This window comes from Acidovorax sp. SUPP3434 (assembly GCF_030159015.1).
GTDB lineage: Bacteria > Pseudomonadota > Gammaproteobacteria > Burkholderiales > Burkholderiaceae_C > Paracidovorax.
Window position 1 is genome coordinate 1 of the sequence record NZ_BQXL01000003.1, and the last position, 57035, is coordinate 57035.

Here is a 57035-nt window from a genome sequence, read left to right on the forward strand (position 1 = left end):
CCGCGGCATGGGTACAAAGTGCCTACTACCGGTATGGCCCAGCTATCACAGAATTCATTGCTGGGGCATCGGGTGTCAACGGCGCAGTGGTATCTCCGATGAGCCCGTTGGTGGCGCAGATTCCGACAACAGTTTCGCGAATGACGCCAGTTGCGAGAGCGGTAGCAGAGGGTGTGGAGTCAGGTGGGTTTTGCGCGAAAAATAGTGTAGATAAGCTAGTAGATATTTTTAGAGCAGTTGGTCCTGAAGAATTAAATAGCATTCATAAAAATGGAGCTTTTAAAAATCTGCCGGGTTTCGAGGGAAAATACTTCACAACTGATATGCGGGCCGCGGCGAGTTATGCGCAACAAGCGGTGAAAGGTTTCGGAGATCCTGCCTACACAATAGTGCAAAGTAAAGTGCCACAAAGTGTTATTAATCAACCTGGAATATCTGCTATTGTTGATCGTGGAATTCCGGCTTTTGTAATTCCAAATGGAAATTTGCCCAGTTTATTTCCAAGCGTTCTTAACTACTCTCCTTTGCCATGAAACGTATTTTTGCAAAAATAAATCTTTTCAGCAATATTGAAGGGGGGCGGTCTCAGCCAATACCTGCTGTTAACTTTGGTTGTCCGGTTTTTTTTGAAAATATTCCGGAGCTTGCTAATCATGCTTATGACTGCCGTCTGCTTATGTCTGAGTATGGTGGTTCAATATCGCCGGGTGATTGTGCCAAGTCCGTTCCTATAATTTTTCTCTCACAGGATGAAGTGCTTTTATATGCAAGGGTAGGAACGATTTTTAATTTGTGGGAAGGTAAGAAAATTGGCGTAGGTGAAATTGTAAAAATAGAATGAATTGGCCGTGGTGCGTCATTTCGGTCAGTCGTTGCTTTGTTGGTATCACGGAGAAAGCGATTGAGTTGTTCAAGCGCACACAGCCCAGCCCTTAACCCCTTATGGGTTGTCAATGGCGGTGCGATGGGGGCTCACACGCAACTCAAGGCCATTTTCAACTCCTGCAGCCCAAGAGCCATCGCTTCCTCGGACCATCGAATAAGCGCATCCACCTGTATCCCATCCTTGGCATCCGCCGCCATCTCCAGCGCCCGGGTAATCCCACTCAACCGTTGCAACCCAAAACTCCCAACGGTGCCCCCCAACTCATGGACTTCCTGCCGCAGGTGGTCCCAGGCCTCGGCGCGGCGGGCGTCATGGATGCGGTCCATGCGCTGCTCGCAGTCGAGAATGAATCGGGTGACCAGCGCGTCGAAGCGGTCAGTGGTGAAAACACTGCGCAGTTCCTCCAAGGCCTTTTGATCGAAGAAAGCATCCGCACCCGCTTCGGCAGCCCCTTTGACGAGGGCTGGCGGAGCGTGGTGGTCGTCGGCCTCTGCACTCGGTGATGTGAATGCCGTTGCAGGTGCCGGGGCCGCGGACGCCGAAGGCACCTCGTGCCCCCCCGGCACCAACCACCGCGACAGGGTGGCCCACAGCCTCTCCTCCAGCACCGGCTTGGCCAGGTGATCGTTCATGCCGGCCGCCCGGGTGCGCTCGATGTCCTGGCGCGCGGCGTTGGCGGTCATGGCAATGACGGGCAGGTGGGCGAAGCGCGGGTCCTGGCGCAGCGCGCGGGTGGCGGTAAGGCCGTCCATCACGGGCATCTGCATGTCCATCAGCACGGCGTCGTAGTGCGTGCCATCGGGCGCTTCGTTCAAGCGGCGCAGGGCTTCGGCGCCGTCGCTGGCGGTGTCCACGTGCAGGCCGCCGGATTCCAGCAGGCCTGCGGCCACGAGGCGGTTGAGTTCGTTGTCGTCCACCAGCAGCACGCGCAGGCCGGCCAGCGCCGCGGGGGCGCTCGGGGCGCGGGCGCCGCGCTCGCCCGGGGCGGGCAGGGCCGGGCGGGCGCTGCGCTGTACGCGGGCGGTGAACCAGAAGGTGCTGCCCGCGCCGGGCGCGCTGTGCACACCGGCATCGCCCCCCATCAGCAGGGCCAGTTGCCGCGAGATGGCCAAGCCCAGGCCCGTGCCGCCGAAGCGGCGGGTGATGGTGGCGTCGGCCTGGTGGAAGGCCTGGAAGAGGTGGGATTGCTGCTCGGTGGTGAGGCCGATGCCGGTGTCGCGCACGGCGCAGTGCAGCACCAGGTCGTCTTGCGCGCCCGCTCCGTCGGCATGCGGACCGTCGTCGGCTGGCGTGGGGGCGTGCACCGAGACGGTCACGGCGACTTCGCCCGCTTCGGTGAACTTGATGGCGTTGTTCACGAAGTTGACCAGCACCTGCCCGATGCGGTGCGGGTCGCCCAGCAGGTAGGGGGGCACGCCCTCGGCCACTGCCACGTGAAAGCGCAGGCCCTTGGCCTTGGCCTTGTCGTCGAACAGCTCCGACAGGTCGGCCAGCAGGGTGGGCAGCTCGAACGGCACGGTTTCCAGCACGAGGTGGCCGCCGTCGATCTTGGAGAAGTCGAGCGTGTCGTTGACGATGCCCAGTAGCCGGCGGCCGGCGCGGTACATCTGGTCCATGCGCTCGCGCTGCGCCGGCGCCAGGGCCTCGTCCTTGAGCGCGAGCTGGGCCAGGCCCAGGATGGCATTCAACGGGGTGCGGATCTCATGGCTCATCACGGCCAGGAAGGTGGCTTTCTCTTCGGCGGCCTGGGCCAGCGCGCGGGCCTGGTTCTTTTGCTCGGTGACGTCCAGCCACACGCCGTTGAACAGCACGGCGCCATCGGGCAGGCGCCGCGCGGTGGCCAGGGTCTTGAGCCACCGCGTGCGGTCGCCGTGCGCCACCTCGACGTCGAAGTCCAGCGGCTGCAAGGTGCGCAGGCTGTGCTCGAAGCGCTCGCGCAGCGCGTCCTGTCCGGACGGCGGCAGGCCGTAGGTCTGCTCCACGGGGCCTTCCAGGCGCAGCAGTTCGTGCGCGGGCCGGCCCTGCAGCTCGGCGGCCTTGTCGCTCACGAAGAGAAAGCGCTGCCAGCCATCGGGGCACACGTGCATCTGGAACACGGCGCCCGGGATGGCGCCGGTCAGGTCCACGAGCTGCTCGGACAGGCGGCGCGCCTCGGCGCTCGCGGCCACCTCGATGGCCAGGCGGTCGGCGCGCTGCATGCTTTCCTTGAACACCTGCAGCGCCTTGGCCATGGTGCCCACTTCGTCGCGCCGCTCGGTGCCGGTGACGGTGTCGTCGTATTCGCGGTCGGTGAGCCGTTCCATGTGCCGCGTGAGCCGCAGGATAGGGCGGGAGATCTGGAAGACGGCCACCCAGGACGACAGCGCGATCACCAGGGCCAGGCCGATGCCCACGGCCAGCGCGGTGGTCAGGATGGTGTCGCGCGTGACCTGTCCGAGCCGCACGGACGATTCCTGGAACTGCGTGACGGAGTCGTTGCGCTGCTGGTTCATGTTCTGCTGCAGCGCGCGCAGGGCGGGCTCGAACTCGCCGTGGATGATCTGCAGTGCCCGGTCGCCACGCCAGCGCGAGGCGGCATCGACGATGCGCGCGGCCAGCGCGAAGGCCGCCGTGGCGCGCTGGCGGATGGCCTGCAGCTGCGCGGCATTGGCGGGCACCAGGGCTTCGGTGGTGTCGATCTGCTAGTTGAACTGGGCCTGCAACTGGGCCAGGCGGGTCAGGGCGGCGCGCATGGTGGCCTCGTCCTGTTCGGTCAGCGCGGCATACACGAGGCGGCTCGATTCGCTCAGCAGCAGGGCGGCATCGCCGATGTGCAGCGCGCTCTGCGCCTCGCGCGCGATCAGCGCGTTGTACTGCTGGTCGATGCCGCGCATCTTGCTGGTGGCGTAGAGCATCGATGCCGTGGAGATGACACCCATCAGGCCCACGAGAAAGACGATCTTCGCGGTGAGCGGCAGGTGGGAGAAGGACCGCAGGACATACCGGGACAAGGACATGGTCGCTCCGTGGAAGGGTGGGCGCAAAAGCGGCGTGCGGGTGGGGGTCAGGGCTTGCGGGCGATGGCCGCGCGCAGCGCCGCCACGGCGCCGGGCGTGTCCAGCCGCCCCTGCAGGTGGCGGGTGACCACGTCGTACACGGCGGCCTTCACCGCGGAGGGATGGGCATTGCCCATGGCGATGGAGCCCATGAGGGTGCGGCGCATGTTGGCGCCGCGCAGGTCCGTGATGGCGCCCTGGCCGCAGCGGTTGAACGGGGCCTGCTGCACGTCCACGCGCGCGGGCGCCGCGCCGGTGCGCACGTTCACGGCCACCTGCAGGTCCGGGTCCATGAGGATGGAGGCGAAGCGCTCCTGCGCCGCGCGCTGGCGTGCGGGCTGCTTGAAGAAGACGAACTGGTCGCTGTTGAAGAGGTACATGCCCTGGGTGTCGGGAAAGCGCCAGCACTGGTAGTCGCGGTCGGGCCGCAGGCCCCGCACCTTGAATTCGCCATCCACCCAGCTGCCCTGCACCTGCAGCAGGGCCTGCCCGCCGGCGACGAGGTCGGTGGCCTGGTCCCAGCGGCGGCGCATGAATCCCGCGTCCAGGTACCGCGCCAGTTGCCGCATGCGCTCGAAGATCACGGTGGTGACCGGGGCGTCGAGCGCGGTCGGATCCAGGTCGAGAAAGGCGCGCCGGTAGAACGCCGCGCCGCCGGTGCCGGCCGCGACCGATTCGAACAGCAGCGTGTGTTCCCACGCTTCCTTGCCGATGGCCAGCGGCTGGATGCCGGCGGCGCGGGCCTGGTCGAGCAGGGCGATCAGGTCGTCCCAGGTGTCGGGCGGCGTGGCGGCTCCCAGCCGGCGGGCCAGGGACTGGTTGACCCAGAGCCAGTTGGTGGAATGCGCGTTGAACGGGGCCGCCACCCACTGGCCCTGCCATTTGGACAGTTGCTGGATCTCGTTGGGCACGACCTCGTCCCATTCCTCTCGCGCGGCGACGTCGTTCAGGTTCTCCAGCAGGCCGCGCCGCGCCCATTCGTGGATCTCGTAGCCGATCATCTGCGCGGCGGTGGGCACCCGCCCCGCGCGCACGCGGGCCGCCAGCACGTCGGTGTAGCGCGCGGTGCCGCTGCCGGGCGAGAAGTCTTCCTTCCAGGCCAGGCCGCGCTGGCGCGTGAAGTCACGGATCGCGTCCATGCTGGCCCGTTCGCCGCCCGTCACCCACCAGTGGAACACCTCCACGCCTGCCGGCTCGCTGCGGGCAGGCCCGGCGAGCGCGGCCAGCCAGGCCAGCCCGAGCCACAGCAGGGGGCGAAGCCGCCACCGCGCAACGGACCGGAGCGGTTGAGGACGGGGGGGACGAAGGGTGGGTGCGCCGGCAAAGGGGAACGCGGCAACGAAGGCGGACAGCATGCCGGCCAGTGTCCGCGATGGGCCGCGCGGGAAAGCCGCAGGCCCATTCGGTCGCTCGTTGCGGCGGGCGCTGCATGTGGTGCCGAACGCACAGATGCACAGCCGAATGTCAACAATTGTTGAATTCTGAAAACCGAAGAGCCCACCCCCTAGATTCGCGGCACTCCCGGCCACGCCGGCAAGGCACCGCGCGCCGGTCCTTCCTTGCCCTCCGACCCCATTGCGGCCCTCGCCAGGGCCCCAGTGGCGTCGCGGCGTTCCCGGACCTGCTCACTACAACAATCTGGAGATCGGTATGGTTCTTTCCTTTGCACGGCGGGCTGCGGGCCTGTTGTGGCCTGCTGCTTTCGCGTCTGCGCCCGCGCGCAGACCCGCCACCCGTCAAGGCCTGCCCGGCGGGCGGGGATACGGCCTGCTGCTGGCCGGGTGCCTGCTGGCACCCGGGGCCGTGCTGGCCCAGACCACCGACATCCTGGTCAACCAGGACGCGGTGCCCGCATCGGCCTCGGGCCCGGCGGGCGGCACCTTCCATTACGTGGTGACGGTGCGGCACAACACCGGCAGCGCGGCCACCGGCGTGGTCCTCACCGACAAACTGCCCGTGGGCGCGGTGTTCCAGTCGGTCACGACGACCCCGGCGGGCATGCCCTGCACGCCGGCCATCGCCCCTGGCACGGCCATCACGGTCGCCAACCAGACGGTGCAGTGCGACCTGGGCTCCATGGCGGTCAATTCCACGAAGGTGGTGGACTTCGAGGTGGTGCTTCCGACGGTCTCGACCAACTGGATCAACAACGCCCGCGTGACGCGCAACGAGACCGATTCGGACCCCAGCAACGACGCGCTGGACCGCCGCATCACCACGACCGAGGCCGCCGACCTGGCCCTGGCCGTCACCACCAACCCCACGGCGCCTCCCGGCAACCCGCTCTCGCCCGGCCAGCCCTACCGCTATGTGGTGGACGTGAGCAACCAGGGACCCATCGGCATTCCCGCCGCAGGGCGCGTGGAGGTCATGTTCAGCGTGCCCACGGGCGCCTCGTTCACCCGCGTGGGCGGCAGCAACGGATGGACCTGCACGCCCACGGCCTCGAATGCCTCGCCGCTCGTGTCCCCCGGCGCGCCGACGCCCGCCACGGTGGTCACCTGCTCGCATGCCGGTGCGCTGGCCAATGGCGGCACGGTGCCGTCGCTGGAGGTGGACGCCGCCCCCAATGTGACCGGCTCCATCACGACGTCGTTCTCGGTCAAGGGCTACAAGGATGCGTCCACGGAAATGCCCGACGGGCAGACCGCCAACAACACCGGCACGGCCGAAGTCAACGTGGCCGGCACGGCCTCGGATGTTTCCGTCACCAAGGCCGTGAACGGTGCCACGACTTATGGGCTCAACGACCAGGTGACCTACACGGTCACGCCCCGGCTGAACGGCGGCACCTTGCTCACCGGCGTGCCCGTGCAGGTGGTCGACACGCTGGGTGCGGGCCTGTCCTACGTCTCGGCCACGGGCACGGGATGGACCTGCACCCCGGCGGGCCAGGTGATCACCTGCGACCTGCCCGGCGGCTATGCGGGCGCCAACTTCAGCAACCTGCCGGTGATCACGGTGGTGGCTTCGGTGCAGCAGACGGGCACGCTGCCCAACACCGTCACGATCGACGCGCCGGGCCGCACCGATCCCGACACGACCAACAACGCGCCGGCCAGCGTCTTCATCACGGCGACCAACGTGGCCGACCTGCAGATCACGAAGACCGCGTCCAACTACGTGAACGGCCAGGGCGTGGCCGTGGCCATCGGCCAAAGCTACCAGTACCGCCTGACGGCGCGCAACCGCGGCCCGCTCGCCATCGCGGCGGCCGCCGCCACCGTGCCGGCCGCCCCGAGCATCGTCGTCACCGACTCGGTGCCCGCCGGCGTGACCCTGACCGGCCTGAACGCGGCCTCCGGCGCGGGCTGGACCTGCTCGGCACTGCCGCTGGTGGGCCCGGGCACCTTCACCTGCGAGCGCACGGCCGGACTGGCCGTGAATGCGAATGCCCCCGACATCGTGGTCAACGCAGTGCGCACGACCGCGGGCTCGGCCACCAACAACGCCTGCGTGAAGTTCAGCCCCGAGACGGGCGGCACCCGCGAGGACCCGTGGTACACCGACCCCGCGCACGGCATCAACTGCCAGGGCGTGGGCGTCGGCGCATCCGACCAGACCCCCGGCAACGAGGTGCAGGCGGACCTGAGCATCGTCAAATCCGTGGACAAACCCACGGTGCCTGCCGGCGACGTGCTGACTTACACGATGGTGGTGACCAACAACGGCACCAGCGCCGCCACCAACGTGAGCCTGCGCGACGTGCTGCCCAGCCTGGTGACCAGCGCATCGGCCCCGGGCCTGGTGTCGGTGAACACCACCGCCGGCACCTGCACGCCCTCGGGCGCGTCCAACGTCAACACCGCCACGCTGCTGTGCTCGCTCGGCACGCTCAACAGCGGCGCCAGCGCGACGGTGACCGTGGCGATCCGGCCCACGGTGGCCACCACCGCGAACCGCACCAACACCGCCACGGCCTATTCGCCCGAAGTGGTGGACCCGGTCCTGGGCAACAACACCGCATCGGTGACGAGCCAGGTCACGGCCCGGGTGGACCTGGTGGCCTCCAAGACCGTCTCGCCCACGCCGACCGCCATCTCGGGCGAGCCCATCACGTACGTGGTGCGCGCCAGGAACAACGGTCCGTCGTCGGCCGAGAACGTGTGGCTGAGGGACGTGCTGCCCGCCAACGCGGTGCTGATCGGCACGCCCGTCGCCTCCAACAGCGGCGTGTGCGATGCGGTGCCCGCCGGCAACGGCGGCACGCTGAACTGCCGCTGGGGCACCACGGGCAACAGCGCGTTCCTCGCCAACGGCGGCCAGTACGAGGTGACCTACCGAATGCGTGCGGCGGGCGCCTGGGCCCCGGGCGTGAAGCTCTCCAACACCGTCGAGATCGGCACCGCGACGGACGAGCCCGTGCTGACCAACAACCAGGCCGCGGCCGAGATCACGCTGACCCAGCCCGAACTGGACATCCTGGTGTCGATGGCGCACAGCGCCGACGCCATCGCCCTGGGCGCCGAGACGACCTACACCATCACGGTGAAGAACTCGGGCCCGTCGTTCGGCACGAACGTGGTGATGACGGACACGTTCCCGATCACCCACCCCACGAACGGCGCCTCTTCGGCCACGTTCGGCTTCACGGGCGGCCTGACGGTGGACCGGGGCGGCGTCTGCACGGTGCCCGCCATCGGCGCGACCTCGGGCAGCGTGTCGTGCACCTTCCCGGGCCTGGCCAAGGACGAGGTGGCCACCATCACGTTCAAGATGAAGGCGATGAGCCTGCCGGCCGGTGCCGCCTCGGGCACGATCTTCCACAGGGCCGTGGTGTCGGTGAGCGAAACGGAGTTCCTGCAGGGCGGGCAGAACACGCAGGTCAACAACACCACCTACGACCAGACCTCCACCAAGCGCGACCCGATCGCCACCGACCTGTCGATCCTGAAGGCTGGCCCGGATGGCCCGATCGCCCCGGGCTCGGACGTGGACTACACCTTCACCGTGCGCAACAACGGCAACCTGACCAGCAACGGCGCCCAGGTGGTGGACCCGCTGCCCGCGGGGCTGACGTTCGTCTCCTCGCCCGACTGCGTGGCCACGGGCACCTCGGTGACCTGCTCGGTGGGCGAGCTGCTGGCGGGCGCCAGCCGCACCCTGCGCGCCAAGACGCGCCTGGCGCAGCCCTACACCGGCAACGGACCGCTGGTGAACACGGCCACGCTGGACGCGCCGGGCGACACCGACCCCACCAACAACACGTCGAGCAAGACCACGACCGTGCAGCCCCCGCCCGATGCGATCACCAGCGTGCCGACGCTGTCGCAATGGGCGTTGATCCTGCTGTCGTGCCTGCTGGGCGGACTGGCGCTGCGCCAGTCCCACGGCCCGCGCCGGCGTTGACCTGCCATGGGGGGCTCGCCCCCAAGGAAGAAGGGCGGTCCCGAATGCGGGACCGCCCTTTTTTGATGAATGGCGGATCAGGGGGCTGAGAGAGGCGTCGGCGCTGGCGCGCAGGGTCAGGCGGACTGCGTGACATCGACCACGTCCAGGCGGTAGCCCATGCCATACACCGCATTGACGACATAGCCGTTCTCCGGCGACAGGGCCAGCTTGTTGCGCAGCCGCGAGACATGCGTGTCCAGCGAGCGCGAGGGCACGTCCTGCACCTCGCTCCAGACGCTCTGGCGCATGTGCTCGCGCGACAGCAGGCGGCCCGCGTTCTGGAACATGAACAGCGCCAGGTCGTATTCCTTGTTCTTCAGGTCCACGGCCGTGCCGTCCATCCACAGCGTGCGCGTCTTGGGCTCGAAGCGGTAGCGGCCGAAATCGAGCGTGCGTGCCACCGTGGACGGATACGCCCGGCGCAGCAGCGCCGCGGTGCGGGCCATGAGTTCGCCCATGCGGATCGGCTTGGGCATGAAGTCGTCGGCGCCGCAGTTGAGCGCCTCGACCACGTCCTGCTCGGCATTGCGGCGCGTCACGAACAGGATGGGCATCTGCGGCGCCAGGCCGGCGCGCAGGGTGCGCACCACTTCCATGCCGCTCATGTCGGGCAGGTGCCAGTCCACGATCAGCAGATCGAAGGTCTCGGTCCGCAGCGCCCTGAGCAGGCTGGTGCCCTCGGTGAAGGGGTGGAACAGGTGCCCCGCATGTTCGACAGAGGCCTGGATCAGCTCCATCAGGATCGGGTCGTCGTCAAGGGCAGCGATACGCATGGGGCACCAGCAAACGGCAAAGGCAATGGAATACGGATCGCCGGTGGGACGCGGCGAGGTGCCGAAACTACCTTTTAATTTCGCTATCGGTTGGAATGTGACAATTGTTAACATTCATCGAAAAATCCGCGGTATGTATTCGTGGCGTCGACGCATCGGTGGCGATTCGAGTGCGCCGGGGCCCCTTGTGTCGCGCGCAGACATGGCCGCATTTGCAGCCGCGGCTTCGTTTGAATGCTCCGGTCTTCGCCTTGCCTCGCCGTTGCCCAGCGCTTTCAGGGAATATGGCCCGTTCAAAATTTTGAGGACAGCTTCATGGGCAATTGCATCGGCGGCTCCAGCGGGAACGCTTCCGTTCGCCGCCATCAGGATCAAGCCACGGCAAGTACCAATGCCGGTGTGCAGGCCGAAGAATCGGCATCGGCTGCGTTCGGCGTCGATGCGGCGCTGTCCGGGCTGCGCTCCCGCGAACGGAGAATCAATGGACTGCTGGGCCCCGACACCAATGAGTTGCTTGGTTCGCCCGTGCGCAGGGAACTCGAATCCTTGCGCACGCGGGTGCAGTCAGCGGCGGGAGATTTGACGGCGCTGCAGCAAACGCTGAATCGCCAGAACTCTCAACGCATCGACCTGGGCGATGACCCGGTGGGTGCCGTGCGATTGTTGACCGCACAGTCCGAACGATTGGGAAGGCAAGTGGAGCCCGTCATCCAGAGACACGAGGAAGCCATCGACGACCTGCAGAACCGCACGGGCTTGGCAGCGGATCATCCGTCCATGCGCTTTCCGCAGGGCCGCTAAGGCCATCGAGCATCTTGTGCTCGCCGCTGTCAGGCCGACAGCGGCGCTTCCTGCATCGCCTCCATCTGCTCGCGCAGCATGTCCACCTGCCCGCGCCAGTAGTCGCTGCTGCCGAACCAGGGGAAGTTGATCGGAAAGATCGGGTCGTTCCAGCGGCGCGCCAGCCAGGCGCTGTAGTGGATCAGCCGCAGCGTGCGCAGCGGCTCGATCAGGGCCAGCTCGCGCCGGTCGAAGGGGCGGAACTGCTCGTAGCCGTCCAGCAGCGCGGACAGCTGCACGGTGCGCTGGCGGCGGTCGCCGGACAGCAGCATCCACAGGTCCTGCACGGCCGGGCCGGTGCGCGCATCGTCCAGGTCCACGAAGTGCGGGCCGCCGCCGGGCCGGTCGGTGGGCGTCCACAGCACGTTGCCGGGGTGGCAGTCGCCGTGCAGGCGCAGCGGGCGCGCATCCTTCAAGGCAAACGTGCCGCCTGCCGGGGTATTCCATGCACTTTGTGCTATTAATTTAATAGCATCTTCGCAGGCGCTGCGCCAGGCCGACTGCTGGTCCAGCGGGATGATCTCCTGGGCCAGCAGCCAGTCGTGCGGCTCCTGCGCGAAGGTGGCCGCGTCCAGCGCCGGGCGCAGCGCGAAGGGCCGGGCCTCGCCCACGGTGTGGATGCGGGCGAGGAAGCGGCCGATCCACTCCAGCACCTCGAAGTCGTCCAGCTCGGGCGTGCGCCCGCCGCGCCAGGGGCTGACCGAGAACGCGAAGCCCGCGTGCTGGTGCAGCGTGCGGCCCTGCAGCACCAGCGGCGCGACCATGGGCACCTCGGCCTGGGCGAGTTCGGCGGCGAACGCGTGCTCTTCCAGGATCTGCGCATCGCTCCAGCGGCCCGGCCGGTAGAACTTGGCCACGACGCGGCTGCCGTCTTCCAGCGACACCTGGTATACGCGGTTTTCGTACGAGCCCAGGGCCATGAGGCGGCCGTCGCCGTACAGGTCCACGCTGGCGAGCGCGTCCAGCACGAGGTCGGGGGTGAGGGGCGCGTAGGGATGCGAGGAAGAAGAGGTGGGCTCGGTGCCGGGCAGGTTATCCATGGGGGGCATTGTCGCCCCCGGCCAGTTCGGTGAAGGGCAACTGCTGCTTGACCAGGATGACGGTGCACGGCGCATCGCGCGCCACGCGGATCGGAATGGTGTCGATGAAGCGCTGCAGCGGCACGCCGTGCGTGGCCGCGCCCAGGATCATCACGCCCACGCGGTTGCCCTGGGCGTAGCGCACCAGGGCCTGGGCCACGTCGCTCGCCTCGATCACCTGGTGACTGGCGCTGTGGCCGGCCAGGTCCAGTCCGGCGGACCATTGACGCAGCCGCACCAGGTGGCGGCGGTGCAGCGTGGTTTCGCTGCGCTCGCTGTCCGATGCGCTGCTGGCCGAGGGCGAGATCACCGTCACGCAGGCCAGCCGCGCCCCGGGGCGGATGCCCAGCGAGCGCGCCGCCGCCTGGCGCAGCGAGTACAGCGTGGCATCGCTCGCGTCCTCGCCCGGCACGGCCACCATGAGGATGGGCGCCGCCTCGATCTGGCGCGCCGGCAGCGGGCTGGGCTGGTAGTGCATGCCCGCCGCCTTGAGCCAGCGGCGCAGGTGCGCCCGCACGCCCGGCCCGCGCAGGCGCCGGCCGCGCTCGGTGACCGGCACCTGCCCGGGGTGCGTGAGGTCGAAGGCCAGGTGCGCGGCCGACGGGTAGCGCTGCGCCGCCTCGGGCTCCAGGCAGCGCAGGATGATCTCCTGCAGCCACTCGGGCACCTGCGGCCGGTGGCGCCGAGGCGGCGCGGGCGTCATCCACAGCCGCTGGCGCAGGCCGCCGCGCGTGGTGGGCGCGCCGAAGGGCAGTTCGCCCGTGGCCAGTTCGTACAGCATCACGCCGATGGCGAAGAGGTCGCTGCGCAGGTCGCCGCGCACGCCCACCACCTGCTCGGGCGCGATCCAGGCGGGCGAGCCCACGGCCTCGCGCATCTCCTCGGCCAGCAGGTCGGGATAGTGGGCGTGGCACGAGAGGCCGAAATCCAGCAGCACCGCGCTGCCGTCCGCGCGCAGCAGCACGTTGGCGGGCTTGAGGTCGAGGTGGCACACGTTCTGCTGGTGCAGGCTGTGCGCGGCGTGCGCCATGGCCGCGCCCAGGCGGGCCACGGTGGCGGCGTCCGGCGGCTGCGGCAGGTCCAGCCAGTGCTGCAGCGTGTGGCCTGCGATGTATTCCATCACCAGGTAGGGCAGCCGCGCCAGGTCGCCCGCGGCGACGAAGCGCGGCACGTGGCTGCCGCTCAGCGTGGGCAGGATCTGCAGTTCCACCTCGAAGCCGACGATGGTCTCGGCGCCGTCGCCCGCCGTCATGCGCGGGATCTTCATCGCCAGCGCAAAGCCCGCGCCGCGCGCCGCGCCCGCATGGCCCACGCGGTACACGTGCGCCATGCCGCCCGCGTGCAGGCATTCGTGCACGACGAAGCCGTCCACTTCGGTGCCGGGCGCGAGCAGCTTCATGCGGGGCTCCGGGCGGGCCGGGCGATGGCGTGGCTCACCGCCCCAGCTCCAGCCGGTCGGCAAAGAACGCGGGCAGGCCGGCGGCGCGCACGGCGGCTGCGGCCGCGGCATGGTCGTAGGGTACGCGGTGGAAGGCGACCGTCGCGGCGTGGTCGTCGAACAGCGCATACATGGCGCGCACGTCGCGGTCGCGCGGCTGGCCCACGGAGCCCGCGACGCCCAGCCACTGGCGGTGCGGCGGCACCGGCACGGGCACGCCGGGCTGCGGCGCAAAGCGCATCAGCTTGGCGGTGGGGGTGAGGAAATACAGCGCCTGCTCGTGCACGTGGCCGCAGAACACGTAGCGGATGGCGGGGTCGAGCTGGCTGGCCGCGGCCATGCTGCGCTCGGCCGCGCCCGCGTCCTGCACGTAGTGCCAGTGGCTGGGCTGGTCGGCGCTGGCGTGCACCAGCAGCGTGTTCGCGCCCAGGCGACGCGTGAGCGGCAAGGTGGCCAGAAAGGCGCGGTGCCGGGGCGACAGCTGCGCATGCGTCCACTGCGCGCTCTGGTCGCCCATCTGGGTGGGCGTTGCGGGCGGCTCCAGCGCCGCGACGTCGTGGTTGCCCAGCACGCACGGCGCGCCCTGGGCCGCCAGGGCCATCGCCTGTTCGACCACGGCCACGGGGTCGCCGCCGTAGCCCACCAGGTCGCCCAGCAGCGCGAACTGCTCGGCGCCCTGGGCGCGGGCATGCGCCAGGCAGGCATCGAGGGCATGGCGATTGGCGTGGATGTCGGCGAGCAGGGCGATCTTCATGGCGGACGCGGCGGGTGCGCGAGGCTGGGGTCAAGGGGCCGGGAAGGCATCGGCCGGCGAGGGCGGGCCGCCTGCGATGATGGCCCCGAATGGTGCCATTGGCGGGGGTGAGTGCGCGGGAAGCGCAAAAAAGGTGCAATCCCGGCCGGATACCCGCTTCACCGGTCTCCCCCGTCCCGGTCGCGGAATTCTTTTTGCTATCTTTTGTGTAGCAATCGAGGCAATGAAATTCCCGGCGTGGCACATGAAAGACCATCCAATCAGAAGAACCGGCCAGGGGGCGACGCCCGAGGGGCGCCAAAGCCATTATTCGGGCGGCAGCGTGCGGGGATCGGGGCCCCACAGGCGTTGGCCCAGGTCCAGCGCGGCGATGTCGTCCGGCTCGCCGACGTCGTGGGCCACCATTCGGTCGAGCAGTGCCTGGCTCTCCGCTGGCGAGGCCGTGTGCAGGTACGCGATGGCGCGGCCGATGAAGGCGATGCGCTTGCGTTCGATGGAGTCGCTCACTTCCAGCATGTCGGACATGGTCCGGGGGCTGACGGGTTCGGCCCCGTCGTCGTCGCTGTCCGGCGCCATCGCGGCCTGCAGCAGAAAGGGCATTTTGTAGCGCTCCTGCCGATGGGCGTGGTGGCGGTCCGGCAGGCTTTCACCCCGGCGGTTCACCGCGGCGTCGGCCTGACCGGGGGCCTGTGCCTGTTTCCAGCCGTCGAGGCTGCTTTGCTTTTGGGCGTGCTTGAAAAACTCGGCGGGCAGGAAGTGCCTGCCCTCCAGCACCTGCACCGCGCCGTCTTGCGCCAGCGGCTGTGCGGTGCGGCCCAGCGCCGTGCGGGGTGGCTGGCCGGGCGATTCCAGGGCCTGCCGGTGAAGTGCGTTCAGGCGCTCCCCAGCCTGCGCGAACTTGGACGCCGCCGAGAGCGCAAAGATGCGGCAGCCTGAGTCGGACGTCTGGATGTCCAGCATGAACAGCGCCACCGTGCCGCCTTCGGGCAGCAGCCGAGCCAGCGCCGGCAGCACCTCGCTGGTGTAGCGGGCCTGGTTTTCCTGATTGAACCGGAGCGGGTCGGCGATCACGATGGATACGGCATCCGCGTGGCGCTGGAGATCGGCCGCCACGACGTGGTCTTCGCCGGGGGTGGGCAGCGTCAGGACCGCACGGGCGCGTTCGCCATCGGGCCGGGGCGCCGCGAACCATGCCCGCACCGCCGCAGGGCTCTCCAGCAGGGACAGCGGCAGAGACGGGTGGCGCGCGCTTTCGGCCGCCACCAACGTGGGCAGCATGGCTTGGTCGAAGACCTTGTCCAGTTCCTCCGTGCCCCAGTTGCCGTTCACCAGATCCGTGAAACGCCGGTGCAGATCCTGCAGCCGGGCGATGGCCTCGGACTGCACGGGCGACAGGGCGGCGGCCGTGCCGGCCCGGTGACCGATCGACGATGCTGTCATGCCCACGGAGCGGGGCCGGATGGGCGCGGCCCCCCGGGACAGGTGCAGCGCCGCGAGCGGGAGGTCCGGCGAGGGGTTCGAGCGCGTCGGAGCGGGGGCGGCCCTCGCCGCAGCGGTCGCCTCGTCCGGGCGGCGGTCAGGGGCCCTGCGGGTGCCGGAGTTGACGGGTAAGACCATTCGCATTCCTGTGGCTTGGCGAATGCAGGAGGGTCGCGCAGGCTGCTTGCCGGCACGGTGCGGGCCGCGAACGCATGGGCAGCGCAGCGAAGCGCCCTGCGCGCCACGGTCTGCGGCACCACGAAAAAAGCCCCCCGGCCGCGTTCAAACACGGCCGGGGGGCTTCGAGGCCGATGCCGATCAGGCCAGCGTGATCGTCACGTCGATATTGCCGCGCGTGGCGTTGGAGTAGGGGCAGACCTGGTGGGCGGCGTCCACCAGTTGCTGCGCCTGGGCGCGGTCCAGGCCGGGCAGGCTGACCTTCAGGCGGGCGGCGATGCCGTAGGCGTTGGGGATCTTGCCCAGGTCGACTTCGGCGTCCACGGACACGTCCTGTGGCACGGCGATCTTCAGCTGGCCGCCCACGGCCTTCAAGGCGCCGATGAAGCAGGCGGAATAGCCGGCGGCGAAGAGCTGCTCGGGGTTCGTGCCCGTGCCGCTGGTGCCGGGGGCGGAGAGCGTCACGTCCAGGCGTCCGTCATCGGTGCGCGAGGCGCCGTCGCGGCCGCCGGTGGTGTGGGCGCGGGCGGTGTAGAGGACTTGGTCGAGCGATGGCATGGTGATTCCTTTGCAGTGAATGCCCGCGGTGCGGGCGGTTGAGGGACAAAAAAGACAACGAAAGCGAGAGCGACAAAAGCGGTGAGGACGGGGCTGCTAGCCGGAGCCGATCCGGCTGCGCAGCTGCTGCAGCTGCCGGGTCAGCGCGGTGAGTTCGGGCAGGGTGCACTGGCTGCTTTCCAGCACGCAGGTGGGAATGGCTTCGGCGCGGTCGCGCAGGGCCCGGCCGGCGGGGGTGAGCGTGGTGCGCACGCGGCGCTCGTCCTGCGCATCGCGCAGCCGCGTCACGAGGCCCGAGGCCTCCAGGCGCTTGAGCAGCGGGGTGAGCGTGCCGGAGTCGAGGAACAGGCGCTCGCCCAGTTCGGAGACGGTGATGCCGTCGCGCTCCCACAGCGACAGCATCACCAGGTACTGCGGGTAGGTGAGGCCGATGGACTCCAGCAGCGGCTTGTAGAGCTTGGTCATCGCCAGCGACGCGGAATACAGCGCGAAGCAGACCTGGTTGTCCAGCTGCAGCAGGGCGGGGCTGGGCGTGGAGACCGGGTGGGCGAGGGCGTCGGGGCGGGGCATGGGTTGGATTGTGATGCCCAATTCAATTGGGAGCAATTGAATTGGGCATCACCCCATCGGCGCTGGGGGCTTGACGAGCGGCGTGCAGGCGGCATCGCCGAATGGGTGTATCGCGGGGCGGTGGAAGGCAGCTGAACGTGTGTGCCCTGCTGCCGAGGGCATGCATAAAAACGGCCTCCACCGCAATGAATACTAGGGCATTGCGCTATTAAAAATATAGCAAAACTGGCCTCACCCATCGGAGGGGCTGAGGCTGCCCAGGCCCCAGGGCAAGCTCAGTACGCGTACACGCCGTGCCCGGTCTTGCGGCCCAGGCGGCCGGCGGCCACCATTTCCTTGAGCAGGGGGCAGGGGCGGTATTTGCTGTCGCCGAACTCGGTCAGGTACACGTTCATCACCGCCAGGCACACGTCCAGGCCGATCATGTCCGCCAGCGCCAGCGGGCCGATGGGCTGGTTGCAGCCGAGCTTCATGCCTGCATCGATGTCCTCGGGCGTGGCCAGGCCCTCGGCCAGCACGAAGAACGCCTCGTTGATCATCGGCACCAGGATGCGGTTGACCACGAAGCCGGGCGCGTTCTTCACGGTGATGGGGCTCTTGCCCAGCGACTCGGACAGGGCCTTCACCGTGTCGTGCGTGGCGTCGCTGGTCTGCAGGCCGCGGATGATCTCCACCAGCGCCATCATCGGCACCGGGTTGAAGAAATGCATGCCGATGAAGCGGTCGGGCCGCGACGTGGCGGCGGCCAGCTGCGTGATGGAGATCGACGAGGTGTTGGAGGCGATGATGACCTCCGGCGGCACGATGGCGTCCACCTGCTTCAGTATCTTCACCTTGAGCTCGTGGTTCTCGGTGGCCGCCTCGATCACGATCTGCGCGGCCTTGAGGTCGTCGTAGTTCGTCGAGGTGCGGATGCGCGAGAGGGCCGCGTCCTTGTCGGCGGCGGTGATCTTTTCCTTCTTGATGAGCCGGTCCAGGCTGCCGGCCACGGTGGCCAGGCCCTTTTGCACGGCGGCCTCCGAGATGTCCACCATCACCGCGTGGATGCCCGACACGGCACAGGCCTGCGCGATGCCGTTGCCCATGGTGCCTGCGCCGATGATGCCGACGGTCGTGATCGTCATATAAAGTCTTTCCGGCCAAATAGCCAAATCAAAAAAACAGGGGTTGCGCGGATCGGCGTGATCGTATCGGCAATCGCGGACGGCGCGGCCGGTACGACACCCCAGCGGCCGCGGCCACTGGCACAGAGGAGACAACGGACATGTTCGACTACATCGTGATCGGCGGTGGCTCGGCCGGCTGCGTGCTGGCGGGGCGCCTGACCGAAGACCCCGCCGTGCGCGTGTGCCTGCTGGAGGCCGGCCCGCCCGACACCAGCGCCCTCATCCACTGCCCGGCCGGCATCGCCCTGATGGCGCGCACCGGCGCCTTCGGCTGGGGGCAGCACACCACGCCGCAGCCCGGCCTGAACGGGCGCCGTGGCTACCAGCCGCGCGGCAAGGTGCTGGGCGGCTCCAGCTCGCTCAACGCCATGATCTACCTGCGCGGCCAGCCGGCCGACTACGACCACTGGGCCGCCGAGGGCAACCCGGGCTGGGCCTGGAGCGACGTGCTACCGTACTTTCGCCGCGCCGAGCACAACGAGCGCGGCGCCGACGCCTTTCACGGCACGGGCGGCCCGCTGAACGTGATGGACCTGCCGGCGCCCCACCGCATCGCGCGCGATTTCATCGAGGCCGGCGTGCAGGCCGGCCATGCGCGCAATCCCGACTTCAACGGCGCCACGCAGGAGGGCGTGGGCTGGTACCAGGTCACCCACCGCGCGGGCGAGCGCTTCAGCGCCGCCAAGGCCTACCTCGCCCCGCACCGCGGCCGGCCCAACCTGCAGGTGGTGACGCACGCGCGCGCCACGCGCATCCTGTTCGAGGGCCGGCGCGCGGTGGGCGTGGAGTACCGCCAGGGCGGGCAGTCGCACACGGTGCGCGCTGCGCGCGAGGTGCTGCTGAGCGCGGGCGCGCTGCTGTCGCCGCAGTTGCTGATGCTGTCGGGCGTGGGGCCGGGCGCGGCGCTGCAGCGCCACGGCGTCGCCGTGGTGCACGACCTGCCCGGCGTGGGCGAGCATCTGCACGACCACCCCGACGTGGTGCAGGTGATGGACGCGCCGCGCCTGACGGACCTGTTCGGCCTCTCGCCCACCGCCGCGTGGCAGATGCTGCGCGGGGTGCGCGAATGGCGGTCGCACCGGCGCGGCATGCTGGTGACCAATTTCGCCGAAGCCGGCGGCTTCATCCGGAGCCGACCCGAGGAGGCCGCGCCCGACCTGCAGCTGCACTTCGTGATCGGCAAGCTCGTCGACCACGGCCGCCGCACGGTGCTGGGCCACGGCTACTCGTGCCACGTGTGCCTGCTGCAGCCCCTGAGCCGCGGCCGGGTCACGCTGGCCGGCCCCGACCCGCACGCCCTGCCGCTGGTGGACCCGGCCTTCTTTGCCGATCCGGACGATCTGCAGCGCATGGTGCGCGACGTGCGCCGCATGCGCGAGTGGCTGGCGCAGCCGGCGCTGGCCACGCACGGCGCGCGCGAAATGCCGGCCTCGGCCGCAGCGCAGACCGACGAGGCCATCGGCCAGTTCATCCGCCAGCATGCCGACACGGTGTACCACCCGGTGGGCAGTTGCCGCATGGGGCCCGGCGCGATGGACGTGGTGGGCGCGGACCTGCGCGTGCACGGCCTGGACGGCCTGCGCGTGGTCGATGCGTCGGTCATGCCGCGCATCGTGAGCGGCAACACCAACGCGCCGACCATCATGGTCGCGGAAAAGGCCGTGGACCTGCTGCGCGCAGCGGCCTGAGGCGGATCGCGCAGCTACGCTGCTGGTGGGGCCTGAAGGCGTTTTCGATCAGGCCTGGAACCGCTTGCGCGTGAGCGCCAGCGCCGTCCAGAACGCCACCACCGTGGTGACCACCAGCACCAGGCCGTGGCGCAGCGGGTGGGCGGGCCACTGGTCCATGAACAGCGGGCGCACCAGTTCCACCGCGTTGGCCAGCGGCAGCCAGTCGGACACATGGCGCACCACGGCGGGCAGCTGCTCGCGCGGGAAGAACACGCCCGACAGGAACATCATCGGCGTGAGCACCAGGGTGAAGTAATAGGTGAAGAAGTCGTAGCCCTTGGCCAGCGCGTTGAAGATCAGCGCGATGCTGGAGAACATCACCCCCACGAACAGCAGCACGGGCCAGGCCACGAGCAGCTTGGGGCTGTGGCTGATCTTCAGTGCCAGCATCACGCCCAGGATGGCGGTGACGGTGAACACGGCCTTGAAGGCGGCCCACAGCATCTCGGCCAGCACCACGTTGTCCAGGCTGACCGGCGCGTTCATGATCCCGTCCCAGGTCTTTTGCACGTGCATGCGCGAGAAGGCCGAGTACAGCGCCTCGAAGCTGGCCGCGTTCATGGCGCTCATGCAGATGGAGCCGCTCGCCAGGAACAGGATGTAGGGCACCTGCGTGCCCCCCACGTTCACCTGGCCCACCAGCGCGCCCATGCCGTACCCGAAGGCGACCAGCCACATCAGCGGCTCGGCGATGTTGCCCACCAGGCTGGGGATGGCCAGCTTGCGCCACACCAGCAGGTTGCGCAGGAAGACGGGCCACCAGCGGGCGGACAGTTCGGGCGCGCGCCAGATCGATGGGGTGGCCGGTCGGGCCGGCGTGGCGTGGCTGGGGTGGGGGGCGGTGGACATGGCGCTATTGTGCGGCGGCCGAGCGACGGGCCGCGGCCGGGCTCACAGCACCTTCACCGCCCGGCCGATGTACTGGATCGGGCCGGTGGGCTTGCCGATGGGCGAGCCGCTCGGGGGCTCCAGCGTCAACTCGAACAACTGGTTGGGCTGCAGCGGCGGCAGCTTCTCCAGTGCCAGTTGCAATGACTGGCCGGGCTGGACCAGTCCCAGCGAGACCGGCCCGCTCCAGCTGTCGGCCTTGGTCCAGAACTCCAGCGCGCGGCCCGCGGGCACTTCGGCCACGCCCAGCGGAATGAGCTGGAGCGCGCTGGGCGAACTCGCCTGCACGACCCAGCCGGGCGCCTTGTCCTGCGGCGCCACCAGCACCACCATGAACTGCGGGGGCACGGCCTGCGGCGCCACGCGGGTGACCAGCACCGCGGCCAGCACGGCCGCCATGGCAAAGCCCGAGCCCGCCAGCCCGCGCCACAGGCCCAGGTGGTTCCACCAGTTTCGGGAAGGTGGGGCCGGCGCCGGCCGGGGTGCAGGCGACGCGGCCGGTGAATGGGAATGGAAATGGGAATGGGAATGGGCGGCGGGTGCGCTGGCCTGTGCGCCGTCGGCGGCCTGCAGCGAGGCATCGATGCGCGTCCACAGCTGCGCCGGCGGCGCGATCGGCTCGGCCAGCCCGGTCAGCGGCAGCAGCCGGGCTTCCCAGTCGGCCACGGCGCGCTGCAGGGCCGGGTCCGATGCCAGGCGCTGCGCCACGCGGGCGCGGGCGGCGGCGGACAAGGTGCCCAGCACGTACTCGCCGGCCAGCAGGTCCAGGTCTTCGGGCATGCCGGAATGGGGGGTCGGTGCGGTCATGCCATGCACTCCCGCAGCGAGGTCAGGCTGCGCCGTATCCACGCCTTCACGGTGCCCAGCGGCGCGCCCAGGCGTTCGGCGATCTCGCCGTGCGAGCAGCCATCCACATAGGCGTGCAGCACGCAGTTTCGCCGCGCCGGGTCCAGGCCCTCCAGGCAGTGCTGCAGGCGGCCCAGGCTGGCGTTGAGTTCGAAGGCTTCCGCGATCTCGCGGTGGGCCTGCACCGACTGCTCGGCCGCGAGGGCCTGCACGGTGTCGTCGTCCACGTCGAGATGGCGGCCCGCATCGCGCACGGCGTTCAGGGCCAGGTTGCGCACCACGCTGTAGATCCAGCCGCGGGCGCTGCCCCGGCTGGCATCGAAGCTGCCGGCGCGCGTCCAGATGTTCACGCAGGCGTCGTGCACGATGTCCTCGGCCAGCGCCCGCTGCCGCACGATGCGCCAGGCCACGCCCAGCAGGCGCGGCCCCTCGTGCTCGTACAGGCGGCGCATGGCCTGCCGGTCGCCCGCCGCGCAGCGGGCCAGGGTGGCTTCGTAGTCGAAGTCGTCGTCAGCGGCAGGCGTGGAAGGCAAGGGGCGGTGGCTCCAGCGGTCGAAGGCCGGGCGCTGGCGTCGATCGGCCGCCCGGAACGTGGGCCGCATGGTAGCCGACATGGCCGTGCTCCAAAGGCTTTCGACCCTGAAAGACCCGCCCTTGGCCGTCAGGCGGCCTTCCAGAAGATGTAGTCGGCCTGGTACTTCACGGTCTGGCGGTCGCCCTTGTTGGTGGCGGTGCAGGCCGCGGCCGGGGCGACGCCGCCCTTGAGCGCCACGCGCTGGATGAAGGTCACGCCCGTCAGCGCGCCCGAGCCCATGGCCGGGTTGGCCTTCACGAGCTGGTAGGGCAGGTTGCCGGTGCCGGCCGGCGCCACGGCCAGCTGCGTGGCGGTGACCTTGGAGCCGTCCTGCGCCTCCCAGGTGGCGGGCGGGCCGTAATACGTGCCCACCTGCTTGCCGCTGCGGTCGTTCAGCACGGCCTTCGGTCCCACGAACACCCATTCGGTCTGGCCGGGCATGTTGGCCTTGTCGCGGCATTCGTAGGTGATGTCGCCCACGCCCACGGTTTCCCAGGCCACCTTGTTGCCGGCCGGCACCTTGATCGACTCAGGCAGGCTGTCCTGCGAGAACTTCGGGCCCGATGCCGACATGGAGCCGCAGGCCGCGAGCAGGGCCGCGGCGGCGATGGCGCCGGTCAGGGGGATGAGGCGAGAGAGCGTTGGCTGGATGGTCATGGCGTTTCCCTTGTCTTCGGTTGGGTTGAAAAAAGCAGCAGCAATCTCCGCTGCTGCAGGTACTACCCATGGGAACGCCGTTTGGATGCAGGGCCGCGCAAAATATTTTTTCGAAAGCCGCACGGGCCCGGTTTTCTACCAGGCGGCCGGTTCAGCCGTCTTCGCGGATCTGCCGGCCGGTGAGTTTCAGGAACAGGTCTTCCAGGTTGGCCGGCCGGTGCAGCGTGCGCAGGTGCCCGTGCGTGCTGAGGGCGGCCAGCAGCGGCCGGGCGTCGTGCGTGTAGAAAAACACCGTCTCGCCGCTCACTTCCACGCGGGCGGCGAGCGGGCGCAGGGCGGCGTCTTCGGCCAGCGCCACCGCGCCCACGCCGAACAGTTCCACCACGTCGGGCTCCAGGTGCTCGGCGATCAGCTCGCGCGGGCGGCCTTCGGCGATCTTGCGGCCGTGGTCCAGCACCAGCAGGCGCGAACACAGGCGCTCGGCCTCGTCCATGAAATGCGTGGTCAGCAGGATCGACTTGCCCTGCTGCACCAGTAATTGCAGGCGCTCCCACATCAGGTGGCGGGCCTGCGGGTCCAGGCCGGTGGTGGGCTCGTCCAGCAGCAGCAGGCGCGGGTCGTTCACCAGGGCGCGGGCCAGCGACAGGCGCCGCTTCATCCCGCCCGACAGCTCGCCCGGCTTGGCGCCGGCCTTGTGCGTGAGTGCCGCGAACTCCAGCAGGCGCGGCACGCGCTCCTGCATCACCGCGCCCTTGAGCCCGAAGTAGCGGCCGAAGATGCGCAGGTTCTCCGCGCAGGTGAAGTCCGGGTCCAGTGTGTCGAACTGCGTCACCACGCCCAGCTGCGCCTTGATGGCCAGCGCGTCCTGGGGCATGGCCAGCGGCGTGCCGGCCCCTTCCGGGTGGAAGTGCACGCTGCCGCCGTCGGGCGCGGTCAGGCCCAGGCACATGCGGATGGTGGTGGTCTTGCCGGCGCCGTTGGGGCCGATGACGCCCAGGCATTCGCCGGGCGCGATGGAGAACGAGACATCGTCGACCACCGTGGCATCGCCGTAGCGCTTGTGCAGGTGATCGATCTGGAGAAGGGGGAGATGCGCCATGGGCGTCTATTATTGTTCGCCGTCCTCCGGGACCGCGCCCCCGTTTTTTCCCGACCCTTCTTCTCCATTCCATCCCTTCACCTGCTATGACCACTCTCGGCACCCCTCTTTCGCCCTCGGCCACCAAAGTCATGCTGCTCGGCTCGGGCGAGCTGGGCAAGGAAGTCCTCATCGCCCTGCAGCGCCTGGGCGTGGAGACCATTGCCGTGGACCGCTACGAGAACGCGCCCGGCCAGCAGGTGGCCCACCACGCGCGCACCATCACCATGAGCGATCCGGCCCAGCTCAAGGCGCTCATCGAGGCCGAGCGGCCCCACCTCGTGGTGCCCGAGATCGAGGCCATCGCCACGCCCATGCTCGAAGAGCTGGAGGCCGCCGGCACCGTGCGCGTGATTCCCACCGCGCGCGCCGCGCGCCTGACCATGGACCGCGAAGGCATCCGCCGCCTGGCCGCCGAAACGCTGGGCCTGCCCACCAGCCCCTACCAATTCTGCAATTCGCTGGAAGAGCTGCAGGCGGCCATTGACGGCGGCATCGGCTACCCCTGCATCGTCAAGCCCGTGATGAGCAGCTCCGGCAAAGGCCAGAGCAAGATCGACGGCCCGGCCGACGTGCAAAAGGCCTGGGACTACGCCATGGCCGGCGGCCGCGTGAGCCATGGCCGCGTCATCGTCGAAGGCTTCATCGACTTCGACTACGAGATCACCCTGCTCACCGTGCGCGCGCTCGGCGAAGGCGGCCAGCCCGAGACGCACTTTTGCGAACCCATCGGCCACATCCAGGTCAGCGGCGACTACGTGGAAAGCTGGCAGCCCCAGCCCATGCGCCCCGCGGCCCTGGAGCGCGCCCGTGAGATCGCCAAGGCCGTGACCGACGACCTCGGCGGCCAGGGGCTCTTCGGGGTGGAACTGTTCGTGAAGGGCGATGCCGTGTGGTTCAGCGAGGTGAGCCCCCGCCCACACGACACGGGCCTGGTCACCCTGGCCACGCAGGTGCAGAGCGAGTTCGAGCTGCACGCGCGCGCCATCCTGGGCCTGCCCGTCAACACCGCCCTGCGCAGCCCGGGCGCCAGCGCCGTCATCTACGGCGGCATGGATGCGCAAGGCATCGCCTTCGACGGCGTGGATGAGGCCCTGCGCGTGCCGAACACCGACCTGCGCCTGTTTGGCAAGCCCGAGAGTTTCGAGAAGCGGCGCATGGGCGTGGCGCTGGCGTTCGATGCCGATGTCGAGGTGGCGCGGGAGCGTGCCAAGCTGGCGGCCGGCAAGGTCAGGCCACGCAAAGCGTAAGCATCGGCATTCACACCAACGATCCGACCGCGGTGGCGGGCGCTGTCGTCAGGGTCCGAATCGAAACGGCAGGCATGCGCGCAGCGTGCCGGCCCCCGGAGCGTGGCCTCCTTGCCGTGCGCCGCCGTGGGGCTCGCCCCTTCATCGCAACGGAATGGGAAAGCACCCGTTCCTGGCACACCCCCCTTCCTTCTGAAGCCGCCCCTTCAATGGCCCGGAGGCTCGACGGCCTCTGCGCAGCGCCATACCGTCACCATCCTGTCATCGAAGCGAAACATGGAATGAATAACATTTGCTAACAAACACCCCTGGCCCCCATGTCCGCAAATTCCGAGTACCTGAGCAGCTTTCGGCCCCGTTTCCGTCAGCCCAGTGCGGCGGACCTGTGCACCACGGTGCCCTGCATGACGACCGACCAGACCAACGAACAGGTCATGGAGGTGTTCGGCCAGCACCGCGACCTCGTCAGCCTGCCCGTCGTGGAGGGTCGGCAGCCCATCGGGCTGATCAACCGCAACATCTTCCTCTCCCAGATGAGCAAGCCGTTCCGCATGGAGCTCTACGGCCGCAAGAGCTGCATCGCGTTCATGGACAAGGAACCGCTGATCGTCGATGCCGCGCTGGACATCGAGGCGCTGACGTTCAAGACGGTGGAGTGCGGCGAAAAGGCCCTGTCCGATGGTTTCATCATCACCCACGAGGGCACCTTCATCGGCGTGGGCAACGGGCTGCAGCTGATGCGTGTGGTGGCGGACATGCAGGCCTCGCGCAACCGCCAGGTCATGCACAGCATCGAATACGCGAGCGTGATCCAGCAGTCCACGCTGCGCAGCTCGCTCGAGGCGCTGGCACGCGTGTGCCCCGGCGCGCACCTGGTCTGGGAGCCGCGAGACGTGGTCGGGGGCGATTTCTACCAGTTCAGCACCGAGCCTGACGGCTGGTTCGCCACCGTCGCCGACTGCACGGGCCATGGCGTGCCGGGCGCCTTCATGACCCTGATCGCCTCCACCAGCCTCAACCAGGCGATCAAGCAGCACGGCGCCCGCGATCCCGCGCAGCTGCTGGGCAGCGTGAACCGCAGCATCAAGCAGATGCTGGGGCAGCAGGATGCGCAGGAAGGCACGGAGCGCTCCAACGACGGCATGGATGCCGCCTGCTTCTGGTTCGAGCCGGCGCAGGGGCGCCTGGTCTTCGCGGGGGCCCGGCTGTCGCTGTTCCTGGTGCGGCCCGGCGCCGACGCGGTCGAGATCATCGAGGGACAGCGCAAAGGCGTGGGCTACGTGGACAGCGACTTCGATTTCGCCTGGAACAACCAGGAGCTGATCCTGCCCCCCGGCACGCTGGTTTTCGTCAGCACCGACGGCCTGATCGACCAGGTGGGCGGCCCGCGCGCGATCGCGCTGGGAAAACGCCGCGTGCGGGAGCTGCTTTTCGAGCAGCGGGAGCGCACGCCCGCGCAGATCAACCGGGCCGTGCTCGATGCGCTGGAGCAGTGGCAGGGCCAGGGCGATCACCACCGCCGCGACGACCTCACCTTTTTTTGCTTTCGCACCTGAGACGGAAATCCGCCATGTCCTCGTTCATGAACGCTGAAAACCCCGGTTCCTTCTTCAACCTGGCCAGGCAGCACCGCGTCATCTTCTACTACGTGGGCTACTTCTCGCAGAACATCATCGCGGCCATGGCCGATGCGGTGAAACTGCAGCTGGAGGTCGCCGACGTGGCGGGACCGACCCGGCGCAAGCTGTTCTCGTCCTTCGTGGAGATGGCGCAGAACATCATCCATTACTCCGCCGACACCCTCACGCCGCCCAGCCATGACAACGGCGAACTGCGCCACGGCTCGGTGTGCATCCGCCGCGAAGCCGACGGCAGCTTCCTGCTGCTGTGCGCCAACCCGGTGGAGCCCCGCATCGCCGACGAACTGCGCGAGAAGCTGGCCGCGCTGCGCAGCATGACGCTGGAAGAGATCAAGCAGGCCTACCGCCAGACCCTGCGCGAGGAGACCCCCGAGGGCAGCAAGGGCGCAGGCATGGGTTTCCTCACCATGGCACGCGACGCCCGTGAGCCGCTGGAATTTGGCTTCGACGCGACGCAAGGACCCGACCAGGCACCGGTGTTCTATCTGAAAGCGGCGATCTGACGCGCCAAGCCCGCAAACGAATCGAGATCACAGATGGACAACCTCTACATCGCACCGACCCCCAGTTCACCGGAGGTGGACTTCAAGTTCGACGCCCATACGCTGAGCTTGCGCGGCGAGTCCTACCCCGAGAATGCCGCGGCGTTCTATGGCGACGTTCTCACGCAGCTCAGGGCCTACCTGGCCGGGCAGGTGGACACCAAAATCGAGGTGAGCATCGCGCTCGCCTACTTCAACAGTTCGAGCACCAAGATGCTCTTCAACCTGATCGAGGCGCTCAGCGATGCGGCGGGCGCGGGCAACGAGGTCGTGGTGCACTGGTACCACGATGAGGAGGATGACACCATCCTCGAATTCGGCCAGGAACTCAGCGAAGACTTTCCCGCCATCCATTTCTCGACCCACCCCGTCAGCGCGGCCTGATGCCCATGGACGCCGCGACCCCCCCGGACCTGTTCGAAGCCGAAAACCAGGCCCTGCTGGTCGCACGCAGCGCCTACCAGCGGCATGCAGGCCTGGAAGAGGCCCCCTGCCGGCAGGCGCTGGGGGACCTGCTGGTCGCCTACGAGCGGCTGCTGCGGGAGACGCGCCGCCTGGTGCGCCGCAGCGACCGGGCGGAGCTGGACATGAACCAGCTGAACCTGAGGCTGCAGGACCTGGCGGCCCAGCTGGAGTACCGGGCCAACCACGACCCGCTGACCGGCGTGTTCAACCGGGCGGCCATCATCGAGCGGGTCAACCAGCAGCTGCGAAGCGGCGGCCTCGCGCTGATCGTGCTGGACATCGACCATTTCAAGCGCATCAACGACAGTTTTGGCCACCCGATGGGCGACCGGGTGATCCTGGGCGTGGTCGCCTGCCTGCAGGCCGTCGTGCCCCCGACCGCGCAGGTCGGCCGGGTCGGCGGCGAGGAATTCACCGTGGTGCTGCCGGGGCAGGGCCACGACACGGCGATGCCGGTGGCTGAGGCCTTGCGCCAGGCCATCGAGTCCCACCGCTTCGACCTGCCCGATGGCAGCGGCATCACGGCCAGCTTCGGGCTGAGCTGCCTGGCGCAGGGCGGCACCTTCGACAACGCCTACGGTCTGGCGGACGAGGCCTTGTACGTCGCCAAGCGCGGCGGCCGCAATCGCGTGTCGCTCGCCCCGTGCAGCCGCCACCTGCCTGCCGCATGAACGCCGGGGTGGTTCCCGACTGTCCCGCGCCGCAAGTCGCCGCCGCGCGCACCGTCCGCACCCGCGACCCGCAGGGCGGGCCCGACTGGCGGATCCTCGTCGTGGACAGCGACGCGGGCGTGCATGCGGCCATGCGCGCGGCGCTGCAGGGGCGCACGCTTTTCGGCCGCGCCCTGGTGCCGCGGCACGCTTTTTCGGGCGAAGAAGCGCGCGCGTTGCTCGTGGGCGAGCCGAACGTGGCGATGGTGCTGCTCGACGTGGCTTCGGAGCCAGTGGGCGGCGCCGTCGCGGCAGCCGGCACCCCCTTGGCGCTGGTGGACTTCATCCGCCACACCGCACGCCTGCCCAATGCACGCATCGTGCTGCGAACGGGCCAGCCCGGGCCAGTCATGGACCTGGACACCCTGCTGCAGTACGACATCAACGACTACCGCCCCAAGTCCGAGCTGACGCATGATCGGCTGCTGGCCCTGGTCGTCACCTCCGTGCGGTCCTACCAGCGGCTGTGCGCCGCCGAGGCCAGCCGCCGCAGCCTGGAACTCATCGTGCGGTCCAGCGCGTCCTTGCTGGAGACCACCGATCCGCGGGCTTTCGCCTCGGGCGTCATCACCCAATTGGCGGCATTGCTGGGCGTCGCATGCCATGCGCTGGTGTGCGCGCAGCAGGGAGAGACTGCGGACCGGTTTCAGGTGCTGGCGGCGGCCGGCCGGTTCGCCTGCCTCGCCGACGGCCCGTTCGACGCCGTTGCCGCCCGGCCCGAATGGGGCGTGCTGCGCCGTGTGCTGGAAGGCCGCGGCAATGGGTATGCCGCCGATGGCGGCGTGGCGCTGCACATCGGGCACCAGGGCCGGCAGGGCATGGCCGTCTTCATCGACGTGCCCGCGGCGCGCGGCGCGCTCGATACCCAGATGCTGGACGTCTTCTGCGCCAACCTGGGCACCCTGCTGCACAACCACGGCCTGCTCGCGCGGCTGCATGAATACGCCTACTACGACCCGCTGGTGCGCCTGCCCAACCGCGCGCACTTCGTTGAAAAGGTGGACGAATGCGCCCGCCTCGGCACGCGCGGCCACATCCTGGCGCTGCTCGACATCGACGATTTCAGCGCCACCAACGACGTCATGGGCCACCGCTTCGGGGACTGCCTGCTGGAGCGGGTCGCCCGCGCGCTGTCCGCGGCACTGCCGCCGGGTGTGCTGCTGGCCCGCCTGGGCGCGGACACGTTCGGCGTGCTGGGGGCGGCGGCGCAGGTGTCGCTGCAGCGGCTGCTGGACTGCGTCCGCCAGCCCCTGGCGGTGAATGGCGTGGCGCAAAAGGTGTCGCTCACCTGCGGCTATGTCTTCCTGCCCGAGGTGCCGCAGGCGGGCGCCGACCTCGTCAAGGACGCCACCATCGCCTTGAAGCGCGCCAAGCGCGACCACCGCGGTCAGCACCTGGAATATTCGGACCACATGGGGGCCGAGGCCCGCACCCGTGCGCTGCTGCTGTCCGACCTGCGGGCGGCCATCGACACGGCCAAGCTCTTTCTGGTCTATCAGCCGCAGATCGACCTGGCGACCCGGCGCCTGGTGGGGCTGGAAGCCCTGGTGCGCTGGCGCGCGGACGACGGCCAGCTGATATCGCCCGACCAGTTCATTCCGGTGGCCGAGCATTCGGGACTCATCGTGGCGCTGGGCAAGTGGGTGCTGTCCACCGCGTGCGCCTGCATGCGGGAGTTGCTGGAGGCGGGCCATGCACCCGGGCGCATGGCGGTCAACGTGTCGTCCGTGCAGTTGCAGGACCCCGCTTTTTTCGACACGGTCTGCGCGGCCCTGGCGGACAGCGGGCTAAAGGGGCCGCAGCTGGAGCTGGAGATCACGGAGTCGGTGGCCGCGCTGCCCACCCAATTGCTGAACTCGACCCTGTCCAGCCTGCGCGCGCAAGGCATCTCCATCGCGATCGACGATTTCGGCACGGGCTATTCCTCGCTGAGCTACCTGGAGCGCCTGGCGCTCGACCGCATCAAGATCGACCGCTCCTTCGTGCGCCACCTCGGCGAGCCGCACGGCGTCCGGATCGCGGAAATGGTGGCGCAACTGGGTCGCAAGCTCGGGCTGCAGGTGCTGGCCGAGGGCATCGAGGATGCCGCGGCGCTGCGCGCCCTGCTGGACATGGGCTGCCATGAGGGCCAGGGGTACCACATCGCCGTGCCGATGGAGAAGGGGGCCCTCATGGCCTGGCTGCAGCAACGGCGGTGAGCCGGGGCCGAGTTCGTCACCCGGGAGTCTGTCCACGATTCGTTTCGCGCCGTCCCTGACTTGCGGGCCGGCGGCCTGCAAGGCGTGCCCGGTGACACTTTGCAGCATGTGCCCACGCCCATCTGTGCCTGTTGCGATGGGTTTTGGTTAGCATGCCACTCCAAATCAAAAGGGAGTCTGATTTGTTGCTGATCGAACAGACGGGGCGCATGGGTCCTCCGAGAGTCAAGCCCGCCACCAGCCCTGCGCTCGCGCTAGGCACCATGCACATCACCACCGGCATCGTCATTCATCCAAAGGCGAAGTGGTGAATCGATTCATTGGGTGGGCGTTTTTGGCGTTGCCTTTCTGCGCCAACGCCAGCGATTCCTTGCTCAAAGCCCAGGTGGAGTCACTGCCCATTCACGTGCAAAAGGTCGAAACCTGCGGCGCCTGGAGCCAGGCGGACCGGGCAGGTTACTACCGCGTGGTCGTTGTCGATGTGCACGAAGGGGCGGGCAGCGAGATCTACGTGCAGTGGCTCACGCAGCCGACGCAGGAGCGGAGGTCGGAGTTGGTCCGGACCCTGGCGTTTCCCGAACTCAATGACGACCACAGCCAGTACGCCATTCAGGAAATGCGGTGCAGGAAGGTGGGCAGCGGAATCGAGATCGCGATCAAGGCGCAGTACGAGCACGACACGGTGGAAAAGACCCATGCCATTCGGGTCCTTGTCAAAGCAGCGGGAACCTACGCGATATCGGGCATGGCGCGCGGCAGCCAACGGCGCTGAGCCTGGATGGGGTGTGCTGCGCATCGCTCGGCGGACGATGCCCTGCCAACCGTTTCGAGCGCAGCCTCGTCATCCCCTGCGCGTGGAGCCCCGCGCCAGCAGCGCTCCTTCCAGCACCACCCGCCGTACCGTCCGTTCGGGCTCTGACAGCCGCTGCAGCAGCAACTCGGCCGCGGTGCGCCCGATGTCGTAGGTGGGCTGCGCGATCACCGTCACGTCCAGGGCCGGCAAGGCCGTCCAGTCGTTGTTGTCGAAGCCGGCCAGGCCGATGTCGTTCGGCATGGACAGGCCCGCGGCCTGGATCGCGTGCACCGCGCCCAGCAGCAGCAGGCCGTTCGTGGCCAGCATGGCGTCCGGGCGCGGCATGCCCCCAGTGCCCGCCAGCAGCGCCGTGGCGGCGGCCATGCCGGCCTCGCGCGTGGGGGCGACCCAGTGCGGATCGGGCGCCAGCCCGCGTTCGCGCAGCGCATCCGCGTAGCCGGCCTGGCGCTCCTGGCCCGTGGTGCTGTGCGTGCCGGCCAGCACGGCGATGCGGCGGTAGCCGGCGTCCAGCAGGTGTTCGGTGGCCCGCCGGGCGGCCGCGCGGTTGTCCAGCACCACGCGGTCCGCGCGGGTGGTGTCCAGGGCGCGGTCCACCAGCACCATCGGAAACGGCCAGTCGGCGGGCCGCAGGCGCTTGAGGCCTTCCATGGTGGGCGAGAGGATCACGCCGCTGGCCTGCTCGTCGGCCATCAGTTCAAGGTAGGACTGCTCCTTGGCCGGGTCTTCGTCGGTGTTGCACAGGATGAGCCGCAGGCCGTGGCGGTACGCCACGTCCTCCACCGCGCGGCCCACGTCGGTGAAGAACGGGCTGCGGATGTCCGAGACGATCAGCCCCACCAGCGAGGCCCGCTGCTGGCGCAGGCGCCGGGCCGCCAGGTTGGGGCGGTAGGCAAGCGCGGCGATGGCCTGCTCGACGCGCTCGCGCAGCGGCGTGCGCACGGCGGCAGGGTTCGACAGCACGCGCGATACGGTGGTGGTGGAGACGCCCGCGCGCTCCGCGACGTCCTTGATGCTGGCCAAGCGGCTTTCTCCTACAAAAGAACCCGGCGTTCTGGTATCGATTCCTGAAATCGCTTTGCGACGGCCGATCTTGCCGCCAGCGGCGACCGATCGGTGCGCTGATTTTGCGCTGCCTCGCGGGGGGGGGCGTGGCATTCGTTCATAGGGGATTACCCGAATTTCCATAAGGGAGGGGTGCTTCGTGGCCTTGTCCGCCCTGAAAAGCGGTTTCATAATCCCGCCCTGGAATCGATACCAAAACAAGGAGACATCGCACCATGTCCACGATCCCGGTCGAGGTCCGCCTGGGCGCCGCGCCCCACAACCGAGAAGATGCCGTGCGCGCCGCGGGCGCCCTGCTGGCCCAGGCCGGCCATGCCCAGCCCGCCTACACCGACAGCCTGCTGCAGCGCGAGAAAGTCGCCAACACCTTCCTGGGCCAGGGCCTGGCCATTCCGCACGGCATGGTCGAGGACAAGCACCTTGTGCGGCGCACCGGTCTGGCCGTGCTGCAGGTGCCGGGCGGTGTGCGCTGGGGCGACGATGCCAAGCAGGCACGCCTGGTGGTGGCCATTGCCGCCGCGTCGGACGAGCACATCGCGGTGCTGCGCCGCCTGACCCGCCTGATGCGCGACGACGCCCTGATGGAGCGCCTGGCGACCACGCGCGATGCCGGCGAGATCGTGCGGGCGCTCACGGGCGAGGAGTCCGCAGGGGCGGCCGAGGCCGCCGGGCTGGAGGACTTTCCGCTGGGCCACGAGCTGTCGCTCAACTACCCCAACGGCCTGCATGCGCGCCCGGCCGGGCAGTGGGCGCAGGCGGTCAAGCGCTTCACCGCGCGGGTGCACGTGCGCTGCGGCGACACGGTGGCCGATGCCAAGAACCTGGCCGCGCTGCTGAGCCTGGGCGCCGGCCGGGGCGCGCAGTTGCGCCTGTCGGCGCAAGGCCCCGATGCGCCGGCGGCGCTGGCGGCCCTGCGCGACACCATCGTGCGGCTGGGCGAGGAGGAAAGCCGCCAGGCCGAGCTGTCCGCCGCCCGCCAGGCCCAGGCCCAAGGGCTGGGGCGCGAGCTGGGCGACTGGCAGCCCACGGCCCGCCAGACCTTCACCGGCATCGCGGCCAGCCCGGGCCTCGTGATCGGCACGCTGGTGCAGGCCGGCGCCGCGGCGCTGGAGGTGGACGACCGCTTCACCTCCGTGGCCGCCGAGGCCGTCGCGCTGGACCAGGCCCTGGCCGCCGCGCTGGCGCAGTTGCAGCAGCTGGCCGATGGCGCGCGCGCGGCGGGCAAGGCCGAGCAGGCGGGTATCTTCACCGCACACGCGGGCCTGCTGCAGGATGCCGACCTGCTGCTGGCCACCAGCCGCAGCGTGGTGCAGGGCCACGGCGTGGCCTGGGCCTGGCGCCGCGCGGTGGGCGAGCGGGTGGCCGCGCAGCGCGCGCTGGCCGATGCCACGCTGGCAGCGCGCGCGGCCGATGTGCAGGACGTGGGCGAGCGCGTGCTGCGCCACCTGCTGGGGCGCGGACACGAGGCCGAAGGCGGCGCCGCCGCCGCGTGGCCGGCCGATGCCATCTTGCTGGCGGACGACCTGTCGCCCTCGGTCACCGCGCAGATCGACACGGCCAAGGTGCGGGGCTTTTGCACCGCGCGCGGCGGCCCGACCGCCCACACGGCCATCCTGGCGCGCGCCCTGGGGCTGCCCGCCGTCGTGGCGGCCGGCCCCGGCGTGCTGGGCGCCGATGCCGCGGCCGGCACGCCCGCCATCCTGGACGGCTATCGGGGCCGGCTCTACGTGGGCCCGAGCGAGACGGCGCTGATCGAGGCGCGCGAGCGCATGCAGCGCCTGGCCCGCCGGCAGGAAGAAGAGGCCCGCACCCGCCAGCTGCCCGCCACCACCACCGACGGCCACACGGTGGAGATCGCCGCCAATGCCAACCGGGCCGACCAGGCCACGCACGCGCTGGCGGCGGGGGCCGAAGGCGTGGGCCTGATGCGCACCGAATTTCTGTTCCTGGAGCGCGACGCGGTGCCCGACGAGGACGACCAGTACGCCGTGTACCGCGCCATGGTCGAGGCCCTGGACGGCCGCCCGCTGATCGTGCGCACGCTGGACATCGGCGGCGACAAGCAGGTGCCGCACCTGGACCTGCCGGTGGAGGACAACCCCTTTCTCGGCCTGCGCGGCGCGCGGCTGTGCCTGCGCCGCGACGACCTGCTGGTGCCGCAACTGCGGGCGCTGTACCGCGCGGCGCGGCACGGCCCGCTGTCGGTCATGTTCCCGATGATCAGCACCGTGGAAGAGGTGCACCAGCTGCGCCAGCGCATGGAGGCGGTGCGCCGCGAGCTGGACGCGCCCCAGGTGCCCGTGGGCATCATGATCGAGGTGCCCTCGGCCGCGCTGATGGCCGACCGGCTGGCGGCGCACGTGGATTTCTTCTCCATCGGCACCAACGACCTCACGCAGTACGCGCTGGCGGTGGACCGGCAGCACCCGGAGCTGGCCGGCATGGCCGACAGCCTGCACCCCTCGGTGCTGCGGCTCATCGAACGCACCATCGCCGGTGCCCGCGCCCATGGGCGCTGGGTGGGGGTGTGCGGCGGACTGGCGGGCGAGCCGCTGGGCGCGGCGCTGCTGGCCGGACTGGGCGTGCAGGAGCTGAGCATGAGCAGCGGCGACATCGGCACCGTCAAGGCGCTGCTGCGCCGCCATTCCCTGGCCGAACTGCAGGACCTCGCCCGCCGCGCGCTGGACGTGGACACCGCCGACGAGGTGCGTGCCTTGGGCGCCGCGCTGCGCCCGGCCGGCCCGGTGGCCGACACAGGGGATGCACCATGAGATTTGCTATTAAAAATATAGCAATATGCCCTAGTGTTGATTGTGCTGGGGCCGTTTTTGATGCGGCATGTGCCATGCCGGGAAAGGCCGCACCATGACGCCCGAAGTTCTGGCCGGCGCGGCCGCGCCTGCCCGCGTGTTCACCATCACGCTCAACCCGGCCATCGACCAGACGGTGCGCATTCCCACGCTCGTGCCCGGCGCCGTGCACCGGGCGCTGGGGCAGCAGACCGAGGCCGGCGGCAAGGGCATCGGCGTGGCGGCGGTGCTGGCGGCCCTGGGCGTGCCGGTGACCGCCAGCGGCTGGCTGGGCGCCGAGAACGACGGCGTGTTCACCACCGCCTTCGCCGCCGGCGGCATTGCTGACGCCATGGTGCGGGTGGCGGGCAGCACCCGCACCAACATCAAGCTGGCCGATTCCGCGCGGGGCGACTCGACCGACATCAACCTGCCCGGCCTGTCCCTGCCGCCCGAGGCGCTGGCGCAGGCCGAAGCCCGGTTGCTGGCCACGCTGCAGCAGCAGGTGCAGTACGGCGACTGGTGCGAGCTGGCCGGCAGCCTGCCGCCCGGCGCGGCGGCGGGCGTGTGGGAGCGGCTGGCCCGCGCCCTGGCGGCCCAGGGCGCGCACATCGTGATCGACACGGGCGGCGACGTGCTGCGGCAGCTGCTGCAGCGCCTGTCCGATCCGGCCGCCGGCCCGGCGGTGCCGGTGGCGCTCGTCAAGCCCAACCGGGCCGAGCTGGAAGAACTGGCCGGCCGCGCGCTGCCCACGCTGGCGGAGGTGGCCGAGGCCGCGTCCGATTTGTGCCGGCGCTACGGCGTGCGGCAGGCGGTCGTCTCGCTCGGCGGCGACGGCGCGGTGATCGCCACGTCCCAGGGCCGCTGGCATGCCGAGGCACCGCGCGTGCCGGTGGCCACCACGGTGGGGGCGGGCGACGCGCTGGTGGCCGGCACGCTCGCCGCGCTGGCGCAGGGCGGCACCTTCCCCGGCGCGGCCGTCTTCGGCATGGCCTGCGCCGCCGCGCGCATCCAGCGCATCGCGCCCGGCCTGCCGCCGCGTGCCGAGGTGGATGCCATCGCCGCCGCCATCGCGCCGCAGCCGGTCTGACCGGCCCCGCCCCCTCAAACGAATCCGCACGGAGACCCATCCCATGGCCCACCTCATCGCCATCGCCGCCAGCCAGGCCGGCCCGGCGCACAGCTTCATGACCGGCGAGGCGCTGCGCGCCGCCGCCGAACGGCTCGGCCACCACATCGCCCTGAGCGTGCGCAGCAGCCTGGGCGCGCAGGGCGGCTGGACGGACGACGAACTCTCGCGTGCCGACGCCGTCATCATCGCGGCCGACATGGCCGTGGACCGCAGCGGCCTGCCTGCCGCACGCCTGCACGAGACCACGCCGGGGGCCGTGCTGGCCGATGCGGCCGACGTCGTGCGCGCCGCGCTGGCACGTGCGGGCGCAGGCGGCTCAAGCGAAGGGGCAGTGGCGGCGCACGGCGGGGCGGCTCCAGCCGCCGCGGCAGTGCCTGCGGTGGCCGCCGCCGACGCAGCGCACCCCCTTCGCATCGTCGCCATCACCTCCTGCCCCACGGGCGTGGCCCACACCTTCATGGCGGCCGAAGCGCTGGAGCAGGGCGCCCAGGCGCTGGGTCACACCATCAAGGTCGAGACGCAGGGCTCGGTCGGCGCGCAGAACGCGCTCACGGCGGACGAGATCGCCCAGGCTGATCTGGTCGTGATCGCCGCCGACACGCAGGTGGACCGCGCGCGCTTCGCTGGCAAGCGGCTGTATGCGACCGGCACCAAGGCCGCGATCCACGACGCGGCCGCGGTGTTCGCCCAGGCGGCGGCGCAGGCCGCCGTGTGGGGCGGCGCGCCCGCAGCGGGCACGGCCGCAACGCCCGGGGCGGCGCCGGCAGGCGCCGCCGCCCGCAGCACGGAGCGCACCGGCCCCTACAAGCACCTGATGACCGGCGTGTCGTTCATGCTGCCCTTCGTGGTCGCGGGCGGGCTGCTGATCGCGCTGGCCTTCGCGCTGGGCGGCATCTACGTGTACGACGACGCGCACCAGGGCACGCTGGGCTGGACGCTGTTCCAGATCGGCGCCAAGGCCGGCTTCACGCTCATGCTGCCGGCGCTGGCGGGCTACATTGCGTTCTCCATCGCCGACCGGCCGGGCATCGCGCCGGGCATGATCGGCGGCCTGCTCGCGGGCACCGTGGGCGCGGGCTTCCTGGGCGCCATTGCCGCGGGCTTCATCGCGGGCTATGCGGTGCACTGGATGAACCGTGCCATCCGCCTGCCGCGCACGCTCGACGGGTTGAAGCCCGTGCTGCTGCTGCCGCTGCTGGGTACCTTGGTGGTCGGCGTGCTCATGATGATGGTCATCGGCAAGCCCATGGCCGGCGTGATGGCCGCGCTCACCGAATGGCTCAAGGGCCTGCAGACCGGCAGCGCCGTGCTGCTGGGCGTGATCCTCGGCGCGATGATGGCCTTCGACATGGGCGGCCCGGTCAACAAGGCGGCCTATGTGTTCTCCACCACGTTGATCGCCAGCGGCGTGGCCAACCCGATGGCCGCCACCATGGCCGCGGGCATGGTGCCGCCGCTGGGCATCGCGCTGGCGTGCTGGGTGTTCCGCAGCCGCTTCAGCGCCGAAGAGCGCGAGGCCTCCAAGGCCGTCGCCGTGCTGGGCCTGGCCTTCATCACCGAAGGCTCCATCCCGTTCGTCGCGCGCGACCCCCTGCGGGTGATTCCCGCCTGCATGGCCGGTGCGGCCGTGGCAGGCGGCCTGTCGATGATGTGGAACATCGGCCTGCAGGCGCCGCACGGCGGCGTGTTCGTGCTGGCCATTCCGAACGCGGTCAACCACGTGGTGCTGTACGCGCTGGCGATCGCGGCCGGCACGGGGGTGACGGCGCTGGCGCTGGGGGTGCTCAAGCGGCGGGTGGCGGTGGCGTAGCGCCCTCGGCGAAGGGGTGGCACCGCCCGTTCTTTTTCCCTAGCCCATGGCCAGTTGCCGCCGCCCCTGTTCCTTGGCGGCATACAGCGCCGCGTCCGCGCGGGCCATGAGCTCGGCCAGGTCCTCTTCGCCACCATGCCACAGCGCCGCGCCGGCGCTGTAGTCGATGGGAAACCCCAGGGCCTGGGCGCTTTCGGCCTGCAGGCGTTCGCGCAGGCGCTGATCGAAGCGTTGCGCCTCTTCCTGCTGCGCATGCAGCAGGAGCACGCCGAATTCCTCGCCGCCGAACCGGCACACGGTGTCGTGCGGCCCGGCCATGGACTGGGCGAGCCGGGCGAACCAGGCCAGGGCGCGGTCGCCGGCTTCGTGGCCGTAGGCGTCGTTGATGCGTTTGAAGTGGTCCAGGTCCAGCAGCAGGGCGGCCAGGGGCAGGCGCTGGCGCGCGGCGCGCGTTCGCAGGGCCTGTCCGTGGGCCTCGAAGCCGCGGCGGTTGAGCAGGCCGGTGAGCGGATCGGTCATGGCCAGGGTGCGCAGTTGCTGCTCGGCCTCGTCGCGCCAGGCCACCAGCACGGCCACCGTGCCCAGCACGAGGGTGACGTTGGCGGCCACGGCCGCGGCGATGTTGACGGGGTGCGGCGTGCGGAAGCTGGGGTAAGCGTCGGTGAAGGCGCCCAGCACGCCGCGCGCGGCGGTGAACGCGGCCATCGTGGCCAGGCAGCCCATGAGCAGCAGGCGCCAGCGCCGGTCCGCGAAGTGCGCTGGGTGGGCCGGGTAGAGCGTGGCGCGCGCCACGGCCAGCAGCAGCGTGGCCAGCAGCAGGTTGGCCCAGCCGACGCGAAACGCGTAGTGCGAAAAGCCCAGGGTGTAGCCCAGCGGGATCGCCACCACCAGTGCCTGCACCAGGCGCCGCCCGGGCCGGGGCCCCAGCCAGATCGCCAGGGCTTCGAAGAGGGCCCATTGGGCCAGGGAATTGGCGGCCATGGACACGGTGGACAGGGTCTGGTCCCACGCGTAGGAGGACGCGATGATGGCCGCCCAGGCCAGGCCCTGCAGCAGCAGGCTGGCCTGCACCCAGCGCGCGGCGGTGCCCGCGCCACGGCCCATGATCAGCGGCAGGGCCGCGGAGAGCATGCACAGGTTGGTGGCCGTGATGGCCATCAGGGTGACGAAATCCAGCCGCATCAATCCCTGGTGGCGGCGCCCACCCGGTGCGTCACTGGAAGGCCACCTCGGCGAAGCTGCGCAGCTTGCGGCTGTGCAGGCGGCTCACGCCCCCGGCCCGCAGGATGTCGATGGCGCGCATGCCGATGCGCAGATGCTGGTCCACGCGCTCGCGGTAGAAATGGTTGGCCATGCCGGGCAGCTTGATCTCGCCGTGCAGGGGCTTGTCGCTCACGCACAGCAGGGTGCCGTAGGGCACGCGGAAGCGAAAGCCGTTGGCGGCGATTGTTGCGCTCTCCATGTCCAGCGCGACGGCGCGGCTCTGGCTGAACCGGCGCTGGGGCATGTTGTCGGGCAGCAGCTCCCAGTTGCGGTTGTCGGTGCTGGCCACGGTGCCGGTGCGCATGATGCGTTTCAGGTCGGCGTCCTCGATCTGCGTGACGTCGGCAACGGCCTGCTGCAGCGCCATCTGGATCTCGGCCAGCGCGGGAATGGGCACCCACAGCGGAAGCTCTTCGTCGAGCACGTGGTCTTCGCGCACATAGGCGTGGGCCAGCACGTAGTCGCCCAGCTGCTGGCTGTTGCGAAGGCCCGCGCAGTGGCCCAGCATCATCCAGGCGTGCGGGCGCAGCACGGCGATGTGGTCGGTGATGGTCTTGGCATTGGACGGCCCCACGCCGATGTTGACCATGGTGATGCCGCTCTTGTCCGCCCGCATGAGGTGGTAGGCCGGCATCTGCGGCAGCCGCGGCGGGGCCACGCCCAGCTCGTCGCCCGGCTGGGCCGGCAGGCCGGTGCGGCGGGTGACGACGTTGCCCGGTTCGATGAAGGCGACGTACTCGCTGTCCGGCTTGGCCATCTCGGCATGGCCCAGGCGCACGAATTCGTCGATGTAGAACTGGTAGTTGGTGAACAGCACGAAGTTCTGGAACCACTCGGGCGCGGTGCCGGTGTAGTGGCGCAGCCGGTGCAGCGAGTAGTCCACCCGCGGCGCGGTGAACAGCGACAGGGGCTGGGCCTCGCCGGGGCGCGGCGCCCAGGTGCCGTTGGCGATGCCGTCGTCCATGGCCTCCAGGTCGGGCAGGTCGAACACGTCGCGCATGAGCATGCGGCGCTGGGCGGTCAGCGTGCCCTCGATGTGGTCGTGCTCGGCGAACGAGAAGTGGATGGGGATGGGCTGGCTGCTGATGCCCACCTCCAGCTCGATGTTGTGGCTGTTGCGCAGCAGGCGGAACTGCTCGGCGTAGTAGTTGGCGAACAGGTCGGGCCGGGTGAGGGTGGTTTCATACCGCCCCGGGCCTTCCACGAAGCCGTAGGCCAGCTGGGTGGCGGCGCGGGCCACGGTGGTGGTCTGCACCCGCACGAAGGGGTAGAAGGCCCGCACGTGGCTGGCCGGGGTCTCCCCGGCGACGAAGCGCTGCATGGCATCGCGCAGGTGCCCGATCTGCTGCTGGTAGATGCGCTGCACCTGCGACAGCGCCTCGGCGGGATCGGTATGAAGGGTGGGCTCGGTGAAGTCTGGGATCTGGGCCATGGCGCCTATTGTCCACGGGCGCACGGGTCTGCCCGATGACGGGCCCGCTATCTTTTTTTCAGCAGCCACTCGCGCGTCTGGCGCGGGTCCATGGGCGGCGAGATCAGGTAGCCCTGCGCCAGGTGGCAGCCCAGGGTGCGCAGCAGGTCGTGCTGGGCGGCGGTTTCCACGCCTTCGGCCACGGTCTGGATCTGCAGGCTGCGGCCCATCTGGACGATGGCGGTGACGATGGCGACGTCGTCTTCGTTGGCGGGCGTGTCCGAGACGAAGGAGCGGTCGATCTTGAGCTTGTCGATCGGGTAGCGCTTGAGGTAGGCGAGCGACGAATAGCCGGTGCCGAAGTCGTCGATGGACACGCGCACGCCCAGCGCCTTGAGCGCATCCAGCGTGCGGCGCACCTGGTCGGCCTCGTGCATGAGCACCGATTCGGTGAGCTCGATCTCCAGAAAGCGCGGTGCCAGGCCCGTCTGGCGCAGCACGCCCGCGATTTCGCCGGCCACGTCGCGCTGGCGGAATTCGAGCGCAGAGAGATTGACCGCCACCGGCACCTGCGGCAGGCCCTCGTCGTGCCAGGCCCGCATCTGCCGGCAGGCCTCGACCAGCACCCAGCGGCCGATGGGCGTGATGAGCCCGCGCGCTTCGGCGAAGGCGATGAAGTCGATGGGCCCCACCAGGTCGCGTTCGGGGTGGCGCCAGCGCACCAGCGCCTCGAAGCCCACGAGCGCACCGTCGTCCAGGCGCACCTGCGGCTGGTAGTGCAGCACGAACGCGCCGTGCAGGATGGCGTCGCGCAGCAGGCGCTCGTGCTGCAGCACGCCGGTGGAGGGCGTCTCCATGCCCGGGGCGTAGGCCTGGCGGTTGGCGCGGCCGCTGTCCTTGGCCTGCTGCATGGCGGCGTCGGCCCGGCGCACCAGCTCGGCGGCGGTGTCGCCGTCGTCGGGGTACATGCTCACCCCGATGGAGACCGACACCGACAGCGGCGTGCCGTCGGCATGGAACACGGCGCACACGTCGGCCAGCAGCTGATCGGCCACCGCCAGGGCGGAGGGCCGGTCCTGCGCGTCGCGCAGCACCACGACGAACTCGTCGCCGCCCACGCGCGCCACGATGTCCACCGAGCGCACGCCCTGCACGAGCCGGCGGGCCACCTCGCACAGCAGCATGTCGCCGGCCTCATGGCCCAGCGAGTCGTTCACCGTCTTGAAATGGTCCATGTCGATGAACAGCACGGCGGCGGCCTGCGGCGTGCGCTGCGCGGACTCGATCACGGCGGTGAGCTGCTCCATGAGCGTGGCGCGGTTGGGCAATTGCGTGAGCGCATCGTGCCGGGCCAGGAAGGCCTCTCGCTCCTGGGCCTGGCGGCGCGCGGTGATGTCGCGCAGCACCGCGATGCGGTAGTCCGAGCCCTTCCAGGGCATGGTCTTGCCGACGATCTCCACAGGTACGGCCCGGCCGTCCCGGTGCAGCACCGTGACTTCGTAGGGCTCCTCGCGACCCTCGCGCACGTAGGCCTCGGTGACGGGGCGGAACTCTTCGCTCACGAAATCGAGCATGCGCCGGCCGCGCACCTCGGCCAGGGAGTAGCCCATCAGCCGCGTGAGCGCTTCGTTGAAGTCGGTCACCAGGCCTTCGCGGTGGAACACGATGGCCTCTTCGGTGGCCTGCGAGAACTTGCGCATGCGCTCTTCGCTCTCGCGCACCGCGCGTTCGGCCTCCCAGTGGTGGGTGATGTCGTTGATGAGCACGAAGGCGCCCATCAGCCCCAGCTTCGGGTGCAGGTGGGGAATGAGGTTGACCTCGATCATGCGGGACGGCCCGCCCCGCACCCGCTGCTTGCGCGTGTATTGCACGCGCTCGCCCCGCAGCACCTGCTGGATCTGGGGCTGGATCGAGGCCCAGGCGCTGTCGCCGATGGCTTCCTGCACTGTCTTGCCCAGGATCGCCTCCACTGTGTGGCCGGTGGATTCGGCGTAGCCCTGATTGGCAAAAACACAACGCAGGGTGGACGATTCGAAGTAGGCGAGCAGCGCCGGAACGGAGTCGGCCAGCAGCCGCAGCAGGGAACTGCTGCAGTGGGGGTCCTGGGAAGGACCGTCCGCTCGGCTTGATGTGTCTGGCATGTCCCACCCTTGTATCTCGAAGTTTTATAGCCGATCGGGGCGCCCCTGGCGAGGGGTGCAAGCCCTTGACCACCCGGCCCCGGGATAATCCGGGGATGACTTCTTCCGTTTCCGGCGCTGGCGCCGAGTTCTCCTCCCTGGCGCTGCACCCCGCGACCCTGTCCAACCTGCAGCAGCTGGGCTACACCCGCATGACGCCGATCCAGGCCGCGAGCCTGCCCGTGGCCCTGCTGGGCCGCGACCTGATCGCCCAGGCCAGCACCGGCAGCGGCAAGACGGCGGCCTTCGCCCTGGCGCTGCTGGCCAACCTCAATGCGCGCCGCTTCGCGGTGCAGGCCCTGGTGCTGTGCCCCACGCGCGAGCTGGCCGACCAGGTGGCCACCGAGGTGCGGCGCCTGGCCCGCGCGCAGGAGAACATCAAGGTGGTCACCCTGTGCGGCGGCGTGCCGCTGCGCGGCCAGATCGCCAGCCTGGAGCACGGCGCGCACATCGTGGTGGGCACGCCCGGGCGGGTGATGGACCACCTGGAGCGCGCCACGCTCGATCTGCAGGCGCTCAACACCCTGGTGCTCGACGAGGCCGACCGCATGCTGGACATGGGCTTCTTCGACGACATCGCCAAGGTCGCGCGCCAGTGCCCGGCCGAGCGCCAGACGCTGCTGTTTTCCGCCACTTACCCCGAGGGCATCGAGCGCCTGGCGCGCCAGTTCATGAAGGAGCCGCAGCGCATCACGGTGCAGGCCCAGCACGGTTCGGCCAAGATCGCGCAGCGCTGGTACGAGGTGAAGGAGAGCGAGCGCCTGCACGCCGTGTCGCAGCTGCTGAACCACTTCCGGCCCGAATCGGCCATCGCCTTTTGCAACACCAAGCAGCAGTGCCGCGACCTGGTGGGCGTGCTGCAGGCGCAGGGCTTTCACGCGCTGGCCCTCTATGGCGAGCTGGAGCAGCGCGAGCGCGACCAGGTGCTGGTGCAGTTCGCCAACCGCAGCTGCTCGGTGCTGGTGGCCACCGACGTGGCCGCGCGCGGCCTGGACATCGCCCAGTTGCAGGCGGTGATCAACGTGGACGTGACCCCCGACCCCGAGATCCACGTGCACCGCATCGGCCGCACCGGCCGCGCGGACGCCGAAGGCCTCGCCTTGAGCCTGGCCAGCCTGCCCGAGATGGGCAGCGTGGGCAAGATCGAGCAGCTGCAGGGCCGGGAGTCGGAATGGCACCCGCTGTCCGAGCTGACCGCCGCCCCCGGCGGGCCGCTGCTGCCGCCCATGGCCACCATCCAGATCATCGGCGGGCGCAAGGAAAAGATCCGCGCGGGCGACGTGCTGGGCGCGCTCACCGGCGAGATGGGCTTTGCGCGCGAGCAGGTGGGCAAGATCAACGTGAACGATTTCTCCACCTACGTGGCCGTGGAGCGGGGCATTGCCCAGGACGTGGTGCAGCGCCTGGCGGCCGGCCGGGTCAAGGGCAAGCTCGTGAAGGCGCGGCTGGTGGATGGCACCTGACGGCCTTTGAGGGGCTCTGGCAGCGGCGGGGCTGGCGCCCCCGGGTTTGTCCCGATCGCGCCGCCTGCGCCCTGTCTTAGACTGCAAGTCATCTAGAGGAGTAGATCAATTGCCGTCGCCCGCATCCCCTCCCGCCGTGGCGGAACACCCCGGCCTCGCCCGCTATGCCGCGCTGGCGGCCGCGCTGCGGCACCGCGTCGTCCGGGGAGAATGGCTGCCCGGCACGGCCCTGCCGGCCGAGCAGGCGCTGGCCGCCGAGCATGGCGTGGCGCTGGGCACGCTGCGGCGCGCGCTGGAGCTGCTGGTGGAGCAGGGCCTGATCGAGCGCATCCACGGCAAGGGCACCTTCGTGCGCAGCGGCATCGCCGGTGCGTCGATGCTGCGGTTCTTTCGCTTCGGCGAGGGCGCGGCGGGGCAGGAGCCCGCTTCGCGCATCCTGTCGCGCCAGGCCATGGCGGCCCCGGCCGAGGCGGCCCGCGCGCTGGGCTTGGCACCGGGCGAGCCGGTGCTGCGCCTGCACCGCCTGCGGCTGATCGACGGCGAGCCCTGCCTGCTGGAGCACATCTGGCTGCCGCTGGACCGCTTCGGCGCCCTGGCGGAGGACGACACCGCCGCCTGGCCGCCGCTGCTCTATCCCTTCTATGCCAGCCGCTGCGGCGTGCACGTGCAGCGGGCGGTGGACGACATCGGCTTCGGCGTGCTGTCCGCGCCCCAGGCGCGCAGCCTGGGGCTCGCGGCGGGGCATCCCTGCGCCGTGGTCACCCGCCGTGCCATGGACCTGGCCGGCCGCTGCGTCGAATGGCGCGTCACGCGCGGCGATGCCCACGCCTTTCACTACACCGTCACCCTGACCTGACCTGACCTGACCTGACCTGAACCGAACCGAACCTGGAGACCCGCATGCCTTCCATCGCATCCCCCGCCACCGGCGGCGCCCGCCGCCGCTGGATCCTCGGTGCCGCCGGCGCCGCCCTGGCCGCGCCCTGGGTGGCCGGCCGCGCGCAAGGCATCGGCGGCAAGCCCGTGACGCTGGTGGTCTCCTACCCCGCCGGCGGCGGCGCGGACCTGATGGCGCGCATCATCGCGCCGCGGCTGGGCGAAGCGCTGGGCCAGAACGTGGTGGTGGACAACAAGCCCGGCGCCAGCGGCCAGATCGCCGGCGCCTACGTGGCGCGTGCCACGCCGGACGGCAGCACGCTGCTGCTGGACGCCTCGTCGTTCGCGGTCAACCCCGCGCTCTATCCCAAGATGGCCTACGACACTGACAAGGCCTTCACGCCGCTGGCCGTGCTGGCCACCTTTCCCAACGTGCTGGTGTGCTCCGCGGGGTTCCAGGCGCGCAGCGTGCAGGACGTGATCGCGCTGGCCCGCGCCAGGCCGGGCGAAGTGGCCTATGCGTCGTCCGGCAATGGCTCGGCGCAGCACCTGGCGGGAGCGCTGTTCGAGGAGCGCGCCGGGGTACGGCTGTCGCACATTCCCTACCGGGGCGGCGGCCCCGCGATGAACGATGTCATGGCGGGGCAGGTGCCGCTCTTTTTCGCCAACGTGGCCTCGGCGCTGGGCCACATCCGCTCCGGCAAGCTGCGCGCGCTGGCCGTGACGGCCGCGCTGCGGGCCCGTTCGCTGCCGGAGGTGCCCACCATGACCGAAGCGGGCGTGCGCAAGTACGAGGTGCTGGAATGGAACCCGGTGCTCGCCCCCGCCGGCTTGCCCGCCGCCACGCGCACGCGGCTGGTCGATGGCATCCGCAAGGCGCTGGGCGATGCCGAGGTGCTGGCGCGCATCCGCGCGCTGGGCGGCGACGTGTTCGCCGATGCATCGCAGGCCTCGGCCGGGGCCTTCATCCAAGCCCAGCAGGGCCAGTGGGCCCAGGTGGTGCGCGACCGCAACATCTCGGTCGGCTGAACCGATGCCGACGGACGTCGACCGCGCCCCCCACCCCGATGCCTGGGACGGAGCCGGTGCCTGCTGGGACGCGCACGTCCACGTGTTCGACGCCGATGCGCCGACGCAGCCCGGCCACTACCGCCCCGCGCACCACCCGCTGGAGCGCATCGAGGGGTTGGCTGCCGCGCACGCGGTGCGGCATCTGGTGCTGGTGCAGCCCAGCGTGTACGGCACCGACAACGCGGTGATGCTGCGCGCGCTGGCCGCGCGGCCCGGCCGGCACCGCGGCGTGGCCGTGGTGGACGCGGCGGTGCCCGACACGCTGCTGGACCGCATGCACGCGCTGGGCGTGCGGGGCGTGCGCTTCAACCGCGTCTCGCCGGTGGGCAACGGGCCCGAGGCGTTCCGCGCCCTGGCGCCGCGCCTGCGCGAGCGCGGCTGGCACGTGCAGTGGTATGCCGGCCCGGAGCATCTGGCGGAGATCGCGGCGCTGCACGCCGGCACCGGCGTGGCCTGCGTGCTCGACCACCTGGCGGGCCTGCATGCCGAGTTGCCGGCGGACGACGCGGCATGGAGCGCCCTCGCGGCACTGGCCGCGCAGGGCGCGTGGATCAAGCTGTCCGGCTGGTACCGGCTGCGCGCGCAGGCGCCTTACGGCGCGCTGCAGGAGACGGTCCGGCGCGTGGCCGACCTGGCGCCCGGGCGGCTGGTGTGGGGATCGGACTGGCCGCACACGTCGTTCGCCGCCGACGCCATGCCGGCCTACGATTCGGTGTGGCAGCCGGTGGCGGAGGCGTTGGGCCCGGACCGGGCCGGCACCGTCCGGCAGAACGCCTCGCGCCTGTATGCCTGACGGACGCCGCCCCGACGTGCCTTAGAAAATATCTTTTCAGTAGTGACTTAATACTGTTTCGATAGTAATATCCTTTCGTCGGCCATCCGGCCCATGACGAAAGGAAAACAATGCGCAAGACGAACAGGGGTATCGCCGTCGTGACGGGGGCGTCGTCGGGCATCGGGCTCGTGACCGCCCGCTCCCTGGTGCAGGCGGGCTACCAAGTCTTCGGAACCAGCCGCAAGGCACCCGCCGATCCGCCCGCCGGTGTCACGATGCTGGCCTGCGATGTGACCGACGAAGCGTCGGTCCAGCGCCTCGTGGACGAGGTGGCCAGGCGGGCGGGGCGCATCGATCTGGTCGTCAACAACGCCGGCGTGGGCCTGCTGGGCGGGGCAGAGGAATCCTCGATCGGGCAGGCGCAGCGCCTGTTCGACGTCAACGTCTTCGGCGTCGCCCGCGTCGTCAACGCGGTGCTGCCGCTCATGCGGGCCCAAAAGAGCGGCCGCATCATCAACATGAGCTCGATCCTGGGGCTGATTCCGGCGCCCTTCAACGCCTTCTACGCATCGACCAAGCACGCGATCGAGGGCTACTCGGAATCCCTCGACCACGAAGTGCGCCGGTTCGGCATCCGCGTGGTTCTGGTGGAGCCCGGCGTGACGCGCACGGCGTTCGAGGAAAACCTGTCGCGCGCCGACCGCCCCCTCGCGGACTATGCCGACGATCGCGCCCGCAGCGAAGCGCTCATGCGCCAATGGGTGGAGGCGGGCGATGCGCCGCAGATCGTCGCCGACGCCGTCGTGAAGGCCGCCACGGCCACCCGGCCCAAGCTGCGCTATTCGGCCGGCAAGCAGTCCACCCAGGTCCGCTCGCTGCGCCGCTATCTGCCCGAGGGCCTGGTCGACAAGACGCTGCGCAAGTTCAACGGCTTGCCGGCCTGAGCGCAGGGGGCGCGGGCGCTCTCCCTCGCATCCCCTCCCGGGTGCCGGCCAGGCCGCAGTGAGTGGGGGCTTCGCGGGCGTGGCGGGCTCGCCGTGGCAGGCCGCCGGCGGTTCGGAATGGCGCCGTTCGGGGCAGAATGGCGGCCCCGGCGCTTTCCTTGCCAGCCCATGCCCTCCCGCCCCCTGCCTTCCGATCCGAGCGCCCCGGGCCGCACCGGTCCTGCCGCGCCCGCGCCCCGCACGCTGCTGTGGGGCTCGGTGGCCGTGGCGCTGGTCACCATCGTGCTCAAGACGCTGGCCTGGCACCTCACCGGCTCGGTGGGGCTGCTGTCCGATGCGCTGGAGTCGTTCGTCAACCTGGCGGGCGCGGTGTTCGCGCTGGCCATGGTGACCGTGGCGCAGCGCCCGGCGGACGACGACCACCCCTACGGGCACCACAAGGCCGAGTATTTTTCTTCCGGGTTCGAGGGCATCCTGATCGTGGGGGCCTCCGCCGCCATCTTCTGGGCGGCGGCGCACCGGCTGTCCTCGCCGCAGCCGCTGGAGCAGGTCGGCTGGGGCCTGGCGCTGTCGGTGGTCAGCTCGGCGCTCAACGGCGGCCTGGCGTGGCTGATGTTCCGCTCCGCGCGCGTGCACCGGTCGGTGGCGCTGGAGGGCGATGCGCGCCACCTCGTCACCGATGTCTGGACCTCGGCGGGCGTGGTCGTCGGCATCGGCGCGGCCAGCGCGACCGGCTGGCTCTGGCTGGACCCGGTGGTGGCCATGGCCGTGGCGCTGAACATCCTGCGGGAAGGGGCGCACATGGTGTGGCGCGCCTCCCAGGGCCTGATGGACGCGGCCGTGGAGCCCGATGCGCAGGCGGCCATCGACGCGGCGCTGCACGGTTTCTCGCAGGGCGCGCCGCAGGTGCGCTTCGACCACCTCATCACGCGGCAGGCCGGGCAGCGCCGCTTCGCCGGCCTGCACATGCACGTGCCCGCCGAGTGGAGCCTGGGCCGCGCCGCCCAGTTGCGCGGCGCCGTGGAGACCGCCCTGATGCGCGCCGTGCCCGGGCTGCGCGTGACCATCGAGCTGCTGCCCGTCGGGGTGGAGGCATTTCTGGAAGAACCGAAGGATTCCCCACCATGATGAGCGTGTTGCAGCGCGTGCGCGAAGCGCGCGTGGAAGTCGATGGCGAGGTGGTGGGCCGCATCGGCCCGGGCCTGCTGGTGCTGCTGTGCGCCGAGCGCGGCGACACCGATGCCGAGGCCGACCGGCTGCTGGCCAAGCTGCTCAAGCTGCGCGTGTTCACCGACGAGGCGGGCAAGATGAATCGCAGCGTGCAGGACGTGGGCGGCGGCCTGCTCGTCGTGAGCCAGTTCACCCTGGCCGCCGACACCTCCGGCGGCAACCGCCCGAGCTTCACCCAGGCGGCGGCGCCGGACGAGGGGCGGCGGCTGTACGACCTGTTCGTGGCCCGCGCACGGGCGCTGCACCCGGTGGTGGAGACCGGCCGCTTCGCGGCCGACATGCAGGTGCACCTGGTGAACGACGGGCCGGTCACCATTCCGCTGCGCATGGCGCCAGCGGATGGTTTGCTATCGAAATAATAGCTAAACAGGCAATCAATACCCCGGCATGGGGCTGTTTGGAGGCCCCATCCGGCCTTTCAGCGGTGGGGAAGGCGCGGCCCGCGCCGTGGTCGGCTCAGCCCGCGTACGGGTCGTCGAAGCCCAGTTCCTGCAGGATGGCCGTCTCGTAGGCCTCCATCTCGTCGGCGTCCTCGGCGCTGGTCTCGTGGTCCCAGCCCTGGGCGTGCAGCGTGCCGTGCACCAGCAGGTGGGCGTAGTGCGCGCGCAGGTCGCGGTTCTGCTCGCGCGCTTCGCGCGCCACCACGGGTGCGCACAGCACGAGGTCGGCCATCACCAGGGGCTCCTGTGCGTAGTCGAAGGTGAGCACGTTGGTGGCGTAGTCCTTGCGGCGGTACTCGCGGTTGAGGGCCTGGCCTTCTTCCGCATCGACGATGCGCACGGTGATCTCGGCGTCGCTGGACAGCGCATGGCGGATGAAGCGCGCCGCGGCATGGCGGGGCAGGGCGGCGCGGTGTTCCTGCACCCCGGGAAAGCGCGCGAACTGCAGCGACAGGGTCAGATGGTTCAGGGTCATTTGGGCCTCTGGCGCATGTTCCACTAGGGCGTTTTGCTATTGATTCAGGAGTGTCCTGCGCGGCTGCCCGCCGCGCGCTGGGCATCGTAGGCGTCCACGATGCGGGCGATCAGCGGGTGGCGCACCACGTCGGCGGTGGTGAACCGGGTGATCGCGATGCCCTTGACGCGCTTGAGCACCCGTTCGGCGTCGATCAAGCCGCTCATCGCGCCCTTGGGCAGGTCGATCTGGCTCACATCGCCCGTCACCACGGCGCGGGCGCCGAAGCCGATGCGGGTGAGGAACATCTTCATCTGCTCGGGCGTGGTGTTCTGGGCCTCGTCCAGGATGATGAAGGCGTTGTTCAGCGTGCGCCCGCGCATGAAGGCCAGCGGCGCGATCTCCAGCGCGTTGCGCTCGAAGGCCTTCTGCACCTTCTCGTAGCCCATCAGGTCGTAGAGCGCGTCGTACAGCGGGCGCAGGTACGGGTCCACCTTCTGCGTGAGGTCGCCGGGCAGGAAGCCCAGGCGCTCCCCGGCCTCGACCGCCGGCCGCGTCAGCACGATGCGCTGCACCGCGTTGCGCTCCAGGGCGTCGACCGCGCAGGCGACGGCCAGGTAGGTCTTGCCGGTGCCGGCGGGGCCGATGCCGAAGGTGATGTCGTGGCTGGCGATGTTGTCCAGGTAGTTGCTCTGCGTGGGGGTGCGCGCGCGCAGGTCGGCGCGGCGGGTGTTGAGCGTCACCGCGCCGTCACCGGGCGCCTCCAGCATGGCGCTGTCGCCGGCCAGCATGAGCTGCAGGTGCTCTTCGGCGATGGGCCGCTCGGCCATTTCGTACAGCGCCTGGAGCAGCTCCATCGCCTGGGTGGCCTTGGCCTTCGGCCCATCCACCTTGAACTGCTCGTGCCGGTGCGCGATGCTGACCGACAGCGCCGTCTCGATGGTGCGCAGGTTCGCATCGGCCGGGCCGCACAGGTGCGACAGCCGGTTGTTGTTGTGGGGGGTGAAGGTGTGTCGCAGGATCACGCGGATAATTCCGGTTGGATGGCCGCAACGGTGCGGCGAAGGACATCAATGATAGGCAAACTCACCGGCACGCTGCTGGAAAAGAACCCGCCAGAAGTGCTGCTGGACTGCCACGGCGTCGGCTACGAGGTGCAGGTGCCCATGAGCACCTTCTACAACCTGCCGCCCGTGGGGGAGCGCGTGGCCCTGCTCACCCAGTTCATTGTGCGCGAGGACGCGCAGCTGCTCTACGGCTTTGCCACGGCGCCGGAGCGCCAGGCGTTCCGCGAACTCATCAAGATCTCCGGGGTGGGCCCGCGCACCGCGCTGTCCATCCTGAGCGGCATGGGCGTGTCCGACCTGGCGCAGGCCGTGTCCCTGCAGGAGGCGGGGCGCCTGGTGAAGGTGCCCGGCATCGGCAAGAAGACCGCCGAGCGCCTGCTGCTGGAGCTCAAGGGCAAGCTGGGGGCCGACATCGGCGCCCATGCGCACGCCACGAGCGACGCGCAGGCCGACATCCTGCAGGCCCTGCTGGCGCTGGGCTACAACGACAAGGAAGCCGCGGCCGCGCTGAAGGCGCTGCCCCAGGACGTGGGGGTGAGCGACGGGATCAAGCTGGCGCTCAAGGCGCTGGCCAAATGAAGGCCATGGGCTGACGAAGAACAACGAATGGGACGCCGCGCGCACGCCCACGGGCGGGGTGGCGCGGGTCCGGGTCGATCCATCAAAAAAAAGGGAGTGAACGAAAGATGGCCAAAGGGAAATGGATGGCGCGCGGTGCCGCGCTGGTCGTGGTGGCGTCGCTGGTGTCGGGGTGCGGCGGGGGTGGCGGGGGCGACAGCGGCGCCGTCACCGTGAGCGCAGCGCCGTCCGAGGTGCTGCAGGTGGACTCGGCCGTGCAGCCGGCGGGTGCCGAGGACGCGGTTTCCCGCACCAAGCAGCGCGCGGCGGGCCCTCGGGTGGAACCGGCCCGCGTGGCCTTGCCCGCCTTCGTGCGGCCCAAGGCGGCGCAGTCCCGGCACGACGGCGCCCGCTGGGTGGGCGATGCCCGCGCCATCGAGGCCACCGCCACGGCGGACGGCCTGCAGCGGCTGCTGCAGTGGACCCCGTTGGCCAACGGCGGCATGAAGGCGGCCGTGAGTTTTGCGTCCGAAGACGCGCAGGGCCTGCGCCTGGGCGTGCGGGTGCGGCAGATCCCGGACGAGGCCGTGGTGCGGGTCTACCGCCAGGACCGTCCCGATGCGGTGTACGAGACCACCGGGCAGGCCATCCTGCAGGCCATCGGGCGCAATATCGCGGCGGGCGACGCATCGGACAACGCGCGCACCTGGTGGACCCCCCATTCCGGCGCGAGCGAGGCCACGCTGGAGATCGAGCTGCCCGCCGGTGTGCCAGCCGCCGCGCTGGACGTGGCCGTGCCGGCGCTGGCGCACCTCTTCGAGAACCTGTCTCTGCCGCCGGAGGGCGCCCAGGCGGCCAAGGCGGTCGGCGACGCCATCGCCTGCAACCTGGATGCGAGCTGCTTCGACGAATACGCCCCCCAGCGCGATGCCGTGGCGCGGATGCTGTTCGTGGACAACGGCAAGGCCTACGTCTGCACCGGCACGCTGCTCAACGACCGCGACGCCACGCGCACGCCATACTTCCTCAGCGCCAACCACTGCATCGCCTCGCAGACCGTGGCGTCCACCCTGCAGACGGACTGGTTCTTCCGCTCGCAGGCGTGCAACAGCGCCACGCTGTCGCCCCGGTCCACCGCGCGAACGGGCGGCGCGACGCTGCTCTACGCCAGCGCGGACACCGACACCGCCCTGCTGCGGCTGAACGAGGCGCCGCCCCCTGGGGCCGTGTTCGCCGCCTGGGACGCCGGCCCGCAAGCCGAATCGACGGCCGTGGTCGGCATCCACCATCCCCGGGGCGACCTGCAGAAGATCAGCACCGGCAGCATCATGGGCACGCTGGCCTGCACCAACGACACGGATGGCTCCATGCTGTGCGACTCCTCCACGGACGCCTCGGCCGGCTACTACGACGTCGGGTTCGACCGCGGCACGGTGGAGGACGGCAGCAGCGGATCGGCCATCTTCCATGGCGGCCGCGTGATCGGGACGCTGTACGGGTTCGCCTCCAGCGCCCAATGCTCGGTCGACGACGTGCGGGTGTACGGCCGCTTCGATCTGGCCTACCAGAAGGGGCTCAAGCAGTGGCTGTCGCCGCCGGTGAGCGTGCCGGTGGCCTGGCGGCATCCCGCCCGCGGGTTCGGGGCACCGCATGGGCCGGCGGGCCGCCGCGGCGATGGACCCGCGCCGTTCTGGCACGAGTGGCTGGCGGCGCGGTAGCAGGCCGGGGAGCACAACGGGGCCATGACGCGATGCCGCAACGCGGCGATGAAATCATCTGCCGGCAGCCACGGGGCTGTGGCACATTTTGCAATCCGGGGCGGCATGGGACCGCCCCGAACCGATGACAGGAGTTGTTCCATGCAGCTGGTAATGAGGCGAGTTCGATCTTTGGCGGTTCTGGCGGTGGCCTCGGTGCTGGCTGCCTGCGGTGGCGGCAGCGGCGGCGATGCGGTGCAGTCCGCGGCCGCGCCGCAGGCCAGGGCCCTGGTCTACAGCGTGGAGTCGCGCGAGCAGCCGGCTTCCGCCGTGCAGGACGTGGCGCGGGTCAAGGACCGCGCGGTCGGCGCGGCCATCGCACCCGCCCGCATCGCCCTCGGGCCGCTGGACCAGTCCAAGGAAGGGGCGGCCAGCGGCTTCGGCCCGCGCCAGGTCGGCAGCCCCCGCAGCGTCGCCCAGACGGCCACGGCCAGCGCCACCTTGCAGCAGCTGCAGTGGACGCCCACGGCCAGCGGCGGCCAGGTTGCCGCCCTGAGCTTCTCGGCCGAAGGCGCGCACGGCTTGCGCCTGGGCGTGCTGGTGCGCCAGCTGCCCGGCAGCGCCGTGCTGCGCGTGTACAGCCAGGCCCGGCCCTCGGCGGTTTTCGAGATCGCCGGCCAGGAAGTGCTGCAGATCATCGAGCGCAACCAGACGGCGGGCGATACCTCCGACGCCGGCCGTACCTGGTGGACGCCCGACACGGGCGGCGACGAGGCCACGCTGGAGATCGAGTTGCCATCCGGCACGCCTGCGGGCGCGATCGACCTGTCGGTGCCGCGCCTGTCGCACATCTACGACAACCTGTCGCTGCCCACGGCCGAAGAGCTGGAGCAGCAGACCAAGATCAACGAATCCGACGCCTGCAATCTCGATTCGACCTGCTACGACGATTACGCCGCCCAGCGCAACGCCGTGGCACGGATGCTGTTCGTGCGCCCCGACGGCAAGACCTACGTGTGCTCGGGCACGCTGCTGAACGACCGCGACGGCACCGGCACGCCCTACTTCATCTCGGCCAACCACTGCATTTCCACGCAGACCGTGGCGTCCACCCTGCGCACCGACTGGTTCTACCGCTCCCCCAGCTGCAACAGCCGCACGCTGTCGTCCGCCACCACGGCGCGCACCGGCGGCGCCACGCTGCTGTACGCGACGGACAGCAGCGACACGTCGTTCCTGCGCCTGAACGAGGCCCCGCCCGCCGGCGCCGTGTTCGCCGCATGGAACGCCAATCCCCAGGGGCTGGGCGGCGCCGTCGTCGGCATCCACCACCCGAAGGGCGACCTGCAGAAGATCAGCTTCGGCAACCTGGCATCCCTGACCGCGTGCTCGTCCATCAGCGACACCAACTTCACCTGCAGCGGCACCAGCGGCAACTTCTACCGGGTGACGTGGAGCCAGGGCACGACCGAGGGCGGCAGCAGCGGCTCGGGCATCTTCTCCGGCGGCGCGCTGATCGGCACGCTCTACGGCGGCAGCGCCGTGTGCACCAACAAGGCGTCGTCGGACTACTACGGCCGCTTCGACGTGGCGTACAACGCGTCCATCAAGAACTGGCTGTCGCCGGCCACCAGCGCCAGCGGCCGCACCGCCGTGTACCGCTTCTTCAACAGCAGCACGGGCGCGCACTTCTTCACGGCGAGCGCGGGCGAGCGCGACTTCGTGATCAACACCTACCCGGCCTTCGCCTACGAAGGCGTGGCCTTCTACGCCTACGGCGGCGCCACCGCCGGCCAGAGCGCCGTGTACCGCTTCTTCAACAAGAGCAACGGCGCGCACTTCTACACCATCGATGCGGGCGAACGCGACTTCGTGCGCGCCACCTACCCGTCGTTCGAGTACGAAGGCCCGATCTGGTATGCCCAGACCGGCGCCGGCAACGGCTCGACCGCGATGTACCGTTTCTTCAACAAGGGCAACGGCACGCACTTCTACACCATCAGCCAGGGAGAGCGCGACTTCGTGCAGGCCACCTATCCGGTGTACCAGTACGAAGGCCCCGTGTACTACGCCTGGACTTCCAACTGATCCGCAACGCATGAGCATCCAGACCGACGACTTCGCCCCCGCACCCGCCAAACGCGTGATCTCCGCCGCGCCGGCCTCCCCGCAGGAGGAAGCGCTGGAGCGGGCGCTGCGCCCCAAGCTGCTGCAGGAGTACGTCGGTCAGGCCAAGGCGCGCGAGCAGCTGGAGATCTTCATCGGTGCGGCGCGCAAGCGCGGCGAGGCGCTGGACCACGTGCTGCTGTTCGGGCCCCCGGGCCTGGGCAAAACCACGCTCAGCCACATCATTGCCGCCGAGCTGGGCGTGAACCTGCGCCAGACCTCCGGGCCCGTGCTGGAAAAGCCCAAGGACCTGGCCGCGCTGCTGACCAACCTGGAGCGCAACGACGTCCTGTTCATCGACGAGATCCACCGGCTCTCGCCCGTGGTGGAGGAAATCCTCTACCCCGCGCTGGAGGACTACCAGATCGACATCATGATCGGCGAGGGGCCCGCGGCGCGCAGCATCAAGCTGGACCTGCAGCCCTTCACCCTGGTGGGAGCGACCACCCGCGCCGGCATGCTCACCAACCCGCTGCGCGACCGCTTCGGCATCGTCGCGCGGCTGGAGTTCTACACCCCCGAGGAGCTGTCGCGCATCGTCATGCGCAGCGCCGGGCTGCTCAACACGCCGATCCAGCCGGACGGGGGCTTCGAGATCGCGCGCCGATCGCGCGGCACGCCGCGCATCGCCAACCGCCTGCTGCGTCGGGTGCGCGACTACGCCGACGTGAAGGGCACGGGCCAGATCACGCTCGATATCGCCCAGCGCGCGCTCACCATGCTCGACGTGGACCCCCAGGGCTTCGACGTGATGGACCGCAAGCTGCTCGAGGCCGTGATCCACCGCTTCGACGGCGGTCCCGTGGGGCTGGACAACATCGCCGCGAGCATCGGCGAGGAGTCCGGCACCATCGAGGACGTGATCGAGCCCTACCTGATCCAGCAGGGCTACCTGCAGCGCACGCCGCGCGGGCGCGTGGCCACCCTGGCGGCCTATCGCCACCTGGGCGTGGCGCCGTCGCGCAACCCTGCCGACCTGTTCGGCGGGCCGCCGTCGGCGGCTTGACCCATCGCTTCCGGACGCCTTGTCCGAACGCTCCTGCGGCTTC

Annotated in this window: 48 protein-coding genes and 1 pseudogene; 26 read left to right on the forward strand and 23 right to left on the reverse strand. The window is 70.0% G+C overall.

What is annotated here, in order from left to right; genetic code table 11:
- A partial coding sequence (locus AVKW3434_RS06450; protein ID WP_284405202.1) for a hypothetical protein occupies positions 1 to 533 on the forward strand: 533 nt, incomplete at its 5' end.
- Positions 530 to 841 (forward strand): hypothetical protein, encoded by a 312-nt coding sequence (locus AVKW3434_RS06455; RefSeq protein ID WP_284405203.1) that lies wholly within the window; start codon positions 530 to 532, stop codon positions 839 to 841. The genes AVKW3434_RS06450 and AVKW3434_RS06455, both read left to right, overlap by 4 nt.
- Before the next feature lie 131 nt (positions 842 to 972).
- Here AVKW3434_RS06455 and AVKW3434_RS06460 read toward each other — a convergent pair whose 3' ends face one another.
- From AVKW3434_RS06460 to AVKW3434_RS06470, 3 genes are read right to left on the reverse strand one after another with little or no spacing between them, the layout of a single operon-like run.
- Complete coding sequence (locus tag AVKW3434_RS06460; protein WP_284405204.1) at positions 973 to 3543, reverse strand: hybrid sensor histidine kinase/response regulator; 2571 nt, start codon at positions 3541 to 3543, stop codon at positions 973 to 975.
- Between the two features lie 24 nt (positions 3544 to 3567).
- Positions 3568 to 3882 (reverse strand): hypothetical protein, encoded by a 315-nt coding sequence (locus tag AVKW3434_RS06465; protein WP_284405205.1) that lies wholly within the window; start codon positions 3880 to 3882, stop codon positions 3568 to 3570.
- Between the two features lie 47 nt (positions 3883 to 3929).
- On the reverse strand, positions 3930 to 5276 hold the full coding sequence (locus tag AVKW3434_RS06470; protein WP_284405206.1) for an ABC transporter substrate-binding protein: 1347 nt from the start codon (positions 5274 to 5276) through the stop codon (positions 3930 to 3932).
- Positions 5277 to 5571: 295 nt separating this feature from the next.
- Here AVKW3434_RS06470 and AVKW3434_RS06475 point away from each other — a divergent pair, with 295 nt between their 5' ends.
- Positions 5572 to 9270: an IPTL-CTERM sorting domain-containing protein gene (locus tag AVKW3434_RS06475; protein WP_284405207.1), complete on the forward strand. Its 3699-nt coding sequence runs from the start codon at positions 5572 to 5574 to the stop codon at positions 9268 to 9270.
- Positions 9271 to 9386: 116 nt separating this feature from the next.
- Here the strand turns inward: AVKW3434_RS06475 and AVKW3434_RS06480 are convergent, their stop codons facing one another.
- On the reverse strand, positions 9387 to 10085 hold the full coding sequence (locus tag AVKW3434_RS06480; protein ID WP_284405208.1) for a response regulator transcription factor: 699 nt from the start codon (positions 10083 to 10085) through the stop codon (positions 9387 to 9389).
- 234 nt (positions 10086 to 10319) lie between these two features.
- Here AVKW3434_RS06480 and AVKW3434_RS06485 point away from each other — a divergent pair, with 234 nt between their 5' ends.
- The gene (locus AVKW3434_RS06485) at positions 10320 to 10886 is read left to right on the forward strand and encodes a hypothetical protein (RefSeq protein WP_284405209.1); all 567 of its coding nucleotides are present in this window, start codon (positions 10320 to 10322) and stop codon (positions 10884 to 10886) included.
- Positions 10887 to 10915: 29 nt separating this feature from the next.
- Here the strand turns inward: AVKW3434_RS06485 and AVKW3434_RS06490 are convergent, their stop codons facing one another.
- The 7 genes from AVKW3434_RS06490 to AVKW3434_RS06520 form a co-directional block, all read right to left on the reverse strand.
- A complete protein-coding gene (locus tag AVKW3434_RS06490; protein WP_272567088.1) occupies positions 10916 to 11965 on the reverse strand; it encodes a serine/threonine protein kinase in 1050 nt (349 codons plus the stop codon).
- Positions 11958 to 13403: a bifunctional serine/threonine-protein kinase/universal stress protein gene (locus tag AVKW3434_RS06495; protein ID WP_284405210.1), complete on the reverse strand. Its 1446-nt coding sequence runs from the start codon at positions 13401 to 13403 to the stop codon at positions 11958 to 11960. Before AVKW3434_RS06495 ends, AVKW3434_RS06490 begins: the two co-directional genes overlap by 8 nt.
- A gap of 34 nt (positions 13404 to 13437) precedes the next feature.
- Positions 13438 to 14196, reverse strand: coding sequence for a metallophosphoesterase family protein (locus AVKW3434_RS06500; RefSeq protein ID WP_284405211.1), 759 nt, complete (start codon positions 14194 to 14196; stop codon positions 13438 to 13440).
- A gap of 306 nt (positions 14197 to 14502) precedes the next feature.
- Positions 14503 to 15636: a YopJ family acetyltransferase gene (locus tag AVKW3434_RS06505; RefSeq protein ID WP_284405212.1), complete on the reverse strand. Its 1134-nt coding sequence runs from the start codon at positions 15634 to 15636 to the stop codon at positions 14503 to 14505.
- Between the two features lie 357 nt (positions 15637 to 15993).
- The gene (locus AVKW3434_RS06510; RefSeq protein WP_272567092.1) at positions 15994 to 16410 is read right to left on the reverse strand and encodes an organic hydroperoxide resistance protein; all 417 of its coding nucleotides are present in this window, start codon (positions 16408 to 16410) and stop codon (positions 15994 to 15996) included.
- A gap of 96 nt (positions 16411 to 16506) precedes the next feature.
- On the reverse strand, positions 16507 to 16980 hold the full coding sequence (locus AVKW3434_RS06515) for a MarR family winged helix-turn-helix transcriptional regulator (RefSeq protein WP_284405213.1): 474 nt from the start codon (positions 16978 to 16980) through the stop codon (positions 16507 to 16509).
- Positions 16981 to 17255: 275 nt separating this feature from the next.
- Entirely contained in the window at positions 17256 to 18104 is an 849-nt protein-coding gene (locus AVKW3434_RS06520; protein ID WP_284405214.1) for a 3-hydroxybutyryl-CoA dehydrogenase, read from the reverse strand.
- A gap of 140 nt (positions 18105 to 18244) precedes the next feature.
- On the opposite strand from AVKW3434_RS06520, the gene AVKW3434_RS06525 reads away from it, so the two are divergent.
- Complete coding sequence (locus AVKW3434_RS06525) at positions 18245 to 19834, forward strand: GMC family oxidoreductase (RefSeq protein WP_284405215.1); 1590 nt, start codon at positions 18245 to 18247, stop codon at positions 19832 to 19834.
- A gap of 48 nt (positions 19835 to 19882) precedes the next feature.
- Here AVKW3434_RS06525 and AVKW3434_RS06530 read toward each other — a convergent pair whose 3' ends face one another.
- The 6 genes and pseudogenes from AVKW3434_RS06530 to AVKW3434_RS24270 form a co-directional block, all read right to left on the reverse strand.
- Entirely contained in the window at positions 19883 to 20725 is an 843-nt protein-coding gene (locus AVKW3434_RS06530) for an ABC transporter permease (protein WP_284405216.1), read from the reverse strand.
- A 42-nt stretch (positions 20726 to 20767) separates the two neighbouring features.
- The gene (locus AVKW3434_RS06535; protein ID WP_284405217.1) at positions 20768 to 21571 is read right to left on the reverse strand and encodes an anti-sigma factor; all 804 of its coding nucleotides are present in this window, start codon (positions 21569 to 21571) and stop codon (positions 20768 to 20770) included.
- The gene (locus tag AVKW3434_RS06540) at positions 21568 to 22224 is read right to left on the reverse strand and encodes a sigma-70 family RNA polymerase sigma factor (RefSeq protein WP_284405218.1); all 657 of its coding nucleotides are present in this window, start codon (positions 22222 to 22224) and stop codon (positions 21568 to 21570) included. The genes AVKW3434_RS06535 and AVKW3434_RS06540 overlap by 4 nt, the downstream gene beginning before the upstream one ends.
- Before the next feature lie 47 nt (positions 22225 to 22271).
- Positions 22272 to 22841: a DUF3455 domain-containing protein gene (locus AVKW3434_RS06545; RefSeq protein WP_272567102.1), complete on the reverse strand. Its 570-nt coding sequence runs from the start codon at positions 22839 to 22841 to the stop codon at positions 22272 to 22274.
- 151 nt (positions 22842 to 22992) lie between these two features.
- The gene (locus AVKW3434_RS24265; RefSeq protein WP_498739044.1) at positions 22993 to 23334 is read right to left on the reverse strand and encodes an ATP-binding cassette domain-containing protein; all 342 of its coding nucleotides are present in this window, start codon (positions 23332 to 23334) and stop codon (positions 22993 to 22995) included.
- A gap of 15 nt (positions 23335 to 23349) precedes the next feature.
- Positions 23350 to 23865 (reverse strand): annotated as a pseudogene (locus AVKW3434_RS24270) (ATP-binding cassette domain-containing protein); the annotation flags it as partial.
- 161 nt (positions 23866 to 24026) lie between these two features.
- Here AVKW3434_RS24270 and purT point away from each other — a divergent pair.
- The 7 genes from purT (at position 24027) to AVKW3434_RS06585 (ending at position 31556) form a co-directional block, all read left to right on the forward strand.
- Positions 24027 to 25229 carry a formate-dependent phosphoribosylglycinamide formyltransferase gene (purT, locus tag AVKW3434_RS06555; protein ID WP_284405220.1) on the forward strand — a complete coding sequence of 401 codons (1203 nt, stop codon included), beginning with the start codon at positions 24027 to 24029 and terminating at the stop codon, positions 25227 to 25229.
- A 317-nt stretch (positions 25230 to 25546) separates the two neighbouring features.
- Complete coding sequence (locus AVKW3434_RS06560; RefSeq protein ID WP_284405221.1) at positions 25547 to 26785, forward strand: SpoIIE family protein phosphatase; 1239 nt, start codon at positions 25547 to 25549, stop codon at positions 26783 to 26785.
- A gap of 14 nt (positions 26786 to 26799) precedes the next feature.
- Positions 26800 to 27372, forward strand: coding sequence for a SiaB family protein kinase (locus AVKW3434_RS06565; protein ID WP_272549253.1), 573 nt, complete (start codon positions 26800 to 26802; stop codon positions 27370 to 27372).
- A 33-nt stretch (positions 27373 to 27405) separates the two neighbouring features.
- On the forward strand, positions 27406 to 27795 hold the full coding sequence (locus AVKW3434_RS06570) for a DUF1987 domain-containing protein (RefSeq protein ID WP_284405222.1): 390 nt from the start codon (positions 27406 to 27408) through the stop codon (positions 27793 to 27795).
- Positions 27796 to 27800: 5 nt separating this feature from the next.
- On the forward strand, positions 27801 to 28547 hold the full coding sequence (locus tag AVKW3434_RS06575; protein WP_284405223.1) for a GGDEF domain-containing protein: 747 nt from the start codon (positions 27801 to 27803) through the stop codon (positions 28545 to 28547).
- Positions 28544 to 30784, forward strand: a complete 2241-nt coding sequence (locus AVKW3434_RS06580) for a putative bifunctional diguanylate cyclase/phosphodiesterase (protein WP_502869037.1) — start codon at positions 28544 to 28546, stop codon at positions 30782 to 30784. Before AVKW3434_RS06575 ends, AVKW3434_RS06580 begins: the two co-directional genes overlap by 4 nt.
- Before the next feature lie 307 nt (positions 30785 to 31091).
- Entirely contained in the window at positions 31092 to 31556 is a 465-nt protein-coding gene (locus AVKW3434_RS06585) for a hypothetical protein (protein ID WP_284405224.1), read from the forward strand.
- Between the two features lie 69 nt (positions 31557 to 31625).
- On the opposite strand, the gene AVKW3434_RS06590 is transcribed toward AVKW3434_RS06585, so the two are convergent.
- Entirely contained in the window at positions 31626 to 32618 is a 993-nt protein-coding gene (locus AVKW3434_RS06590) for a LacI family DNA-binding transcriptional regulator (RefSeq protein ID WP_284405225.1), read from the reverse strand.
- 257 nt (positions 32619 to 32875) lie between these two features.
- On the opposite strand from AVKW3434_RS06590, the gene ptsP reads away from it, so the two are divergent.
- From ptsP to AVKW3434_RS06605, 3 genes are all read left to right on the forward strand, one after another.
- Entirely contained in the window at positions 32876 to 35431 is a 2556-nt protein-coding gene (gene ptsP, locus AVKW3434_RS06595) for a phosphoenolpyruvate--protein phosphotransferase (protein ID WP_284405226.1), read from the forward strand.
- A 94-nt stretch (positions 35432 to 35525) separates the two neighbouring features.
- Complete coding sequence (locus AVKW3434_RS06600; RefSeq protein WP_284405227.1) at positions 35526 to 36539, forward strand: 1-phosphofructokinase family hexose kinase; 1014 nt, start codon at positions 35526 to 35528, stop codon at positions 36537 to 36539.
- Positions 36540 to 36582: 43 nt separating this feature from the next.
- Positions 36583 to 38391, forward strand: a complete 1809-nt coding sequence (locus tag AVKW3434_RS06605) for a PTS fructose-like transporter subunit IIB (RefSeq protein ID WP_284405228.1) — start codon at positions 36583 to 36585, stop codon at positions 38389 to 38391.
- 39 nt (positions 38392 to 38430) lie between these two features.
- Here AVKW3434_RS06605 and AVKW3434_RS06610 read toward each other — a convergent pair whose 3' ends face one another.
- From AVKW3434_RS06610 to AVKW3434_RS06620, 3 genes are read right to left on the reverse strand one after another with little or no spacing between them, the layout of a single operon-like run.
- Positions 38431 to 39573 (reverse strand): GGDEF domain-containing protein, encoded by a 1143-nt coding sequence (locus AVKW3434_RS06610; RefSeq protein WP_284405229.1) that lies wholly within the window; start codon positions 39571 to 39573, stop codon positions 38431 to 38433.
- 31 nt (positions 39574 to 39604) lie between these two features.
- Positions 39605 to 41086, reverse strand: coding sequence for an AMP nucleosidase (locus tag AVKW3434_RS06615; RefSeq protein WP_284392916.1), 1482 nt, complete (start codon positions 41084 to 41086; stop codon positions 39605 to 39607).
- A gap of 47 nt (positions 41087 to 41133) precedes the next feature.
- The gene (locus AVKW3434_RS06620) at positions 41134 to 43206 is read right to left on the reverse strand and encodes a putative bifunctional diguanylate cyclase/phosphodiesterase (protein ID WP_284405230.1); all 2073 of its coding nucleotides are present in this window, start codon (positions 43204 to 43206) and stop codon (positions 41134 to 41136) included.
- A 95-nt stretch (positions 43207 to 43301) separates the two neighbouring features.
- Here AVKW3434_RS06620 and dbpA point away from each other — a divergent pair, with 95 nt between their 5' ends.
- From dbpA to dtd, 7 genes are all read left to right on the forward strand, one after another.
- Entirely contained in the window at positions 43302 to 44708 is a 1407-nt protein-coding gene (dbpA, locus tag AVKW3434_RS06625) for an ATP-dependent RNA helicase DbpA (protein ID WP_284405231.1), read from the forward strand.
- A 136-nt stretch (positions 44709 to 44844) separates the two neighbouring features.
- Positions 44845 to 45564 carry a GntR family transcriptional regulator gene (locus AVKW3434_RS06630; protein WP_284405232.1) on the forward strand — a complete coding sequence of 240 codons (720 nt, stop codon included), beginning with the start codon at positions 44845 to 44847 and terminating at the stop codon, positions 45562 to 45564.
- 44 nt (positions 45565 to 45608) lie between these two features.
- A complete protein-coding gene (locus AVKW3434_RS06635) occupies positions 45609 to 46613 on the forward strand; it encodes a tripartite tricarboxylate transporter substrate binding protein (RefSeq protein WP_284405233.1) in 1005 nt (334 codons plus the stop codon).
- Positions 46614 to 46617: 4 nt separating this feature from the next.
- Positions 46618 to 47448, forward strand: a complete 831-nt coding sequence (locus AVKW3434_RS06640; RefSeq protein WP_284405234.1) for an amidohydrolase family protein — start codon at positions 46618 to 46620, stop codon at positions 47446 to 47448.
- A 110-nt stretch (positions 47449 to 47558) separates the two neighbouring features.
- Complete coding sequence (locus tag AVKW3434_RS06645) at positions 47559 to 48374, forward strand: oxidoreductase (RefSeq protein ID WP_284405235.1); 816 nt, start codon at positions 47559 to 47561, stop codon at positions 48372 to 48374.
- A gap of 168 nt (positions 48375 to 48542) precedes the next feature.
- Complete coding sequence (locus AVKW3434_RS06650; protein ID WP_284405236.1) at positions 48543 to 49502, forward strand: cation diffusion facilitator family transporter; 960 nt, start codon at positions 48543 to 48545, stop codon at positions 49500 to 49502.
- Entirely contained in the window at positions 49499 to 49963 is a 465-nt protein-coding gene (gene dtd / locus AVKW3434_RS06655) for a D-aminoacyl-tRNA deacylase (protein ID WP_284405237.1), read from the forward strand. Before AVKW3434_RS06650 ends, dtd begins: the two co-directional genes overlap by 4 nt.
- A 97-nt stretch (positions 49964 to 50060) precedes the next feature.
- On the opposite strand, the gene ybeY is transcribed toward dtd, so the two are convergent.
- On the reverse strand, positions 50061 to 50519 hold the full coding sequence (gene ybeY / locus AVKW3434_RS06660) for an rRNA maturation RNase YbeY (protein WP_272567140.1): 459 nt from the start codon (positions 50517 to 50519) through the stop codon (positions 50061 to 50063).
- A 44-nt stretch (positions 50520 to 50563) separates the two neighbouring features.
- On the reverse strand, positions 50564 to 51523 hold the full coding sequence (locus AVKW3434_RS06665) for a PhoH family protein (protein WP_284405238.1): 960 nt from the start codon (positions 51521 to 51523) through the stop codon (positions 50564 to 50566).
- A 48-nt stretch (positions 51524 to 51571) separates the two neighbouring features.
- Here AVKW3434_RS06665 and ruvA point away from each other — a divergent pair, with 48 nt between their 5' ends.
- The 4 genes from ruvA (at position 51572) to ruvB (ending at position 56992) form a co-directional block, all read left to right on the forward strand.
- Positions 51572 to 52144, forward strand: a complete 573-nt coding sequence (ruvA, locus tag AVKW3434_RS06670; protein ID WP_272567143.1) for a Holliday junction branch migration protein RuvA — start codon at positions 51572 to 51574, stop codon at positions 52142 to 52144.
- Between the two features lie 107 nt (positions 52145 to 52251).
- Positions 52252 to 53841, forward strand: a complete 1590-nt coding sequence (locus AVKW3434_RS06675) for a trypsin-like serine peptidase (protein WP_284405239.1) — start codon at positions 52252 to 52254, stop codon at positions 53839 to 53841.
- 153 nt (positions 53842 to 53994) lie between these two features.
- The gene (locus tag AVKW3434_RS06680; RefSeq protein ID WP_349816828.1) at positions 53995 to 55908 is read left to right on the forward strand and encodes a trypsin-like peptidase domain-containing protein; all 1914 of its coding nucleotides are present in this window, start codon (positions 53995 to 53997) and stop codon (positions 55906 to 55908) included.
- Positions 55909 to 55918: 10 nt separating this feature from the next.
- A complete protein-coding gene (gene ruvB, locus AVKW3434_RS06685) occupies positions 55919 to 56992 on the forward strand; it encodes a Holliday junction branch migration DNA helicase RuvB (RefSeq protein ID WP_272567148.1) in 1074 nt (357 codons plus the stop codon).
- Positions 56993 to 57035: the final 43 nt, after the last annotated feature.

Coding starts and splice junctions, on each gene's coding strand:
- AVKW3434_RS06455 (WP_284405203.1), top strand. CDS start 530: ATGAAACGTATTTTTGCAAAAATAAATCTTTTCAGCAATATTGAAGGG.
- AVKW3434_RS06465 (WP_284405205.1), bottom strand. CDS start 3,882: ATGTCCTTGTCCCGGTATGTCCTGCGGTCCTTCTCCCACCTGCCGCTC.
- AVKW3434_RS06470 (WP_284405206.1), bottom strand. CDS start 5,276: ATGCTGTCCGCCTTCGTTGCCGCGTTCCCCTTTGCCGGCGCACCCACC.
- AVKW3434_RS06475 (WP_284405207.1), top strand. CDS start 5,572: ATGGTTCTTTCCTTTGCACGGCGGGCTGCGGGCCTGTTGTGGCCTGCT.
- AVKW3434_RS06480 (WP_284405208.1), bottom strand. CDS start 10,085: ATGCGTATCGCTGCCCTTGACGACGACCCGATCCTGATGGAGCTGATC.
- AVKW3434_RS06485 (WP_284405209.1), top strand. CDS start 10,320: ATGCTCCGGTCTTCGCCTTGCCTCGCCGTTGCCCAGCGCTTTCAGGGA.
- AVKW3434_RS06490 (WP_272567088.1), bottom strand. CDS start 11,965: ATGGATAACCTGCCCGGCACCGAGCCCACCTCTTCTTCCTCGCATCCC.
- AVKW3434_RS06495 (WP_284405210.1), bottom strand. CDS start 13,403: ATGAAGCTGCTCGCGCCCGGCACCGAAGTGGACGGCTTCGTCGTGCAC.
- AVKW3434_RS06500 (WP_284405211.1), bottom strand. CDS start 14,196: ATGAAGATCGCCCTGCTCGCCGACATCCACGCCAATCGCCATGCCCTC.
- AVKW3434_RS06505 (WP_284405212.1), bottom strand. CDS start 15,636: ATGACAGCATCGTCGATCGGTCACCGGGCCGGCACGGCCGCCGCCCTG.
- AVKW3434_RS06510 (WP_272567092.1), bottom strand. CDS start 16,410: ATGCCATCGCTCGACCAAGTCCTCTACACCGCCCGCGCCCACACCACC.
- AVKW3434_RS06515 (WP_284405213.1), bottom strand. CDS start 16,980: ATGCCCCGCCCCGACGCCCTCGCCCACCCGGTCTCCACGCCCAGCCCC.
- AVKW3434_RS06520 (WP_284405214.1), bottom strand. CDS start 18,104: ATGACGATCACGACCGTCGGCATCATCGGCGCAGGCACCATGGGCAAC.
- AVKW3434_RS06525 (WP_284405215.1), top strand. CDS start 18,245: ATGTTCGACTACATCGTGATCGGCGGTGGCTCGGCCGGCTGCGTGCTG.
- AVKW3434_RS06530 (WP_284405216.1), bottom strand. CDS start 20,725: ATGTCCACCGCCCCCCACCCCAGCCACGCCACGCCGGCCCGACCGGCC.
- AVKW3434_RS06535 (WP_284405217.1), bottom strand. CDS start 21,571: ATGACCGCACCGACCCCCCATTCCGGCATGCCCGAAGACCTGGACCTG.
- AVKW3434_RS06540 (WP_284405218.1), bottom strand. CDS start 22,224: ATGTCGGCTACCATGCGGCCCACGTTCCGGGCGGCCGATCGACGCCAG.
- AVKW3434_RS06545 (WP_272567102.1), bottom strand. CDS start 22,841: ATGACCATCCAGCCAACGCTCTCTCGCCTCATCCCCCTGACCGGCGCC.
- AVKW3434_RS24265 (WP_498739044.1), bottom strand. CDS start 23,334: ATGGACGAGGCCGAGCGCCTGTGTTCGCGCCTGCTGGTGCTGGACCAC.
- purT (WP_284405220.1), top strand. CDS start 24,027: ATGACCACTCTCGGCACCCCTCTTTCGCCCTCGGCCACCAAAGTCATG.
- AVKW3434_RS06560 (WP_284405221.1), top strand. CDS start 25,547: ATGTCCGCAAATTCCGAGTACCTGAGCAGCTTTCGGCCCCGTTTCCGT.
- AVKW3434_RS06565 (WP_272549253.1), top strand. CDS start 26,800: ATGTCCTCGTTCATGAACGCTGAAAACCCCGGTTCCTTCTTCAACCTG.
- AVKW3434_RS06570 (WP_284405222.1), top strand. CDS start 27,406: ATGGACAACCTCTACATCGCACCGACCCCCAGTTCACCGGAGGTGGAC.
- AVKW3434_RS06575 (WP_284405223.1), top strand. CDS start 27,801: ATGGACGCCGCGACCCCCCCGGACCTGTTCGAAGCCGAAAACCAGGCC.
- AVKW3434_RS06580 (WP_502869037.1), top strand. CDS start 28,544: ATGAACGCCGGGGTGGTTCCCGACTGTCCCGCGCCGCAAGTCGCCGCC.
- ptsP (WP_284405226.1), top strand. CDS start 32,876: ATGTCCACGATCCCGGTCGAGGTCCGCCTGGGCGCCGCGCCCCACAAC.
- AVKW3434_RS06600 (WP_284405227.1), top strand. CDS start 35,526: ATGACGCCCGAAGTTCTGGCCGGCGCGGCCGCGCCTGCCCGCGTGTTC.
- AVKW3434_RS06605 (WP_284405228.1), top strand. CDS start 36,583: ATGGCCCACCTCATCGCCATCGCCGCCAGCCAGGCCGGCCCGGCGCAC.
- AVKW3434_RS06610 (WP_284405229.1), bottom strand. CDS start 39,573: ATGCGGCTGGATTTCGTCACCCTGATGGCCATCACGGCCACCAACCTG.
- AVKW3434_RS06615 (WP_284392916.1), bottom strand. CDS start 41,086: ATGGCCCAGATCCCAGACTTCACCGAGCCCACCCTTCATACCGATCCC.
- AVKW3434_RS06620 (WP_284405230.1), bottom strand. CDS start 43,206: ATGCCAGACACATCAAGCCGAGCGGACGGTCCTTCCCAGGACCCCCAC.
- dbpA (WP_284405231.1), top strand. CDS start 43,302: ATGACTTCTTCCGTTTCCGGCGCTGGCGCCGAGTTCTCCTCCCTGGCG.
- AVKW3434_RS06635 (WP_284405233.1), top strand. CDS start 45,609: ATGCCTTCCATCGCATCCCCCGCCACCGGCGGCGCCCGCCGCCGCTGG.
- AVKW3434_RS06640 (WP_284405234.1), top strand. CDS start 46,618: ATGCCGACGGACGTCGACCGCGCCCCCCACCCCGATGCCTGGGACGGA.
- AVKW3434_RS06645 (WP_284405235.1), top strand. CDS start 47,559: ATGCGCAAGACGAACAGGGGTATCGCCGTCGTGACGGGGGCGTCGTCG.
- AVKW3434_RS06650 (WP_284405236.1), top strand. CDS start 48,543: ATGCCCTCCCGCCCCCTGCCTTCCGATCCGAGCGCCCCGGGCCGCACC.
- dtd (WP_284405237.1), top strand. CDS start 49,499: ATGATGAGCGTGTTGCAGCGCGTGCGCGAAGCGCGCGTGGAAGTCGAT.
- ybeY (WP_272567140.1), bottom strand. CDS start 50,519: ATGACCCTGAACCATCTGACCCTGTCGCTGCAGTTCGCGCGCTTTCCC.
- ruvA (WP_272567143.1), top strand. CDS start 51,572: ATGATAGGCAAACTCACCGGCACGCTGCTGGAAAAGAACCCGCCAGAA.
- AVKW3434_RS06675 (WP_284405239.1), top strand. CDS start 52,252: ATGGCCAAAGGGAAATGGATGGCGCGCGGTGCCGCGCTGGTCGTGGTG.
- AVKW3434_RS06680 (WP_349816828.1), top strand. CDS start 53,995: ATGAGGCGAGTTCGATCTTTGGCGGTTCTGGCGGTGGCCTCGGTGCTG.
- ruvB (WP_272567148.1), top strand. CDS start 55,919: ATGAGCATCCAGACCGACGACTTCGCCCCCGCACCCGCCAAACGCGTG.